The sequence below is a fragment of the Winogradskyella poriferorum genome, from assembly GCF_036553625.1.
Taxonomy (GTDB): Bacteria; Bacteroidota; Bacteroidia; order Flavobacteriales; family Flavobacteriaceae; genus Winogradskyella; species Winogradskyella poriferorum.
The window spans coordinates 1,326,445-1,370,018 of the sequence record NZ_JAZHOU010000001.1 but is presented as its reverse complement, the minus strand read 5'-3'; the positions used below and the strand labels follow the sequence as shown (position 1 = coordinate 1,370,018).

Below are 43,574 nucleotides of genomic sequence, written 5' to 3'. Positions count from 1 at the left end.
ATGATACGTCACAACTACTCCCGTCTGTGCTCCTATCACCTCGGCATCGCGATCACTCAACGTAAACTCTACAAAACCATCTAAATCATCATCACACTCCTCTAAAGCTATTGGCATATTGGCTACTGGATTGCCCAAGACTTCTAAAGCGAGAGGTGTTACTGCGTAACATTCAGCATTATTATTGTCCTCTAAACGCGCATAAACTGTTTGGTTATTTGGAGTTACATTATTGTAAGGAGATGCTAATGGATCTATATCGTCTTCAGCATCTGTCTCGGTTAAGTGATAAGTTACACTTACATTGTCAGGATTATTTGTTCCTATAACTTCTGCATCTCTATCTGTTAAGGTAAAAGTTCCTATTCCATCAACCACATCACCATCACACACCTGTATTGGAGTTATCATATTTCCTACTGTTAGATTTGTAAACAAAAGCTGAAAAGAAGTTGTAGCAAAACATTCTTGTGAGGCATCTGATATACGAACCCATATAGTTTGAGGGTTAGAAGTATTGGTATAATTTGTTGGTAGAGCTCCAACATTATCAATAGCATCTTGTTCTGTAAGATGATAGGAAATTATAAAATCATCTGGGTTTTGATCTCCTAATACATCATCATCATTTTCAGACAGATCAAATTCAGCTGTACCATCAGCATCACAAACAGATAAGTTTGGTGGTACATTAGCAATAGGGCTTGGTTTAAACTGTACAAAAATATCTGATGAACTTTCACATCCTGGCGCAAACACTACATCAACAAAATAATAGCCTTCATCTGTAATATCAATTGTAGAACCTGTCTCACCATTAATAAGTGTTGCGTCATCAAAGTCTTCAGAATCAGGAGAGTAATACCAAGTATGTGTTGCTGTTGGAGCTTGGGTATCTAGGGTTATTGTAGTACCGCCACATTCTGCAGTTCCAGCATCTATTGTTATATCTTCTCCTAAATCGCCTCCTAAATTAAAACTGCCTGCCTCTAAAAATATAGCTGAATCCCAAATAGAGTCACCTTCATCGGCAACAACGAGTTTAATTTCATATGTTGTATTTGGAATAACAGTAGCTGTCGCAGTTAGAGGAATTGTTCTTCCACCATAGTTAGTGTCACCCAACTCATATCCTTCGAAAAAAGCAGGATTATCTGTACAAGTACCAGAATTATTAATATTAGTTACACTTACAGGTGTACCATCAGGCAAAACGGCTAAATTTGTATACGCCGTTGTTCCTACTTCACGCAATAGAAAAGCGAAGGCATCAGCAAAACTACATTCGGTATTACCATCATATTCTTCAGAGAACATGATGTAACGGAAACTTATAGTATTTGATGTAGGAACAAAATTAAATTTAACATAGGTTGCATCATTAGAGTTAAAACTTGGATCTGCAGGCAAGAATAAAGCTTCTAATTCTGCATCACCGCCTAAACCTAGATTTGTTGATGCTGTTGTTCCTGGACCATCATCTTGATTACCACCTTCATATGCTCTACCTGTAGAGAGTACAATTCCTTCTTCGAAAGGAAAATTAGATGCTCCACCTCTTGTAAAATATCCATAACTTTTGGTTTGAAGAGCGTTTGCTGCACCACTAACTTGTACTTCAAAATTATCAACACCTGAACATCCTCCTGAAACCAATACATTTTCTATCAGCTGTTCTAAGTTAAACGAAGATTCTGGATATGCTGAATTATTTATGGTAACAATTGGTTCTAAAACGTTAACAAAAATTGTTATACTTTCCTCACAACCAATAGGGTTATCATCTTGTACGGTTAAGGTTACTAAATACGTACCTGGCGTGGTGTAAGTATTTGAGACATTTGTTCCTGTAGCAACACTACCATCGCCAAAATTCCATGAATATGTTGCATTTGTACCATCTACAGAAAATGAAGCTCCACCAACAAAATCAACTTGTTCGTTAGGTAAAACCTCTACAACGTTAGGTGAGATTTCTGCAGGTGTGGTACTTACAACTTCTGGAGTAATTGTTTGACAAGAAACTGCACAAGTTATATTTGCTTCCCAACCTGTTGTATTTAGCGAATCATTAGATGTAAACGTGATGGTTAAACATCCCGAAGTATTTGTATCTGAAGCTATTATAGTGCCTGGAGAAGCCACTCCAGAATATGTACCAATAATAGCAGCAGTAGTATCATCTCCATCATAAATGGTTAAAATATCCGTGTTTAGTTGCGTATTAAACTCAACAAAATCTAGTATAATAAATTCATCTGCATTTGGAGGACAAATTGTAGTTGTAAAACTTTCATCATTTGCATAATTACCAAACTCGCCGCCTGAATCAAAAAACTTATCTGGTTCGCAACGTGTAAATGTTCCATCTTGCATTGATAAGTCTTGAGAGTATCCAAGAGCTGAAATTATCAATGCTGTTAAAAATAATATCTTTTTCATAGTTAGCCAGGATTCATTTAAAAACACATTAAAATGTAATAGAATTAACATTTTACTCCTTGTTTTTATAAATGAGGACGAAATTTAATCAAATAAAATGAATTGACTTAAGAAATTAGTTACAAAACATTATATACGGGATTAACGTTTCCTGCTGATATTTCATATTTTTGCATAAAAAAAGATGCCTAAAACAAAAATAACAATAGTTCCTACCTCTAATGAGACCATTTTAAAATTTGAAGCTGATAGATTTTTAACCAACCATAATAGTTTTGAATTTAATAACATTGATGAGGCTAAAGACTCTCCCTTAGCACAACAATTATTTTATTTACCTTTTGTAAAAAAAGTATACATTGCCTCTAACTTTGTTGCCATTGAACGCTATAACATAGTCTCTTGGGCAGATGTACAAGATGAAGTTGCTGCACAATTAGAAGACTACTTATCTAGTGATGGCATCATTGTTACTGAAGATGCTGTAAAACCTAAAGCTGCAGTTACAGTTTATGCAGAGAGCACACCTAATCCTAGTGTTTTAAAATTTGTTTGCAATAAAGTTTTAGTACCTAATGTTTACGAATTTACCTCTATTGAAGAAGCAAAGCCTTCTCCGTTAGCAACTGCCCTATTTCAATTTCCATTTGTAAAAAATGTATTTATGGAAAAAAACTTTGTTTCTATAACTAAGTTTGATATCATTGAATGGGAGGAAATAACACTACAACTAAGAGAGTTCTTAAAATCTTATGTTGAAGAAGGTAAAACCATTCTTAACGATGATGCTCCAAAAAAACTCAATAAAACAGATGAAGCTATTGAGCAAAAATTTGAATCTTTAGATGACACTTCAAAAAACATTGTAAATATTCTAGAAGAATACGTTAAGCCTGCCGTAGCAAGTGATGGTGGTAATATAGAATTTAAATCTTACGATGAAGAAACAAAAAAAGTTGAAGTTTTATTACAAGGTGCATGTAGTGGCTGCCCTTCATCTACTTTTACTTTAAAAAACGGTATTGAAAGCATGCTTAGAGAAATGTTGAATGACGCTTCTATCTCTGTGAATGCAATTAATGGTTAAAAAATTCATAACTTTAAGTGACTTTTTAAATTAAATGGTTTCTAAAAAGTATAACCAAATAAAGACAATATATTATGGCAGTATTAAAAGTAATCGAAGTATTATCAAATTCAGACAAAAGTTGGGAAGATGCAACTAAAAAAGCAGTAAAAGAAGCTTCAAAAACTGTAAAAAACATCCGCTCTGTCTATGTGCAAGACCAAAGTGCTATTGTTAAAGATGGAGATGTCACAGAATTTAGAGTTAACTTAAAGTTGACATTCGAAGTTAAATAATTATATAACAATATTTTAAATTTACTCGGTTCACTACCGAGTTTTTTATTCAATAAATTTAATAAGCAACATGGAGACACAAAAATGGATAGATAAAGGTTATGACTTAATTGTTGAGTTTGCACCTAAAGTTTTGGCAGCAATTCTAATATGGATTATTGGAACCTGGATTATAAAAATGCTAATGAAAGGCATTAAAAAAGCTATGACCAAAGCTAATTATGATGATAGTTTAAAAAAGTTTTTGCTAAACCTTCTCAACTGGATTTTTAAAATTGTATTAATCCTTGTTGTACTTGGTACAATGGGTGTTGAAACCACGTCTTTTGCCGCAATTCTTGCTGCTGCTGGTTTGGCTATAGGTATGGCACTACAGGGATCTCTTGGGAATTTTGCAGGAGGTGTATTAATAATGACTTTTAAGCCGTTTAAGATTGGAGACCTCATTGAAGCCCAAGGTCAAATTGGAGTTGTAAAGGAAATTGAAATCTTCACAACCAAATTAACAGGTCTTTCTAATAGAGAAATTATTATCCCTAACGGAGCACTTTCTAATGGTAATATTATAAACTTTACAACAGAAGGAACAAGACGTGTAGATTTAGTTTTTGGTGTAAGCTATGATGCTGACATAAAGCAAACCAAAGAAGTTTTAATGAATGTATTGACATCTAACCCAAAAGTATTACAAGAACCTGCACCAGCAGTTACCGTATTAGAGTTGGCAGATAGTTCTGTTAATTTTGCTGTGAGACCATGGTGTAAAGCTGAGCATTATTGGGATGTTTATTTTGAAGTTACAGAAAACACAAAAGAAGCGTTAGATGCGGCAGGCATAGAAATACCATACCCACACTCTGTAGAAATACAAAAACAAGGCTAAGCTTTCTTTTTTATAACAACAAAATCCTTTAAATAATAGGGTTCAAAATAGGCGACATCTTCGATGTCGCTTTTTTTATACTTCAACTCAGACAGCAAACTCATTTCGTTTGCAGATGGTAATTTACCCTCAATAAAAAAAGCATTCGGATGATTGATTAGCTGCTTCGTTTTAGCAACACCGTTCCCTACAAAATAAACTTTGTTTTCTTTTAGCAAGTCTGCATAACTATCTTCAGTTAATATTTCTGCTTTAATATCTCTAACTTGTTCGTGTTTATGATTAAATACAGCTGAATACACTTCCATACGACGAGCATCTAACATCGAAATAATTATGCCTTCGTTAATTTTTACCTGATGAGCTAGACTCTCTAACGTAGAAACGGAAATCAGCGGTTTATCTAAAGCATAGCACAAACCCTTTGCCGATGACACTCCTATACGCAAACCTGTATATGAACCAGGACCTTTACTAACTGCAACAGCATCTATATCTTTAGCTAAAATCTTAGCTTCTTCAAAAACATTATTAATATACACATGTAAGGTTTCAGCATGGGAATAGCCATCGCTGTTATCTTCTTTTAAAACTAAAGTCTCTCCATCTTTAGACAGAGAGACTGAACAATTTGTTGTGGCTGTTTCTATATTAAGTACAATAGCCATTAAGTATTATTTAAGTTTATTCCGCTTTATTTTCTTTCTCTTTTGAGGAAGCTTCTTTTTTATTTTTATACTCTATAGAATCACCTGGATTAAGAGATTTAGAGACCATATTGTAAGGCCCTGTTATTATCTTATCGTCTTTTGATAATCCTGACGTAATTTCAATATTAGAATCATCTTGGATACCTGTTTTTACAACTTTCAGTTTGGCTTTACCATTATCATCAATAAATACACATTCAAACTTTTCTTCTTCTTTCTGTGTATCATCGTCTGTGAAATTCTCTTTTACTCCGTATGGTTTTTTGGTAGAAGATGTATCGGTCTTAATAACAATAGCACTAATTGGTACGGCAACAACATCTTTTCTCGTTTTGGTAATAATATCTACAGTAGCTGTCATACCTGGTCTAAATGGAGAATACGTTTCGGGCTTACCCTCTGTTAAATCCTTATAAGATTCTTCAAGTATTCTAACTTTTACTTTAAAATTAGTAACCTGATCTGCCGTTAAATTACCAGCCGCAGAATTAGCTATTTCCGTTACCACTCCTTTAAATTCTTTCTTCAAATAAGCATCTACCTCAACAATTGTAGAATCTCCTATGCTAACCTTAACAATGTCATTTTCGTTAACATCTACTTCAACTTCCATGTTATTAAGGTTGGCTACACGCAAAATCTCAGTACCTGCCATTTGTTGTGTTCCAACAACACGTTCGCCCTCTTCTACATTTAGCATAGAGATTGTACCACTCATTGGTGCGTAGATTGTAGTTCTGTTTAGGTTGTCTTTGGCCTCATTAACAGTTGCTGCTGCACTCTGCACACTGTAATATGCTGAGCTTTTTCCGGCAACTGCAGTTTCGTAGTTTGCGATAGCTCTATCCCAATCTGCTTTTGAAATTACACCTTTATCAAACAACAATTTATTTCTGTCATAATCTGCTTTGGCTTGCTTTAAAGTTGCTTCAGCCTGTTCTAAATTGGCCCTTACATTTTGATATGTAGCTTGACTTCTATTAACAGCAGATTGAATTAAATCTGGATTTACTCTTACTAATAAATCTCCTTTTTTAACCTCTTGACCTTCCTTAAATGGTAATTCTAATATTTCTCCAGACACTTCAGATGAAATTTTCACCTCTACTTCTGGCTGAATTTTTCCTGTCGCTGAAACGGTCTCAACAATATCTTTTAGAGTAACTTCTTTTACTATAACCTCTTTTGAGTCACCCTCTTCACCAAACCATCCCATTGATTTTCCTGTCACCAATATGATTAGTAATGCGACAACAACACCAATTATAATTTTTACAGTTTTACTCATAATTAAAATTTTAACTCTATTGCTGGAATACCAAAATATAATTCAAGAACTTTTAATTTGAAAATATAATCGTACTTAGCTCTATTTAAATCTATTCTTGAATTATCATATCGTAATTTAGATTGGCTAAAATCAAAAGCATTAGTTAAACCTACATCATATCTTTCTTTCGCATAATTGTAAGCTAATTCTTGAGATTCTAAAGCTAACTGAGCTGCTTCATAAGATTTTAAAGCTCCTTTTGCATCAACGTACGCTTGGTAAACAGTAGACTCTAAATCTAACTCAGCTTGTTCTAATTGAAATTTTGAGCGTTCCAAACTAACTCTACTTCTTTGAATATTTCCTTTTGTATTAAAACCATTTAAAATGGGAATATTTAATTGCAATCCATAACCAATCCCATCATTTTGATATAACTGATCAACTAATGGGTCTGCAGCTACTTCTACAGGAAATGTATTTGGAAATGTTCCCACAACTGTTTGCCCAGTGGCTTCAACCGTACCAATTTGCTGTGTTACCGTAGGATTATTTGGGTCTACTTGTTGAATAAAAGATGTTGTATTAGCATATCTTGTGTTATAGCCAAAAAAAGCTGACAACGTTGGCCAGTTAACCCCTTTTGCTATTTTCAAATCTATTTCTGCTAATTCAACGTTTTGTTCTGCAATTTTAATTTCAGACCTGTTTTCCTTGGCAGCTGCTATTATTTCTGAAACATCTTTACCTGCAACACCACCATCAACAATGTTATACCCTTCATCTTCAATATCAAAAGTCTCATAATCTTTGATTAAGAGCAATTGAGCAAGACTTATTAATGATATCTGTACATTATTTTCTGCATTGATAATTTGCTGTTGTTCACTTGCATCTGTTGCCTTAATCTCTAATAAATCACCTCTAGGAAGTGATCCTGCATCTACTAACTCTTGTGTTCTTTTAATTTGTTCTTTAGTAACTTCATTTTGAGATTTTAGAACTTCTAAGTTAGCTTTATTTAAGATAACCGTTAAATATCCGTTGGCCACAAAAAGAGAAATATCATCTTTCATCTTGTCTAATCTATACTGACTAGCAAGTCTAGATATATCTGCACGTTGAAGTTGTCTAAAATTTCTTAATCCATCAAATAGAGTATACCCTACATTAATATTTCCTGAGGCTGATAAAAATGTTGTAGTTTGAGCATTATTAGTAATTGGGTTAAAACTCAAACCTGTATTTTCCGAAACACCTACGCCTGCATTTAAACTTGGAATAAAATTACCTTTAGCTGTAAGCCTTTCGACTTCAGACAGCTCTACATCTAATTCACTTTGTTTAATAGAAATATTATTTTCTAAGGCATACTGAACACATTCTTTAAGCGTCCACTTTTTATCTTGCGCCTGACCAAAAGCTACAAAGAAGAGAAGTAATACTATGATTGATTTTTTCATCTGTATGTTTGTTGATTTTTTAATAGACAGATGGAATTTGTCATTACTAAATATATTGAAATTTATCTTGACGCATTTCACAATGCCTATATGTCTATGTAAATTATAAAGTGTTACACTAAATGTTAAAATTATTGTTGCGCGTACTTTGGAACTCCTTGCACTTGGTTCCAAACTTTTATTTTATCGTCTTTAGTTATTCCGCTTTTAACCTCAACGAAAATACCATCACTTATACCTAACTCAATATCCTTTCTCTCAAACTTTTGATCACCAACCTCTACTTCTACAAAAGGCTTTTTTGTTTTATCATCATATTGTACTAAAGCTTCCTTAATAGCTAATACATTTTCGGCTTTGTCTAAAATGATAGAAGCATTAGCACTTAAACCAGCTCTAATAAAAGTTGAATCCATTTTCTTAAGCGAGCCCTTAATTTCAAATTGAATAGCTCCGTTTTCGGCAACTCCTTTTGGTGCTATATAGTCTAATGTAGCATCAAATTTCTGGTCTTCTATAGCACCTACGGTAATTTCTAGAGGTAAACCTTCTTTAATTTTTCCTACTTCACTTTCATCAACTTTACCTTCAAAAATCATTTTAGTAACGTCTGCAAGTGATGCAATTGATGTACCTTCATTAAAGTTATTAGCTTCAATAACTTGGTTTCCTACCTCTACAGGAACATCTAAAACCATGCCTGACACAGTTGCTCTTACTTGCGTTTGTGCTATACTGCCCAAACCTGAAGTGGTTCCTGTTTTTATAATATCATAATTTTGACGTGACTGGGTTACATTTATCCTAGCTTGTTCTACTTGTTGCTTTGCTTGCAAGTATGTATTATTTACTTGATCGAAATCATTTGCAGAAATTACACCTTTATCAAACAGTGCTTTTTGGCGATCATAAATAGCTTTTTGAGTTTTAAAGTTAATTTCAGCAGTTTGCAATGCCGTTTGATTAGAAGCGATACTATTTTTTGCGCTAGTTAGGTTAGATACATTTGGTATCACTCTTATTTGCGCAATTAAATCGCCTTGTTTTACGTATTCACCCGCTTCAATAAAAATTTCTTCAATAACGCCTGAGATATTCGGCTTTATCAAAATTTCTTCTTTTGGGACAATACTACCTGTCGCCACTGTTTTCACCATAATGGTTTCTTCAGTTGGCGCCTCAGAAGTATAGGTTATAGGATCTTCCTGGTTTTTTTGCCACAAATAATATAAAGCCACTCCAAATACTACAACTATGGAAATGAGTATGATTATTGTTTTTGTTCTTTTCATGATTTATGATTGATATAAAATATTTATTCGATTCTTAAAGCGTCTACGGGTTTCATTTTTGTTGCGCTATTGGCTGGAATAAGACCTGCTAAAACTCCCGAGACCACTAATATTATTAAAGCTGTAAATACCACTTGCATACTTACACTTGGATTTGCAAAATTATCTACTTCCCCTGCATTATCTAAAATAGTGTTCATTACCCAAATGACCAATGCAGCAAAAGAAATTCCAACCATTCCTGATAAGATGGTAAGGATTAAACTTTCTTGTAAAATTTGAGATTTTATAGTCCAAGGACTTGCACCAAGTGCTCTTCTAACTCCTATTTCTTTTGTACGTTCTTTTACTACTATAAGCATAATGTTACTTATACCGATAATACCAGACATCAATACTAAAGCACCAACAAAATAGCCTACAATAGATAGAATTGTGAACAAGCCATTTATACGCTCAAATTGTTCTGATAAATCAAAATGACCTATAGCTCTTTCGTCTGTTGGATCTACTTTATGTCTGAACTTCATAAGGTCAAAGACCTGTTGCTTAATTGATGTTATTGTAACATCATCTTCAGCAGTTATAGCCATCCAACCGACATTATCTCCTCTATTAAAAGCCTGACCAAAAGTTGTAAACGGAATATAAATTGTACTGGCATCTTGTTCGTCATCACCTTGGCTATTGCTCATTTTAAAGGTACCAACTACCATGAAGTTAACACCATTTATTTTGATGTAAGTACCAAGAATATCTTCATCTTTATCATAAAGTCCTTTGACAACTCCTGTACCTATAACACAAATTTTTCGTTTTGTTTGAATATCGGAATAGCTTATAAAACGACCTTGAAGAATATCCATAGGTTGTTGTTTTATATACTCTGGATAGTCACCATAAATTTCAAAAGCACCTGTTTTTGTACCTCTGATAACATTATTAGCTCCTCTAAAACCACCTAATTGATTTCTAGGTGATACATATTTAATATTTGGAATTTGGGATTTTATAGCAGCTACATCATCTATTTTGTAATTAAAATAACGTCCTTTTGGCAACCCTTTATAAGGCTTGGAAGTTCCTTGTGTCCACATGAACATAGAATTGGTCGCAAAATTCCCAAAGTCTGCAGTTACTCCATTCTTTAAACCATTTGTTAAGGCCAATAGTAAAACAAGAATGGCAATTCCCCAAAACACACCGAACGCTGTCAGTAGTGTTCTAAACTTATTAGCATTTAAAGCTTCTAATATTTCGTTCCAACGATCTCTACTAAACATAATTATTCGTCTCTTAAAGCTACAATTGGTTTAATCTTAGCAGCTCTGTAAGCTGGGATAAATCCTGCCAATGCACCTGCAAATACAAGTAAAAAAACCGTTGTTAATGCTATATTGAAATTTACTTGAGGATATTTTATAAAGTCACTCTCTATCTGCGGACCGACGAGCTCTAATAGACCGAGACCAAATATTAATCCGAATAAACCTGCAAACATCGTTACAAAAACTGCCTCTTGAAGAATCATTCCGACTATAGAAATCGGCAGAGCACCCAAGGCTTTTCTTATACCTATTTCTTTAGTACGTTCTTTAACGATGATTAGCATTATGTTACCAACCCCTACAATTCCTGCAATAATGGTACCTATACCCACAAACCAAAATACAGCTTGAATTGTAGCTACTAGAGAATATATTTTTTCAGCTTGCTCTAAGGTATTATTTACTCTAACTGCACTCAAATCATCTGGTGCAACAGTGTGAATTTGCTTAATCTTTTGCTCCATTCCTTGTGCAATGGCATTAGACATAGCAACAGCTTCATCAAAGTTATCAGCCATTTTTACAGTGAAGGACATATTTCTAATATTCTCACCTGCATTAAACACCTTTTGAGCTGTACTTACCGGAATGTAAACTTGGCTTTCTTCGCGATCTCCACCTGGATCATAAAAAACACCAACAACCTTGAAGTTCATTCCAAAGATTTGAATGTTCTTGTTTATAGGGTCTTCGCCTTTGAAGAGATCTATCTTCATCTTATTTCCTATAACAGCAACCTTTTTGCTTTCGTCTAAATCAGATTCATTAATGAAGCGGCCAGAACCTATGTCTGCATTTTCAATAAACTGGTTATCTGGCAAAGTACCTCTAATACGGTAATTTCCTGTTTCATTATTATAAGATACTGTTCCTCCCCAAATCATAAAATCCTTAGAACGGTATTCTAAATATTCATCGTATTGCTGTTCTATGCTACTGAAGGTTGAATTTTTCATCTGCACATATCTCCCTGGATTTAAGCCCTTGTAACCTTTGGTTGTTACACCTGTCCAGACTGAAATTTTATTTGTGGCATCTTGTTCGAACTCTGACTTAACTCCATTTTCAATACCCTTACTAAAACCAAGAAGAATCACCAAAATAAAGATACCTGAAGCTACTGAAAGCCCAGTTAAGAAGGTACGTAATTTGTTTTTACGCAACGTTTCAAATATTTCTTGCCAACGTTCTAAATCAAACATGTGCAGATGCTCTTACTTGTTCTACTTTACTATCATCTATAATAACACCGTCTTTAAGGTTTACTATACGCTTAGTCATATGTGCAATATCGTCCTCATGAGTTACTACCAAAATAGTTTTACCTTCGTCATTTATTCCTTGAATAAGCTCCATTACTTCATACGAGGTTTTGGTATCTAAAGCTCCTGTTGGCTCATCTGCTAACAATACCTTTGGATCGCTGGCTAAAGCTCTGGCAATTGCCACACGTTGCTTCTGACCACCAGACAATTCACTTGGCAAGTGATGTGACCAGTTTGCGAGCCCTACTTTTTCAAGATAATGCATGGCTCTTTCAGTACGTTCTTTTCTTTTTATGCCTTTGTAGTATAATGGCATTGAAACGTTATCTAACGCACTTTTATAATTTATAAGGTTGAAGGATTGAAAAATAAAGCCCAAGAATTCATTTCTGTATTTGGCTGCTATCTTTTCATTAAGGTTTTTTATTGGAACGTTGTCTAATATATACTGTCCTTCGTCTGCTTCATCTAACATACCAAGAATATTAAGTAATGTAGATTTACCCGAGCCTGAAGAACCCATTATAGACACAAGCTCACCTTCTTCCACTTCGAAATTAATACCCTTAAGCACATGTAGTGAGTTACTACCCATGTGATAAGATTTATGCAAATCCTTAATCTTAATCATAGTAAGTTAGCGTTAGAGGTTACAATTTTAAAAAAATATTAACCTTTTTTATCCCAAGGAAGTGTTAATAGATTCCTTGATTAACTCTAAATAAGACTCTTAAAACGTGGATTTGTTACAATTAAAAATCAGTTAGTTTTAGATTTTTTTTGATTTACTGTAAGACTTGTAAACAATATAACCAATCACTGCTACTAAAATGTAAGGAACAATCATTAAGAACATAATACCATCATTAATCCCTTCTGCTGCAGATTGGTCATCACCACTTTCTAATACTGCCCTACACATTGCACATTGTGCATTTGTCTTAAAAAAAAGAAATAGTGCTATTATGAAAAAGGCTACTTTTTGTTTCATTTTTAGATGTAATATGGTGAAATCATAAAGTACACTATAACACCTGTAACAGCAACATATAGCCAAAGCGGAAATGTAATTTTTGCTATTTTCTTATGACGTTCTATATTATTAGTTATAGCTCTTACATAAGTAATTAGAACAAACGGAATAATAACAATTGAAAGCATGATATGAGTAATTAAAATAAAATAATAGATGTACTTTATTACTCCTTCTCCTCCATATTTTGTTGAATCGCTCGTCATATGATAAGCTACGTACATTACTAAAAACATTACAGATAGTACAATTGCAAACTTCATTAAATTTTCGTGCAGCATTCTGTTCTTATTTTTAATAGCAATTACCGCAACTACCAAAACAACTGCAGTTAACCCATTGATACCTGCGTAAATTGGAGGCAGTATAGTTAAAGGCTCAACGTCAAAACCAAGCTCGCGTAAGTTAACTCCAAAAAGTGCTGCCACTGCAACAGGAATTATTACAGATAACGCTACAATCCACTTGTTATATTTTTTTTCTTTTTCTAAATCAACAGTACTCATATTATTCTTTCAATAGTTTAGCAATATCTTCTTTTAAAATTGTTATTTCTTGCGGAATTCCTTCATCATCAACTCCTTCTTCTTCAGAAATTATTCCGTTATAATATATTAATGGATTATCTGGTGATTTTAAACGAGAACGTATATAACCTTCCTTATCGATTAAAGCAAAATTTCCTGAATGCTCAAATCCATCGATAATTTCATCATTTTTTGCTGTATATAGATAAAATCCATCGTTAGCTAGTTTATATATTGATTCTTCATCGCCTGTCAGTAAATTCCAATTAGGGTTGACAATCCCGTACTTATCTGCATAGGCTCTTAAAACTTCTGGTGTGTCGATATCTGGTGTGATTGTAAATGAAGCCACGCCAAAGTCTTTAAAATCCTTAAACTCGTTTTGAATTTCTACTAAATTTCTATTCATCCTAGGACATATCGTAGGACATGTTGTAAAGAAGAACTCTACTACGTAGACTTTCCCTAAATAATCTGTATTGGAAATCGTCTCACCATTTTGATTTGTAAAACTAAACGCAGGGACCTTCTTCTTACTTCCATCTGCATTATAAATATAAGCTAAATCACTCTTAACAGCTTTACTTTTTGAAGAAACCTCTTTACTTCTACTTTCATCTCTTGTAATATCGTTACTGCTTATTCTATTTATAATTTTTGGAACAACAATGATTCCAAAAACTAAAATGATAAATGCAATCCCTACATATGAATAGTTTGCTTTTTTACTCATTTTTTTGTTTTAAATCTTTACTTCTTCTTTGGTTAGAATCATCAAAATCGCCCTTACGCTTGTCTCTATATTCTTTAAAAAGTACACGCATATCTTCTGCTGCCATTTTATTTTTAAGCTCTGCTACTTCTACGCAGTCATAACTGTATAAACTATAAATTGGCTTGTTATCTTCAATCTCATTTTCAGTTCTGTCGTCTATTCTTCCTCTTTGGTTTAAATCTCTGTCAACAATAAAAACCATACTCGTTGAAAGATTACTATCTAAATCATTTTCTGTTTCTAAACTGTTAAATATTCTTTTTATATCTGACTCATTAACATAAACCAAGTGCCAAAAGCGTAAATCTTCATAAGATTTAATCTCCTTAAGTAGCGTTTCTGCTTCAGACTTAGCTTCGTGAGTTAGTAACATTACAACTTGAAACGTTTTAAAACCCTTACTTCTGTCGTACACCAATTCTTTAAGGTTAAAAGCCGCTGTAGAATTTTCCATTGGTTTCTTCCCCAAGAAGGAAAGTACAGTAATATGGTCTTTTAACTGAATATTCTCCTCATTTGCAGGTAGTTCTACTACACCTTCCTTAACAATGTCTAACGGATTGTAATTATCCTTAGAGAGTAGCATTACAAGTATAAATGCCACTGGTAAAAAGAATAAAATACCTAATACTAGGTTACGTTTACTGTTACTTAATTCCATATTGCAAAAATAAAAAAGGTGGTTTATAAAAACCACCTTTTAATATCATTTAACTCAATATTTTGAGTTTAAAAGTCTCTTGTAATTAAAGCGTCATCTGCATTATATACGCTAAACACATAACCACCCTCTTGCAACAATATAAACACAAGATAGCATATTAGAAAAACAGCAGTCCACACCACCATGCGTCTAAGTGCTTTTACCTCATCCCTCATATGCATAAAATCCCAAGTGATATAATATGCCTTTACAATCGTAAGTAAAATAAATATTAAGTTTAGAGGCTTCATAAATACAATTGGCGATAAGATAATATTACCAATTGTAGCGAAGAATCCTCCTTCTAAAGGATCTATCCAAGTGTGCATTAGAATCTCTGGCTTATATATACCCAGTATAACTTCTATAGCTGTCACAAAAGATAAGAATGCTAATACACCCCAAATTTTTTGTGTGTTAGACTTAAATTTCCAAAGTCCTCTAAATATCTCTAATTTATGCTCGTGTGCCATAATTAATTACCTATTTACTTTTTTAAACTAAGTAGAAGAATGTGAATACGAATACCCAAACCAAATCGACAAAGTGCCAGTAAAGACCAACTTTCTCAACCATTTCATAACTTCCTCTTCTCTCGTATGTGCCTAGTACTACATTGAAAAATATTATAATATTCAACACTACTCCTGAAAACACGTGAAATCCATGGAATCCTGTAATAAAGAAGAAAAAGTCCGCAAAAAGTGATGTACCATATTCATTAACCTTGAGGTTTGCCCCTTTTACAACAAGCTTTCCGTTTTCTTTTATTTGCTTTAATGATTCTTCTCTCGAAAGAACTGTTTTTTCACCTTCTTCATTTATCAACTGTGTTCTTACTAAAATATTACTATTAGCAGCAAGACCATTGTATATTTCGCTAACTGTGTATGGAGGCAATGATTCTTCTGCAACAAACCACAAACCATTTTTACGTTCGTGTTGCGCTCTTACTCCTTCGCTTGCAATAGCAAATTCATCAATCGAAATTCTCTTAAATTTTTCCTTACCATCTACAGTGACATATTCTCCAAATTGCAGAATATTACCACCATTTGTTTGTACAGCACCATAATCTCCTTGTATAAATGTTGCCCATTCCCAAGCCTGAGACCCAACGAATATTAAACCACCAATGATGGTTAAAAACATGTACAAAGTTACCTTTGCTTTATTCATGTGGTGACCTGCATCTACAGCTAACACCATTGTTACAGAAGACATAATAAGGATAAACGTCATAAAAGCAACGTAAATCATTGGTAGTTCTTGTCCATGTAAAAAAGGTACGTGTGTAAATACCTCATCGGCAATTGGCCATTCCTTTATAAACTTAAATCTAGAAAAGCCATAAGCTGCTAAGAAACCTGAAAATGTTAATGCATCAGAAACGATAAAAAACCACATCATCATCTTACCATAACTTGCTTTTAGAGGCTTATTTCCTCCTCCCCAAGTTTTTCCTTCTGTGCCAGTACTTGCTACTGTAGAATCCATAGAAATTATTTAAATTTTAAGATTGGACAAAAATAATCAAATTCTGTCTCTAAAAAAATATAAAAACAAAAACAGCACAAGCCAAAGCAGGTCAACGAAATGCCAAAAATTAGCAGCAAGTTCTAAACCCAACATATTGTTGGCATTGTACTTTTGTTTAAAATGATTATAAATAACAACAACTATACAAATTAACCCAGCAATAACGTGCAATATGTGCACAACTGCTATGATATATATATAAGATATAGTGATATTACTTGTTGGTCCTGTAAAATTATATCCTGCTTCAATAATTTGTTTAAAACCCTCTAATTGTGCAAGAACAAAACCTATTCCCAACACTAATGTTGCTATCAGCCACACCTTAGACATTTGCTGATTATTCTGCCTTAAAGCTTTTTTTGCTAAAATGAAGGTTATGCTGCTTAAAAGAATAATAACAACACTTATATAAAATGCACTTGGTAAATCGTAATTACTTAACCAATCTTTATCTCTTCGCTGTTTAGAACTTACAATAAAAGCACTTAATAGCGCCGCAAAAGTCATTATTAAAGACCCAATACCAAACCAAAGCATCATTTTCTTTGATCTGCCTTTTTTTTCTTGTAGTGTTCCTTCTGTTAAATCCATCTATCTTAAAAATTTATCTGCAACATAAATAATCTGCAACATTGTAATATAAAAAACGCTTGACAACATTAACTGTTTTGCAGCCTTTACTGTTCTTTGTTTAAACAACCTAAGTGCAAAAACCAACATAAGCATTCCTAATAAAAATACCAATACAGCACCAACGATTGACAACTTTAAATCTCCGGTAAAACCTAAAACAGGGATTACAGAGACCAAAACCGTCCATACACTATACATGATGATTTGCACAGCTGTACCTTTATCTCGCTTTCCTGTCGGCAGCATAAAAAAGCCACCTTTTTCGTAATCTTCATACAAAAACCAGCCTATAGACCAAAAATGAGGAAACTGCCAAAAAAATTGAATTGCAAATAAGGTTCCTGGCTCTATACCAAATTCACCTCTAGCAGCTACCCAACCTAACATAAATGGTATTGCTCCTGGTAATGCTCCAACAAATACAGATAAAGGTGTCTTAGTTTTTAGTGGTGTATATACACTTGTATATAAAAAAATGGATATTGCTCCCCACATTGCTGTTTTTGGATTAATATTATATAGTGTTACAATACCCAATATGGTAAACACTGTCGCAATTGTAAATGCTGTATTAACAGACATTCGACCTGCTGGTATTGGTCTGTTCTTTGTCCTATCCATTAAAGCATCTAAATCTCGCTCAATAATCTGATTATAAGCATTTGATGCACCTACCATAAAATATCCACCAAGAGCCAATAGAATAAGTGTAGTATAACTAATAGTCTCAGCACCCAACAGGTATCCAGCCAGTGCAGAAAACACCACACTAACGGATAATCCCATTTTGGTGATTTCTTTAAAGTCTGTTATGACAGAAGTTTTTGATAACGAGGTTTTTGTGGTGCTCAATGCTTTTTAATTGTCCTATTCTTAGCGAGTGCAAAGATACTTTGAAAAAAGGTTTTCACCAACGCAATAGAAAACTTTAATAAATACTATTATTTTAAAAATCGTTATACCAATTAAAAAGGTCTGTTCTAATCCCTAAACTAAACCAAAGCGTGTTTGAATCTGCGGTAGTAGACGTTATTGTTTCAGGATTAAAATCTCTGTAGATAATATTCGCAAACACTTTTAAATTGGTTTCAGGATTAAGCAAATAGCCCATTTGATGTTCCCACATAAAACTATTGGTTTTATTTCCTTGACCAATAGTTATACCAGTATCTGAAACACGATCATTGTAATCTCTATAAATATCTCCTCCATAAGAAAAGCTATCTTCATCTGTATTAAAATCAAAACCTCTTTGACCAATAATTAACTTAGTATCTGCAAACCAACGTTTGTAATTATAACGACCAATTAGCACCAACTCTCTAAAATTAGAACCCCAAAGATGTGCCATAGGTTGATTAAAATGTCCGTAATTCAGAATTTGAGTATTATGAGAATAAGTATAAGGACGCACCTGATTGTATTCGGCCTGAAGTAATAAATTATCTACATTAAATGCATTAAAATATTTAGCTCCTAACTGAAAACCAAACTTATTTTTCCAGCTTTTGTTTCCACCTGTTACATCGCTTAAAGAAAATTCATCTAAAATAAATTGTCCATAGAGATTTACTTTATTATTCCATTTGTATTTTCCACTAAGCCCAAGAATAGCATTACCTGCACCTTGCCCTGTTTGAAACTCAATTGCTCTAAAGAATATTATCGGATTAAGATAATTAACATCAAAACCTCTACCGTTGGTATCTGCCCACATTACAGACTCAAATAACCCTATATTAAGCCTTTTAGACACATTCCAACTTAGATAATGATTTGCCATGTACTTAGTTAAAAAAGCATCATCTACAACTACTTCTGGTCTCACATCCTTTAGCCACATCCATGTACTTGTATATTTAATCTTCCAAAAACTCGCGTTTAATTTTAAGAAAGGATAAGGACTTGCAACATCACTTTGAAACAACGAACGGTAACCATCACCAATAAAATTCTTACCATGTCCAAATTGAATATTTAAAAAATCTGCTGGTGTATAAGATAAATATGCTTCTGCAACAGGATAATCATAAGAGTTTTCTTTAAACCCTTTACCAATGCCACGACCAGGAATTATAGCCGGATCTGGACCAAAAGCCCTCAGACTTTCTGCATAAGTATTAAAATAGTCTGCAAACCTTCCTTGACTTTCGTAAACCGATGTTGAAATATTAAAACGCTTACCCAATCCTGCCTGTATGTATACTCCTCTCGTATTATTCCAAGTACCATCATCGCCTTCTGTTTCGCCTCCAAGTTGTAAATCTACAATTGGATCTACCGTAAACCAGTAATCTTTCCCCTGAATCTGTACTAAGTGTTCATTATACACCTTTCTACCCAACCAGCTATCCGTTTCCTTTGCTAAGCTTTCTTTTTCGGCTTTAATATCATAATATCTAGCTACATCTGATTGAATAAATGGTTTAGCGGCTGTATGACTATTAGTACCTATAGCATTCATCTCATCATCAAAACGCGCATAATAAGAATGTGTGAAAGGAATATTTAACTGACTGCTATATTCTAAGCCTTCATAAGGTTTTGTGCTTTTATTTACATTATCAAACTCATTAGATAATGTCCCGTTTAAGTCTTTTTTTGTTTTCTGGTCATTAGTATTAGCCACATCATTTTCATCTGTTTTCCCAACAGGTTTAACTAAAGGGATATTTACATTTAAGCTATACTGAACAAAAGTTGGTTTACCATTATATGTTGCAGGTTCTATTTTTGGCAAAGAATCAAAAACACGTTTAGTTTCTTCCTTTAATTCGTCATAGATGGCATCTACGTATACAACACTGAATTCTCCTTCTTTATTAACTTCAAACAACACCTGTACATTGCCTATATAATCTTCATCCGCAACTATCTGAGGTACTTTAAAATTATTATAGACAAAATTCTTAAGAGTAAAATTGAAACAAGATTTTAATTGATTTGCTGCAAGAGAATCACACTCACTAAATACAGGTGGTTTTTCGTAGGTTGAAAGTGTTTGAGCTTTACCCAAAAAAGAAATCAATAAAACAGCAACAAGCCAAATACGTTTCATAAAACAAACCTAATTATTAGTGCCGGAAAGATAATTATTTTTTTTAGTAACCCTAAAACAAAAAAACCGTTACGATTAGGTAACGGTTTTTATAACTATGCAATTATAATTAGTCTCTTACCATAAACTTAATTGGCAAAGTATAGATAACACCAACGGCTTTATCTTGCTGATAACCTGGTTTCATACTTGGTATTTTATCAATAACGCGTTTTGCTTCTTTCTCTAATACTGGATGAGGTGTTCTAATTCTTACATCGGTAACATTACCATTTTTATCTACTGTAAATTGTGTTTGAATTCTCTGCAAACCATATATACCATGATCACTAGCTATCTCTGTATTAAACTTTTTACCAACAAGCTTAGCGATCTTATCAGACATACATTTTTTTCTATCCTCATTGGTGCTCATTTTTTCGCATCCTGGATATATTGGCGCCTTTTCAATTTTATAGAAAGGAACCTCAGCAGGTACGTCAACCTTTTCCACAACGATGTCTTCAGGTTTAACGGTAGGCTCATCTGAAGGTTTTGGGTCATCTGGTGTAAAAATTTCTTCTTCTAAGTCTGGAGTGTTATCTTCCACCTCCTTATACACATCTCTCAAATCTCTACTGCGCTCTACTTTAGGCTCGCTTTTCTTCTCTACAACTTGTTCTACGCGATATTCAGGCACTACATCTATAGTCGCTAAATCGTTACTTTCTACAACATCGATTGTTATCTTTTTTTCTTGAAACTGCATTTCAAAAAGTCCATAAGTAGCCAGCAAACAAAGAATCAACCCTATTTGAAAATACAGGGTTGAGTTTTTTTGTAAATTTGCATCATGCTTTTGTGATTTCTTCACCTCAACAGTGCTCTGACCAGCGTTGTTGAGATCTTTTTTTAAGTTTTTCATAATACGTATTATTTAAAATGCTAATATTATGATAAAGTCACAATAAGCATACCAAAAAGAAAATCCCGTCCAATTAATTTTGAACGGGATTTTTATATTTATGTCTAAGTATCTTCTTACTTAATCATTTACTTGGAAAACAATTGGAATTGAGAACGGCATAACTACCGCCTTTCCTCTTTGCTTACCAGGCTTCATTTTAGGTAATTTAGATAAAACTTTTTGAGCTTCTTTCTCTAAAGCTGGGTGTGGACCACGTGTTTGAATAGCTGTTACGTTTCCATTTTTATCAACTTTAAATCTACAGAATATTCTTTTCTTACCTGGAGCTAACCCTAAATCTTGCGCTAAGTCTGTATTGAATTTTCTTGAGATAAACTTATTTACCTTCTCATTCATACATTCTTTCTTAGCTGCATTTCCTTTTTCGTTTTCACATCCAGGGAAAACCGCAACATTTTCAATAACGTGGAAAGGTACCTCTAGAACTTCTTCTACCTCTTCTACCTCTACTTCTTCCACTTCAACAATTTCTGTTTCCATTTCAGTCTCAGTAGACTCGATAACAGTTTCTTCTACTTCTACCTCATCTTCTACAACCTCAATTACCTCTGGCGCAGCTGGTGGTGGAGGTGGTGGAGGTGGTGGAGTAACAATTTGTTCAGTAATAGGTGCTTCTTCTTCAAACTCATCATCTACATTAAGCGTATCAGCAACAATATCACTCTTCTCATAACTCTTATACTCTAGAGCCATATATGTAAAGCCTAGCATTAAAGCTAATCCAACAGCAAAATACAATGAGCTGTTTCTACTTACATCTGATTTTGGATTCTTTTTAGGTTCCATATTGAAATTTCTTTAATAGAATTGCTAATTTAATTAAATAATAAGAAAAAAAGCAAAACTTCTTTTTATTTTAACTTTATTATATCTATTCTGGTTGCAATTAACGTGCCAATTACAACTCCAAAACAGTTTGCTAACAAATCGTATGTGTCGTAAGTTCTATTTTGATTAAGCTGATGCTGTATAACCTCTAACAAAACACCAAATAAAACAACAATAACAAAGACAAGTAGTAATGTTTGCTTTTTGTGACGTTGTTTAAAAAACGTTATCCATAAACCTGCTAAACCAGCGTATGCTAAAAAATGATATATTTTATCGTCAAATGAAGACCCCAAACTTGGCACTCCATCAAGGTTTATAAATGTTACTACAATCAGTGCCAATGTATAAATAACAGCTACTGACAATAGTAATTTTCTAAGCATTTATTATGGCTTTGTAATCTTCTGCAGATAATAAATCATCTATCTGAGAAGCGTCTGAAAATTTTATTTTAATCATCCAGCCGTCACCATATGGATCTGTATTAACCTTTTCTGGCTCATCTTCTAAGTTTTCATTAAACTCAATAATTTCACCAGATAACGGTAAAAACAAATCGGATACTGTTTTTACAGCTTCAACTGTTCCAAATACTTCTTCTGCATCTAGAGTTTCGTCTACAGTTTCTACTTCTACATACACGATATCTCCTAATTCTCCTTGTGCAAAATCTGTAATGCCTACAGTTGCGATATCACCTTCTATTTTAATCCACTCGTGGTCTTTGGTGTATTTTAATTCTGATGGTATATTCATCTTAAATAATATAATATAATTAGTGAAGCAAAAGTAATTTTTTAATTGCTTGTTTTCAAACCTAAATCCTAAAATTAATTTCCGAAATTATAACGTAGCGTAATACCAGATCTTAATGAGGTCTGTGGGAAGGAGGTAGATATTGCAAAATCTGAGAATGTATAATCAAAATAGAAAATAGCTGTAAGGTTTTTACTAAACGCATAGTCTGCTGTAAACTTTCCGCTCCATATTGTCTGACCAGCAGTTATCTGATTATTATCTAAGTCTAAATATCTAATAATTGTTTTGTTATCTCTTACTGAGATATCTGCTCGCATATTTAAATCACTCTTAACAATTTGTTTTGCTCCTGCTAAAGCCGATCTTATTCTTAAATCTTTTATACGATAACCCAAGCCTAAGGTATATTCTTGACCTTGAACTTCCGTGAGCAGATTGTTATCAAAACTCAATGACAATAATCTATCTTTTTGAATTTCTGCCAATACCTTCACAGAATTTTTCATTTCAAACTCCAAACGGATTAATGGACTAAACTGCTCTTCTAAATTGATATTACTGTAAAGCGTTCCGTTTTTAAAGTCACCTGATTGGTTTAAAGCATCAACTGATTGATCATCGTATTCCACACCTCGCTCACCTGCAACATAATCTAAGTTAGTTCTAAATTGATTGATTGTATACCTAGATCTGTAGCCATGCTGAATAGAAAAACGTCTAAAAGTTTTTTTAAACCATGGAATTTTCATTAAACCTGTGTACTTCAATGTCCAGTTCGGAATTGGAACATCTCTAAATGCTCTTGTTGTTATCTTTTCTGGGTCACTACCTTGATAAGCAGAAAGAAAAGCAGGTAACAATACGCGTTGACTATTTTTCCCAAATCCTAATGGATAACCTTCCGCATCTGTGGCAAAGTTGTTTGTACCATAAAACTCTCTCGCTAATCTATTGGCTACAATTAGTCTATTGGCTCTAAAATCGTCAAAGGCGTCAGATTGATTCTCATCGCTTTTACCAAACGCTGTTTTTATTAAGGCTGTGGATATGTTAAAATTCCCAAACGTATTTGGTGTTAAAGACCTATAATCTAATATTCCATCACCTGAACCTACAGGCACTTCGTTTCCGTTTGCATCTAAATAATCTTCTACTCTAAAGTTTTCTGTAAAGTTTTCTGCGTAGGTTCTGTTTCCAATTAAATCAATTTTTAAATCGCGCATTGGTTCTACATTAACCGAATAGTCTAAAGCAGTATTTTTTACAGATGTAAACTGTTCATTAAAATCTGGATATCTAGTTAGCCATTCATTATTTGCAACAAGACTTCTAATATCATTTTGGCTACCAAAAGTATAGCCCCAAGTTGGTCTTAACGTACCAATAAATCCTGGCGTCGGCAAATATCCAGGTAAGTATGTACCATTGTTTTCACTATATCCAAATTGAATACGCTTTACCATAGTAACAATATCAACCAATGTATTGTAAGCCTTCTTTCCTGTACTTAATTTATTAGGATCTTGCTGCTGATTACCATTCTCTAAAGACTTATTAGTATTTGGTGTTGCAGATCTAGATTTTACTCTTGAATTTCTATTTCTACCTCTTCTATTATTTTTTCTTACTAAACCTATAGACTTATAAAATGTCTCCATGTTTAGGGTAGAATTAATATTATGAGTGTTTGAGTTTTGTATTGAATGACCAAGGTTATATGACCTAGTTAAATCTGGAGTTGTAGGGTCATTATCATGATCCGTAGATATTTCTAAACCTTCATTTAAATCTGACCCTTTTTGCCATTGAAATGCTCCATTGTAGGTATAAGTAGTTCTTAAAAAACTTAATGCCGGAATTTTATACAAAGGCAACTCATAATTGACCTGTAATTGTTGTGTTTGGTAATTTGGATCTCCAAAATCAAAGAAACCATCCCAAACATCTAATGTTGGATCTTGCCTTCCGTTAAGTTGGTCATCTATAAAATAGTTTCTAACAATATTAGTATTGGCAGCACTAAAATTAAGACTTAATGCATCTGTTAGGTTGTAATTGATAGCATACTGAAAATCGAATGTATAGTTTCTTCTAAATAATTCTTCGATACCAATGTTATCGCCTCCAAGTTCTACCTCTCTAAACTTCTGTTTACTAAACTGTCTGTTTATATCTGTATTTACCGAAATATTAGATGGCAACAAATTGAGGTTAAAATCTTTTAGAATCTTCCAATACTTACCTGTAAACAGAGAGTCGTTCTTTTTAAAAGGTTCAATTCTTGCTGGATTAAAAGCATAATTATAATTAACACCTGCCCTTACATTTTGGTCTAAAGAATTTTCAATTTCAAAATCGCGATGTTCAACCTTGTTATAAGAATAGTTGAACGTAAAATTCTCTACATCATAGAATCTTTGTTTCTTCTCGCCTGTGCGCTGCTTTCTAACACCTATAAAATTGATACTTTTTCGCTTGGTGTAATCCTCAGACTGTGTTCTTATGCGTTCTTCATCTTCACTATTGTCGGCAGCATCTAATCTAGAGTCTAAAGTAAGATCATTATACAATTGATCAAACTTAGGTGTTACCAATTCTTCACTCTGAGAATAGTTAAAAGGAATTTGTAGTCCCCATTTTTTTGGCAACAATTGTCCTAACTGCACATTAGTCACTACGTCATATTGCTTAACATCTTCTAAGCTTCTTTCATTTGGTCCTTGATCTATTCCGCCAAAACCAATAGTACTTACTCTACCTGTGGCACTAACATCCATAAAATCGGCTATGTTAGAGTCCATACTTACTACTGTTGCCCAGCCACCTTCATTTTCGAGTTCAGACATACGCAACTCGTTAAACCAAACCTCTCCACAGGTTTCTATACCAGTAGACCCAGAATTTTTCACACCTACCATTAATACTCTAATATCACCAAAATTTGGATTTCCTTTTACAGCGATACGCTGTTGTTTAACACCATCCTCCATAACCGTATCGTATGGCACATTACCATTAAGTAATGGTGTTTCGTTGAGTTCTCCATCTATGACATTATAATATGTTGGGGTTACATCACCCAATGTTCCTGCATCGATTCCTAAAGCTTTTATTTTTTGTAAAAACTCTAAGGGCATATTAATTTCATTTACCGAAGGCCAAACTCGCTCTTCTATAGAACCATTATTGGCAAAATCGGTTGGCAGTAATGGTACTTCAATTTGATAAAAATTTTGTGTAAAGTCATTACCCATTCTTATAAAAGCCACTAATTCGCCTGGCTGAAGCGCTTGATTATCTTGAGATTCTGCATGTAAAAACATACGCAAGTTTTTATACTGACGCATATCTACATTAATATTCTTAAACACTCCTCTTGAATCTTCTGAATCTAACCCACATGTTTGCAACACCAATGACTGCTCATTTTGCCTGATAATGTTGTTATTATTATTAAGCTCTTCGCGTCTTACTCCCGGAGGAATTACATAATCTCCATCATTTTCTTGAACTCCTATAATACCAACACTAAACTCTGTGTCGTCTGTTTCAGGTATCTGAGTCCCATCATCCAAATTCAATGTATAACGTCTCCAATCACTTCTTACTAAATCTAGCGTTGCAAAACGTAAAACAACATCTTCTGTGAAATCTGTTAAATACATACGTGCAAAACGAACAGATCTAATATCAGATATTCCACCCACAGCGTTTGTTGGGTCATTTATTGGTATTCTAAATTGATACCAATTTACATTTCGTGTTTCTCCATTTGGAAGCGTTACTGGTATATTTTCCTTTGTGTCGTATATTAATGGGTTATTTAAATTTAAATTGTTAGGATTAATATCTAGTTCGTATTCGTAATAACTATTAATAGTATTCATAGTATTATCACGGTTAATATCCTCAACGTCTGGCTGCGTGGTAGACCCTCTATTCGTATCTGTAAACACATCTGGTGTATTTCCTTCTTGACCATTATATTGCTTGTAACGATCAAAAATATTACCATCGGTATTTAGGTAGTAGGTGTAATTATCTTTTGCAGGATCTTCACCAAATTGAGGTCCATAAACAGATATTTCTTCCGTATCATCATAACCGTCTAAACCTACATCTTGATTGGTGCGTTCTTGACCCGTTGTAGCGAATGTGTAAATTAAGGATTGATTTTGTGGTACAACCGTATTGTAATCCGTAGGCTCTAACAAAGACACATCTCCATCCTCTGGTAGTCCGTTTTCATATTGTTTTTTACCATCTTTTAAGACATCCTCTGAAATGTTTCCGAGGTTTATAAAAAGTTTTCCTCCTTGACTTGAAGTATTATCTAAAAATGGATCCTGTACCCAAAATTCAATATATTCTACATTGGCTTGCTCAAAATCTGTTGAGGTAATCTGCCTCGTAATACCTGCCCAACTATTATTTGGGTTTAGCGGAGCATTATTTGCAGCGGCCGGATCGAAGTTATATGGACCTCTTTCGTCTGGATAGTATGCTAAATCTAAGGTGTTAATTACTGCTGTTTGTCCCTGAACGACATCAACCTCTGGAAAAATCTCATCAATAAACACTCGTCTGGTGTATAAGTTAGAAACATCATCATCACTAATTCCTCCAGGACGTTGTGTGCTATAAAAAATAGGATCTACCGTATACCAGTTAAGCATTGCTCGTCCATAACCATTCTCTACACCATTATTATCACTACCAGGAATGTTATTTGGTAAATCTACTGGTCTACTTGCCAAGAACCAAGATAATGGACTTAGTAAATCTATAGAGCCTTGCGTACCTTCAAAATCATCAATATAAGCTGTGGCTTCTCCATCAAAATCTGTTCCTTTTGGCGCACCTGGAAGTAGATACGCAAACTCACCTCTTACCGAAAGGTTAGATGGTACATCTGTATCTACATTTGGAAGTTTGTTTGCTAATCTTGTTAAAAACGGAACTTCGGTTGAGTAGTTTCCATTAAACCCAAAAATGGTATTATTAATTGGTTCTGAATTATAGTTAGCCTTTTGAGTTATTGGTCTTTCGTTAAGATTTAAGAGCGTAGCACCAAGCACAAAATTTTCGTTAAACTGATGTTCTACATTTACACCAGTAAAACGTCTTGTTTGTTGACCAAAGACTGCATTATTTTCTACAGAAACATTAATTGGTGTATTAGAAGCTTTCAATGCTTCGTCCAAAATTTCTACACGACCCAATTGGTAATTTACGGTATAATCTATACCCTCTACCAATACTCTACCTCCTGCAGTTACAGTTACTGAACCTCTAGGTACATTAAATGCTCCTATAGGAATACCTCCATCTCCACCACTACTTTTAAAACGTCCTTTTATCTGAAACTTATTCTTCTCTGATTCATCTAAGGCTTCTGTTTTTGTAGACTTATAAAGCAAGTCATAAACGTACTTTTTTTGGTTTTCGTTAAAGTTGGCTTGGGTATCAGTAATATCTTCATAATCATCATCATTGTTGTTTGGATTATTATCATCATCTAAAACATCAAATAAATAACGACCAAAAGGCTCAACCTTAGTAAAGATGATTTTACCGTTTTGAGGAATTACTGTTATTTGTGGATTGGACACATAATCAAAGAAGCCATCACCGCCTTCTTGTGGGTCATTATTACTATTTAATCGATCTAAATGAAATAATCGTATTAACGGTGTTTCTTGAATCTCAGTATCGTCATTAGGATCTAGAGGTGTGTTGTTATTATACAACGGAAATGTTGTACCCTCTACAGGCTTTATATAATTTACTGGAGATGCTTCTGTATAAAAAATGTTTAATCTAAAATCTTCTTGACTTAATTGAAAAGCACCTGTATCGTAGATGTTTTTCATCATTAAATCCCAAATTGGCTGTTCTACAGATGTTACAGCACTCTTTAACATTTTTAAGACTAAACTCTGGTTATTAATTACCTGATTTCCTGTAGTACCTTCACTTACCTGAGTAGCATCTACACCGTCATTGGCAAATTCACCTACTTGAAACACTTCACCACCTCTTGTATATTGAAAAGCTACCGCTAAGACTTCGTCATTAAGCAAACGTTGATTTAATGAGATATATCCAAGTTCTGTATTTAAGACATAATCTTGTCCTTCTTGTAGCTTTCGCGCAGCTTCAAGCTTACCATAATCAAAACCTTCGTCAACACTCACAGAAACACCAGACTCTACATTGGTTATATCTCTTACCGCTTCCGTTAAAAGTGATCCTGCACCACCAATATTAGTTGGATCAAAATCATTGTTACCATTATCTGGTAATGCTCCAATATTGTTTATGAAACCTGCAGGCAATGGATCTAACCCAATATTATCTGGATCTGACTCACCTAAATCCTGAAAAGCAACAATATTTCTAACATTTTCTGTTTGATTATTTCTGTTAGTTACCCAAACCTCCACTCTTGTAATTTGAAGACCTTGATTGTCTATAAATGGATATTGTTGTAAAGCCTTATCGTAGTTATCCCTAAAATAATGTGATAAAAAATAGTGTCTGTTTTCGTCATAATCTCTAGCAAAGAATTCGAATTCTTCTAAAGTACCTCCTCCTTGCGCTACAACGGATTTAGACTGTGATTGCTGCTCTGAGAAAACAGCTGTAACCCTTGTTTTACCAAACTGTAATTCTGTTTTTACACCAAAAAGGCTTTGCGCTCCTCTAATTAAAGAACTATTAAGAGGCATATTTACATTTCCAACCTCTATCTTTCTAATGATATCGTCTTCTGTTGGTGTATATTCTAATTTTACAAGCTGTTGAAAATCGAACGTTGCTTCGGTATCATAATTGGCTGTTACCTGCAACCTTGTACCAACTTTACCCAACAAACTCAATCCAATTCTTTGATCAAAATCAAACGTAAAGTTTGTTCGGTTACGAGGAGAAAACGCTGGATTATCCTGTTTTGAGAATAAAACACCTAAATCTACTTCTGCATAACCACTAGGAATAACACTGATTGTATTACCTCCAAAAATGGTTTCAAAAAGTCCAGAATTGACATAAAACTCTGGTAACAAATTCTTTTGATCTTCTTCGCTACCTTCTTTCTGCCCAGAAGCAGCATCTGCCATACGCTTGTAATACTCTTTCAGTTTTTCTTCTAATACCAAACGTCTAAATTCTTCTGGTGTAAGAATTAAAGGATAGTTTATATTAAAATCACCTATTTTCTCGGTGTATACATATCTATCTAAAACAGGATCGTAAGTGTATTTTGAAATAATGCTATTAGGATTTGGCATTTTAAGTTTACCTAATGCAAATGTTGTTTTTGTAGAATCTTGCTCTTCTGTTTCTGGTTCTTGTGCAAAAACAGATGCACTCATTAGCATCATAAATACTAATGACACATAAAAACTGATTGATTTTAATTGATTGTAGTTAGTTCTATTCAATTGTATTATAAGTTTTTAAGAGCTTCTTTTATGATTTGCTCTACAAGGGCATCGGGTTGGGCTTGCAATATTTTATCAACTACTTTTTCGGATTGTTTTTTGTTAAATCCTAAAACATCTAAAGCAGATAACGCTTCATCTTTGTTAGTATTGTTTGGTATTAGAGAAAGTTCGTCTATACCGTACACTTTTAACACTTTATCCTTTAAATCTATGATAACACGCTGAGCAGTTTTGGCTCCAATACCCTTAACACTCTGTATTAAAGCTACATCGCCTCCTGCTATACCTTCTTTAACCTGTTCTGGCGTTAAAGACGACAACATTGTACGCGCTGTATTTGCTCCTATTCCGCTAACCGAAATTAGAAGTTTAAAAATTTCGCGTTCGGTTTTAGAAGAAAAACCATAAAGACTATGGGAATCTTCTCTTACTTGCAAATATGTATATAGCTTTAAATTTTCTTTATCAGGAATTTGAGAAAATGTATGTAGAGATATATTAATAAAATATCCTACTCCGTTGCAATCTATTACAACGTCTGTAGGATTTTTTTCTACTAGTTTTCCCTCTAAGTGTGTAATCATTTATTACTTAAGGTTAAAGTCCCAAATGTAATAAAATTATTTACAATATTAGGGTTGAAACCTATGTAAGACTACTTAGTCTTTTGCTGACGTTTTTCGCGCTCTTGCGCATCTATAACAGCTATGGCTGCCATATTAACGATTTCGTCTACACTTGCTCCTAATTGAAGAATATGAACAGGCTTAGCCATACCCATCATAATAGGACCTATTGACTCTGATTTATTAAGCTCTTTAAGCAGTTTATAAGTAATATTAGCTGCATCAAGGCTTGGAAAAATAAGTGTATTGACTTTTCGACCTGCTAATTTAGAAAATGGAAATATATCTTGAAGCATTTTTTCATTAAGCGCAAAATCCGTTTGTAACTCCCCATCTACAACCATGTCTGGGTAAGCTTTATGAAGCATAGATACAGCTTCTTGTACTTTTCTTGCTCTTGGATTTTCTGATGACCCAAAATTAGAATACGAAATCATGGCAGTAATTGGCTCTATACCAAACATCCTTGCAACTCTAGATGTCATTCTTGCTATTCTGGCCAAACATTTTGCATCTGGATCTATGTTTATAGCAGTGTCACTTAAAAACATAGGTCCTCGTTGTGTCATCATAACGTTAGTTGTTGCAATTCTATTAACACCTTCTGCCATACCAATCAACTCTAACATTGGTTTTACAACTGAAGGATAATTACGAGAATAACCTGTAACAAGGGCATCTGCATCACCAACATTTACCATCATTGCAGCGTAGAAATTACGTTCACGCATTTTCTTCTGAGCTGAATATAAGGTTACACCTTGTCTATGTCGTTTTTCCCAATAGACTTTTGCATACTGGTTTTTACGTTTGGTTTCATCGTCAGATTTTGGATCTATAATCTCGATATCTGCATCAAAATCTATTTCAGACATTAACTCTATAATCGTATCTTTTCTACCTAAAAGCACTGGCTCTGCCACGCCTTCTTCGTAAACTATCTGAGCAGCTTTTAAAACATCTAACTGATCCGCCTCAGCAAACACAACACGCTTAGGATTGGTACGCGCTCTACCCAATAACTGACGAACCAATTTGTTGTCTGAGCCTAAGCGCTCTAGTAAAGAATTTTTGTAACGATCCCAATCTTCTATTGGCTCTTTGGCGACACCACTTTCTATTGCAGCTTTTGCCACTGCAGGTGGTACTTCTGCAATTAGTCGAGGATCAAAAGGTTTTGGAATTATATAATCTCTACCAAAGGTTAATCTGGTTTCGTTGTAGGCTAGATTTACTTGTTCTGGTACTGGTTCTTTTGCCAATCTAGATAGTGCTTTTACAGCAGCCATCTTCATTTCTTCATTAATCTTGGTGGCTCTAACATCTAATGCTCCTCTAAAAATGAATGGAAATCCTAGTACATTATTTACCTGATTAGGATGATCACTACGACCTGTAGCCATGATAATATCTTCTCTGGTATCTATAGCTAAATCGTAATTTATTTCGGGATTTGGGTTTGCCATTGCAAACACAATTGGGTTTGCAGACATAGATTTTAACATTGCTGGAGACACAACATCTGCCATAGATAAACCAATGAAAACATCAGCATCTTTCATGGCTTCATCTAAAGTGTCTATTTTTCTGTCTGTAGCAAACTCCGCCTTTTGTGCTGTAAGATTGTCTCTGTCTTTTCTAATGACACCCTTACTGTCTAACATTACAATATTTTCACTCTTTGCTCCAAATGCTTGATATAATCTGGTACAAGATATTGCTGCAGCGCCTGCTCCGCTAACAACAATTTTTACGTCTTCAATATTTTTTTCGGCAAGTTCTAAAGCATTCAATAATGCTGCGGCTGAGATTATAGCTGTACCATGTTGATCATCGTGCATCACTGGAATATCTAATTCCTCCTTCAATCGACGTTCAATTTCAAAAGCCTCTGGTGCTTTTATATCTTCAAGATTAATCCCTCCAAAAGTTGGTGCAATGTTTTTAACCGTTTCTATAAACTCATCAACGTTTTCAGTATCTACTTCAATATCAAAAACATCTATGTCTGCAAAGATTTTAAACAGTAAACCTTTTCCTTCCATTACAGGCTTTGAAGCTTCAGGACCAATATTACCTAGGCCTAAAACCGCTGTTCCATTAGATATTACTGCTACTAAATTTCCTTTTGCTGTATATTTATAGACGTTGTTAACATCCTTTTCTATTTCTAAGCAAGGTTCTGCAACACCTGGAGAGTATGCTAAGGATAAATCGCGTTGAGAAGCGTATTTTTTGGTAGGCACAACTTTTATCTTTCCTGGAGTTGGCTTGGCATGATATACCAAAGCCTCAATTCGCTTGCTTTGTTTGCTCATAATCAAATAAAATTAAGCCACAAAGGTACGCAATGAAAATGGTAAGATTGCAAAAGTAATTAACTGCTTAACTTTTATTTTAAAATTGTAAATGAAAATATTGAACCATTACCTAATTCTGACTCAATGGAAATAGATCCTCCTAATTTAGCTACCATCTTACTTACGATTGCTAAACCTAAGCCTGTACCCTCTTTACCAAAACGATCTGTTTTACTTAGCTTTACAAAGACATCAAAGATTTTGTCTTGGTACTGCTTTTCAATTCCTGGGCCATTATCTTGAACACTAAAAATGTAGTACTCTTCATTCTCATCTATATTAACATCTACTTTTGCTTTCGGTTTGTCATTATATTTTATGGCATTGCCGATAAGATTGGTTAGTATTTGACCTACTACAATAACATTAATATTTAAGTTCTTAATTTCTGAGTTGAAGTTTAATTCGAGATTTTGATCGCTAGAATAGAAGTTACTTACTTTTTCACTAAAATTTTTTAACGAAATATAATTTTTCTCTTCTCCTACAGTATCAATATTTGCACTGTAATCCATTAACCTTTCAAGAAATTTATACAATTGATCCGAAGATTTAATAATTAACTCTATAAGGCCTAAACCATCGTCGTTTAGTTGAGATTTGTAACTTGCCAGGAACATTCCTGCCAGATTAGAAATATTAGATATTGGAGATTTTATATCATGAGCAGCAACATGAGCAAATTGCTCTAAATCTTGATTTTTATTTTCTAACTCATCTACAACCTTATTTAACTCATAATTCTTTTTACGAAGAACCAATAAATTCATAACCTGTTTAGACAATATTCTAAGCGATTCTTTCTGACCTTTATTTAAATCATTAGGCTTATTGTCAATTACACACAGCGTACCTAAAGGAAGTCCTGCTTCAGATTTTAATGGTACGCCTGCATAAAAAATAACGTTAGGATCTCCTGTAACTAGTGGGTTATCATAAAATCGTTCATCTTTTCTAGCGTCATTTACTAACAACGTGTTTTCAGCATCGTTAATTGCGTGGGCGCAAAAGGCAAGTTCTCTTGGAGTTTCTGGCGCGTCAAGTCCATATCTAGACTTAAACCATTGCCTATCTTTATCAACAAGACTTATTAAAGCAATCGGTGTTCCACATATTTCTGCTGCTAATTTTGTGAGATCATCGTAGTCTGACTCCGGAAGGGAATCTAAAACATTATAACTATCTAATTCTCTTAATCTTTCGGCTTCGTTAATATGGTTATTTGGGGCAATCATATTTACTTAGTTTTTAAATCGCAAAATACTATTTTTATTCCAAAAAGGACACAAACACATACTATTAACACTTGCTTTTCAAACATTTAAGTATAAAAATCAAACATAGACTGTAAATTACTAACTAATAGTTATGAATAATTTTTGTTAATTAGTAAAGTACAAATGACTCATTTATGAAAAACAACTTCTTACTTCTTTTTATTACCATAACATTTTCCTCCTTTTGCCAGACTAATAGAAAAATATATATCGCTGATAATGAAACTAAAAAACCTATTCCATTTGCTAATGTCGTGTACAGTAACTTATCGTTAAAAGGCACAAGTTCTGATATTGATGGTGCTTTTTTTGTTCCGTCAAACGTAACAGAATTAACTATTAGTTCTGTAGGTTACGAGACCAAAGTCATAGCATTTAATACAACAACTCCTAAAACTATTTTTTTAAACCCTAAAATCAGCGAATTAGACGAGGTAGTTTTAGATGGCGAAAACCCTGCCCATCGTATTATAAAATTGGCCACCAAAAACAAAGATTTAAACAACCCTAAAAACTTAAAATCGTATACCTACAAAGCTTATGATAAAATTTATTTAACCTCTCAAAACAGTACAAAATCAAAAGATTCTATTCTATCCAAATTAGATGAGTTATTCGAAGGTTCGCATTTATTTATTACCGAAACCATTACTAAACACAAATATTTAAAGCCAAGATTAACTCAAGATAGTATTATAGCAACAAAATCTTCAGGTTTTAAAAACCCAAACTTCTCATTATTGGCTAACAGTTTACAGCCTTTTTCGTTTTATGATGACCATTTGGTTTTAGTTGAAACGAATTACCTAAACCCAATTTCTAAAGGAAGTACACGAAAGTATAAGTTTAGGTTAAAAGAGGAAATTGTTAAAGATAACGACACCTTATTTGTTATTTCTTTTGAACCTAAAGCTAATCGTAATTTTGAAGGTCTAAAAGGAGTTCTCACCATTAACTCTAACAAATATGCCGTTCAAAGTGTTGATGCAAAAACGGTAAATTCAGGTAAAATAGGCTATACCATTCAGCAAAAATACGCTCTAGTTAATGAGCAATATTGGTTTCCTGAGCAACTAAACTTTATAATGACTTTGGGCTCTGAACTCAACAATATGGCATACTATGGTAAAAGTTATATTTCAGATATTTCACTTTTCGAACCCTTAACAACTAAAGACTTTTCCTTAACCACTAACTTTATTTCTGATGATGCCACTAAAAAGTCTTCTGATTTTTGGAGACTCAACAGAAGAGATAGCCTAGATTTAATGGAACTAAAGACTTATGCTATTTTAGATAGTATTGGTGAGAAAAAGAATTTTGACAAAATACTCACCTATATACCAAAGGTAGTTGAAGGAAGATTTCCTTTAAAATATGTAGATATTGATGTAAATCAACTTTTTAGATACAATAATTACGAAGGATTTAGAACTGGCTTGGGCCTCTACACTAACGATGATATTATAAAAAATGTGTCTGTTGGTGGTTATGGTGCGTATGGTTTTAAAGACCACACATGGAAGTATGGTTTTGGTATGTATTTCGATTTTTCAAAAGAACAAGACTTTACTATCGACTTAGAATATAAAAATGACTTACTCGAAACTGGCAATTTTTCGGGAGACAGAATAAAAAGCACTCTAAATCAACGAGGATGGATTGCCAGCCAAATGGATGCTATTGAGTCTTACAGCATTAAAACTAATATGAAGTTAATTAGAAATGTAGATTGGTCGTTTGGTTTTAACACCTCTGATATAAGTCCGCAATATGATTATGCTTTTAATCAAAATGGTTCACCTATTACAGATTACACCAATACCGAAATACAGTTTGGACTTACCTATCGTTCTAATGAAAAGGTAACTAACATGTTTGGTTTAAAAATAAACGAGCCTAGTGATAAACCTGTGGTAAATTTCTTATATGCTCGTGGATTAGAAAATACTTTTGATGGTGATTTTAGCTACAACAAATTTAGATTTACTCTAGACCATAGCTTTATAACCAAAGGATTAGGTAAAACAACATACAGACTAGATTTAGGTTACATAGACAAAACACTGCCTTACGGATTATTATTTACAGGCGAAGGCTCTTTTGACAGAAGTATTCCTTTTGTGGTTACTAATTATTTTCAAACCATGCGACCTTATGAGTTTTTATCAGACAGATATGCGAGTCTATTTACAACACATAACTTCGGAAGGCTTTTTAATAACAAAGGGAAAATAGCACCAGAAGTAGTACTTTACAATAACTTTAGTATTGGTGAATTATCTAATGAAAGTAATCATCAGTTTATTAGCTTTAAAACTAAAGACGAACTTTTTAGTGAGACAGGTTTAGAACTTCAAAATTTCTTAAAAGTTGATGTTAATGAGCTGTTTTATTTAAGCTTTGGTGTAGGTGCGTTTTATAGGTACGGATTTCACAACCTTGATAAATCAAAAGATAATTTTGCTTTTAAATACGGAATGCAGTTTAGTTTTAAATAACAAACTAAAATGTCATAGCCTTAACTTGCTCACCTTCTGAATAAGTAACACTAAATTTGAAGGTTTTTAAATCTGCTTCTAGCGTTGCAAAATCTTCTTCATTTTGCCAATGCATTATTAATTTATTACTCAATGACTCCTTTACAGTTATACTACCATTAAATGCTTTTGAGGTATTTCTTAGTTTAATCAACTCTAGTTGATTGATAACGATATCTTTTTGCAAGCCATCTTCAATTGTTCTGTTTGAAAGTGTTGTTCTGTTAATTTCCTTATGACCTCCTTCTCCTGCGCGTTCCACTGCTTCATAATCGTTAGTACCAGCAAAAATATCTAAGTACCATACTTGTGGAATACCTGGCACAAACAACTGTATTACCCTCGCCAACAAAAACTTATCTTCTTGCTCACCCAATGCACTAAAGTAGGTAGCGTTAACTTGGTAATACGAAATTTTATTCCCCTCAGAATCATAGAGATTTTTTACTCGTCCACCACGTTCTAGAACAATATTCATGATGTCATCTATTTCATCATCAGTTAGCAAACCCGCATTGTAAGTTCCGTTAACTTCTTTTCCTTTTAAATCTAAAACAGGAATACCGTCATGACAACCAAGCATGTTTACCGTTTTGTATTTGTTGGCAACAATTTCATTAATCCATTTTACTAGTGCATTATTATCTGCTTTTTCTAAAGTATGAATTATAAGTCCTGGTAAGAAAAAATCGTAAATCTGATAATCTTGTTCCGCAACTTCTTTATGAAGAAATGATCCGTATTCCGCATGAATTTCGGGTAATAACTTGAGTTCGTTTTTATCTGCAATCTCTCTTATTTTCCTTAAATAATCCCATGTGCCTGGTGTATTAAAAAAATTAGATTGACCAACTTCTTTATGTAAATAGGCAAAAGCATCTAATCGTAATACAGAACAACCAAAGGCTTTTAATTTTGCGAGTGTTTCGTTGTAAAAATTCCAGACTAATGGCGATTTTGCGTTAACATCCATTTGCCCCAAGTAAGTACACTTCCTGTAGACTATATTTACAATTTTATGCTTTACATCTTCATCAAGATTAAGTTGTAGTTGTTCTATGGGTTTATTATCCTCAATTGATTTATTTACAATTTCACAAATAGACTCTTTTTCGGGCAAAGACAAGTTAAATACATCTTTTAAATCCTCTACCTCAATTTTATTGAATGTTATTTTTTGATAAAAGGTATTCCAGTATGGCTGTTTACTACCATCAGGAAAAGGAACTTGCAAAATTGGTAAGCCAGATTTTCGCATAAAAAGTTTATCGAGATAAACATCATCTGGAATAATAATACCGTCGCTATTTAATTTCCCAAAGCCCTGCCAAAATTCATTCCAATTGATAAAAAAATCTTTGTAAATAGAGTTTTTACCATGTTTTAATAAATCTTTAAACTGAGGTGAAGCTACCGAAAGGTGGTTTAATACTATATCAAATTTCAGTTCTATCCCTAAAGATTTTAGATCCTCTAAATCCTTTTTAGATACTAAATCCTCATTAATATTGTAATCTATAATAGAGAAACCTCTATCTAAATCGCTATTAAAAAACGTTGGCAACACATAGAATAAAGAGAAGGCATCTTTAAACTCTGGCTTTTGCAACATGGTAATAGTATCGCTTAATTTATCGCCTATACTATCTGGATAGGCATTAAGCATAACTCCATTGGCAACCTCATTTTTTTGTATCATATTATATTTATAGTAGTTTGGAAAGTATATCTATATTATCTGGCAACCTACCTACATTCTGAAGTTTTAAAGCAGCAAGTTGCAATGCTACTTCTAAACATTCCTTAACTGGTTTTTCTTTTATATAGGCAAATAAAAAGCCTGACCAAAAAGCATCTCCAGCTCCTGTAGCATCCATTACCATATCTATTTTTATTGCTGGTAGTTGAATGAGTTCTTTATCCTTCTGAGACAGAATGACTCCGTTACTACCTAATGTAAGACATATTATATCTACTCCTTCATTATGAAAAAAATCGAAGATTTCTTGATGTGGTAGCTTTTTACCAAACAGCCTGAGCATATCGTCTTCACTTATTTTAATCAGTGGATTAAACTTACAATAAGCTTTGATAATCTCTAGAGCTTCATCTTTGCTTTCCCAGATTTCATCAGCATAATTAACATCTATACTAAGTTTACAACCAGAATCGTAAGCTTCTTTTGCTTTGTTTAAAATTGTTGTCTGTGCAGGTTTGCGACTAAGTGCAAAACAAGTTGTATGATATATTTTAGCCTGTTTTAATAAACTTTCAGGTATTTGTTCTTCGGAAATACAAGAATCTGCTTCTCTAAAAGGTATAAAATCTGGTGTTCCTTTTGTGCGTGATACGAAAATGACACTCGTTGGCTTTTTCTCTATGCGATTGATATTTGATACATCTACTCCTACTTCAGAGAATCTTTCAAAAATATAATCACCAAATCCATCATCTCCTACAGCAGCAATCATTTTAGATTTTAGACCTAAACGTGCCATATTCATAGCAACGTTAGTAGGCGACCCTCCTAAATACCTGTGATAATCTCTTGTATCATTTATTGTTACATTGGTTTGGTGACCAATAAAATCAATTAAGGCCTCACCAACACAAAGAATATCTATATTTTGATTATTATTTTTCAACGTTTGTTATAATTAAGACGTTACCTCTTCTACCTCTTTATTTTTTGTTTTCATTAATAGAGTTAAAACAGAGGCTACGATTAACAATATACCTGCAAAAGTTATTGCATGGCGAGGATCGTTATTTAAAAAATGTTTTAATATATACCCAAATGATACTGTTTGAAATATCATTGGTATTACAATCATCATATTTATTATTCCCATATAAACTCCATAGCGTTCCTTAGGAATATCGGAAACAACCATTAAATATGGAATACCCATCATACTCGCCCAACCGATACCAAAACCAGTGATAGCAAAAAATAGTAGATTTTTATTTTCAATATGTGGAAAAGCTAAAAATCCTACAGCTGCTAAGAGGAGGCAAAAAGCATGTACTCGTTTAGCACTAAATCGCTTAGCAAAGCCAACTAGAGCAAAAGCTACCAAAAAAGTTACGACATTGTACCAACCATTAACCAAGCCTGTCCAACCTACAGCTTCACTATATAATTCTTTATTATCTGGTGTTGCATTCCATACAGAAAGCGCAACACTTTTTGAAGAATTTTGCCAATAGCAAAAAAGCGCATACCACTGAAACAAGTATACTAAAGCCAATTGCCACATTACTTTTGGCATGTCTTTTATTGCTGAAACGATTTCTACTAAAGGCTCAAAGACACCTTTTTTTTCAGATTTTAGGGCTTCTAATTCTTCTTGAGTTGGTGGTATTTCTTTTGTTTTGCTATTACTCCATAATATTGAAGCGATAGAACAAAATGCTCCTAAGAAAAACGAAGCATACACCCAATTAGGCAAAGAGCCTGTTGTACCTACAATAATTAAAGGAAACACAAATAGTGATAGATTTGCCAAGACCTGACCTAAACCTGTAAAGAAACTTTGCATCTGAAAACCTAAAGGTCTCTGATCTTCGTTTAAGCTATCTGCTATGAGTGCTCTGTAAGGCTCCATTGCAGTGTTGTTCCCTGCATCTAATATCCAAAGTAAACCTGCAGCCATCCATAACGAACTACTAAAAGGAAAGGCGATTAATGCCAAACTACATAAAATAGCTCCGATAAGAAAGTACGGTTTTCTTCTCCCTAGTTTAGGATGCCATGTTTTATCACTTAAAGCACCTATTACTGGTTGTACTAACAAACCTGTTACAGGGCCTGCTAAATGTAAAATTGGTATTTGATCTGGACTTGCTCCTAAAAAATCGTAAATAGGTGTTACTGCACTTTGTTGTAACCCGAAGCTGTATTGAATTCCGAAAAACCCAACATTCATGTTTAGAATTTGCCAAAAGCTTAATTTGGGTTTAGATCTGAGCATAACGTTTACTTTTGATTAAAAATACAACTTGAATTACTAAGGATTAAAAAGAGTCAATGATAATAATTAACATTGACTCTTCTACCAATCAATCAATCAACTTAAAAGTCAATATTTTAAAACTCACTCAAATAAAATTTTATCTAAAAGTATAGTTAAGTCCTAAAGAAATAGATCTTCCTGGGACAGGTCTTGCTCTTACATAGTTGGTTTGTCCTTCTACGATAGAACCTTCTTCAGACTCAGTAATACCTAATGTATCAAATATGTTATTGAAACCTAAGTTAGCACTTAAGTCTTTTGTAATACCATAGTTAAAGAAACCATTTATGATAACAAATCCTGGCATTACTAAATCGTTATTATCTTGGGCATAAGCCTTTGATTGACCTATAAAACTAAGTCCGAAAGAATTTTGCTTTTCTGTACCAAAGTTATACGTTGGGATAAAGTTATAGATGAAATCTGGTTGTCTTCTTGGTGTATTACCATCGTTATCGCCAGAGTCTATTTTTGCGTTAGTATAAGTTACACCGCCACGTAAGCTAAGGTCATTAATTCTATAGAAACCTTCTAATTCAACACCAAGTGAGCTATAATCATTTTCTATAATAGAGTTTGAAGTTGCTTCAAAACCACCCTCTTCTGTAGTCTTAGCGTAGAATAATGTCGCGTATAAAGCACCATTATCAAATCCTCTCTTATACCCAACTTCTGCTTGATTTATAAAGTCTAATGCGTTAATCTTATCTCCATCTAAATAATCTAAACCTGCAAATAAAATACGATCAGCCTTAGCTGCTGCACCTCTACTGTAACGTGCAAAAACCGCTTGTCCGTCTTGTAATTTATAGTTAACCCCTAATGAGTAAGACACATAATCATAATCGTAATCTACCGGAGTTGGATTTGCTGTATCTACAGCAGAAACAGATTGCTCTGGTGCAGAAATCACTCCGTCGTTATTAATATCAAACGTAGTTTGTACCGTACCTGCAAATGTGCCATCTACCTGTCCTTTATCAAAACGAATACTTGCGTCGAAATTTAAATCTTCAGAAGCCTCGATAGCAATGTTTGCATAAGGTGCAGAAATATTATACTGTGTATCGTAATTACGTGTACAGCAATTTCCCCAAAAAGGTACTCCATAGGCATATAATCCATTTGTACTCAAAGCAGTTCCTGTTGCATCTGCAACATCTATTAACCTAGCATTATCATCATTTACTTCTTGTAGGTAAGAATTCCACAACCAAGACATAGATACATTTTGAATAGATTTAAAGTAACCTACAGTAACATCTACATTATCAAATGACTTTGTTAATCTTAAGTCATTCATAAAATTGTTAAAGTCATTCAACTCCACATCAAACATATGAATCCTAGCCAGCAATGCATCATCACTTACCGCTGACCCGTCATTAGCATAAGTTAAGGTAGAACCTGTACCAAACGACTCTGCTATTGCACTAGCTGTATTTACTTCTGCCGGGAATGGCGACACAAAATTTCCTTTATTAAATGAGAATCTGCCGTTGTTTCTTAATCTCCATCCATCACTTAATTCAAAAGACGCATCAAGACCTAATGATGTTGAAATAGGATTCATACCATCTGCAACATTAGATCTTCTTAACTGACCATCTGCTCCTAAATTTACATTTTGAGTTAAATAAGATGAATGTAAAGACCCTCTTGTTGCGTCAAAGTTAGGTGCATTACCCCAATCTGGATCATCATTTGTTCCTGTAACTTTTATTGGCATTGGTAAGTATGCTGCCGCTCTATCGTTTAAATATTTTGTGCTTAACCTCACATAGCCTTTTTCAAATTCTTTAGTAAGGTTTAATTTAATTTGCCCACCATTATTAGCGGTAAACCCTGTCTCTCTAAGACCTTCACCAGCTCTGTAAAAACCACCTGCATGAAAATATAACCCTTCACCTATTGGTGCACCATAATCAAAATCTGTTCTAAAAGATCCATAATCTAAACCAAATGATGTGCCAATAGAACCTCCTTGAGTTTTTCCTGTTTTACTGATTAAGTTAATTATAGCACCAGGAGAGTTTGAAGATAATGTAGATGCCGAACCACCTCTTATCGCCTCAATTCTTCCTATATTATTATCAAATCTTGTAAAAATATCTGCCGTTGCAAAAGACATATCACCAAATAATAAAACAGGTAAACCATCTTCTTGAAGTTGAACATATTTTGAACCACCTGAAGAAACCGGCACACCTCTTACTGCAATATTAGAGTTACCTTCACCACCCGAAGACTCTGAACGAATACCAGGTATAGTTCTAAAAATTTCTGCTGTTGTTCTAGGTGCTGATTGTTGAATAACCTTTGGTCTCATAGTAGTTACAGATACACTAGAATTAATTCTTGATTTTGGATTTGTAACACCAGTAACTATAACTTGATCTAAAGACTCTGTATCTTCAGTTAAAACAAAGTCTACAGTTAAATCTGTACCATCAACTGTAATTGA

At 33.8% G+C, this 43,574-nt stretch carries 33 protein-coding genes (1 of these 33 running past the window's edge); 4 read left to right on the top strand and 29 right to left on the bottom strand.

What is annotated here, in order from left to right; all coding sequences use genetic code 11:
- Positions 1 to 2,442 (bottom strand): choice-of-anchor L domain-containing protein (locus V1468_RS06065; RefSeq protein ID WP_331809327.1); only part of this gene is annotated, 2,442 nt, incomplete at its 3' end.
- Positions 2,443 to 2,626: 184 nt separating this feature from the next.
- On the opposite strand from V1468_RS06065, the gene V1468_RS06060 reads away from it, so the two are divergent.
- From V1468_RS06060 to V1468_RS06050, 3 genes are all read left to right on the top strand, one after another.
- A complete protein-coding gene (locus V1468_RS06060) occupies positions 2,627 to 3,529 on the top strand; it encodes a NifU family protein (RefSeq protein WP_331809326.1) in 903 nt (300 codons plus the stop codon).
- Between the two features lie 74 nt (positions 3,530 to 3,603).
- The gene (locus tag V1468_RS06055; protein ID WP_278004358.1) at positions 3,604 to 3,804 is read left to right on the top strand and encodes a dodecin family protein; all 201 of its coding nucleotides are present in this window, start codon (positions 3,604 to 3,606) and stop codon (positions 3,802 to 3,804) included.
- Positions 3,805 to 3,874: 70 nt separating this feature from the next.
- Entirely contained in the window at positions 3,875 to 4,687 is an 813-nt protein-coding gene (locus V1468_RS06050; RefSeq protein WP_331809325.1) for a mechanosensitive ion channel family protein, read from the top strand.
- Here V1468_RS06050 and tsaB read toward each other — a convergent pair.
- The 24 genes from tsaB to V1468_RS05930 all read right to left on the bottom strand — a co-directional run bounded on the left by tsaB (position 4,684) and on the right by V1468_RS05930 (position 34,512).
- Positions 4,684 to 5,355, bottom strand: coding sequence for a tRNA (adenosine(37)-N6)-threonylcarbamoyltransferase complex dimerization subunit type 1 TsaB (tsaB, locus tag V1468_RS06045; protein WP_331809324.1), 672 nt, complete (start codon positions 5,353 to 5,355; stop codon positions 4,684 to 4,686). The genes V1468_RS06050 and tsaB overlap by 4 nt on opposite strands.
- A gap of 16 nt (positions 5,356 to 5,371) precedes the next feature.
- A complete protein-coding gene (locus tag V1468_RS06040; protein WP_331809323.1) occupies positions 5,372 to 6,685 on the bottom strand; it encodes an efflux RND transporter periplasmic adaptor subunit in 1,314 nt (437 codons plus the stop codon).
- Positions 6,686 to 6,687: 2 nt separating this feature from the next.
- Positions 6,688 to 8,130, bottom strand: coding sequence for a TolC family protein (locus tag V1468_RS06035; RefSeq protein ID WP_331809322.1), 1,443 nt, complete (start codon positions 8,128 to 8,130; stop codon positions 6,688 to 6,690).
- A 131-nt stretch (positions 8,131 to 8,261) separates the two neighbouring features.
- Complete coding sequence (locus tag V1468_RS06030; protein ID WP_331809321.1) at positions 8,262 to 9,422, bottom strand: efflux RND transporter periplasmic adaptor subunit; 1,161 nt, start codon at positions 9,420 to 9,422, stop codon at positions 8,262 to 8,264.
- 23 nt (positions 9,423 to 9,445) lie between these two features.
- Positions 9,446 to 10,705, bottom strand: a complete 1,260-nt coding sequence (locus tag V1468_RS06025; protein WP_331809320.1) for an ABC transporter permease — start codon at positions 10,703 to 10,705, stop codon at positions 9,446 to 9,448.
- 2 nt (positions 10,706 to 10,707) lie between these two features.
- The gene (locus V1468_RS06020; protein WP_331809319.1) at positions 10,708 to 11,952 is read right to left on the bottom strand and encodes an ABC transporter permease; all 1,245 of its coding nucleotides are present in this window, start codon (positions 11,950 to 11,952) and stop codon (positions 10,708 to 10,710) included.
- Positions 11,945 to 12,646 (bottom strand): ABC transporter ATP-binding protein, encoded by a 702-nt coding sequence (locus tag V1468_RS06015; RefSeq protein WP_331809318.1) that lies wholly within the window; start codon positions 12,644 to 12,646, stop codon positions 11,945 to 11,947. The genes V1468_RS06020 and V1468_RS06015 overlap by 8 nt, the downstream gene beginning before the upstream one ends.
- A gap of 138 nt (positions 12,647 to 12,784) precedes the next feature.
- Positions 12,785 to 13,006, bottom strand: coding sequence for a hypothetical protein (locus tag V1468_RS06010; protein WP_331809317.1), 222 nt, complete (start codon positions 13,004 to 13,006; stop codon positions 12,785 to 12,787).
- 2 nt (positions 13,007 to 13,008) lie between these two features.
- Complete coding sequence (locus V1468_RS06005; protein WP_331809316.1) at positions 13,009 to 13,554, bottom strand: DUF420 domain-containing protein; 546 nt, start codon at positions 13,552 to 13,554, stop codon at positions 13,009 to 13,011.
- Between the two features lies 1 nt (position 13,555).
- Positions 13,556 to 14,308 carry an SCO family protein gene (locus V1468_RS06000; RefSeq protein WP_331809315.1) on the bottom strand — a complete coding sequence of 251 codons (753 nt, stop codon included), beginning with the start codon at positions 14,306 to 14,308 and terminating at the stop codon, positions 13,556 to 13,558.
- Positions 14,301 to 15,011, bottom strand: a complete 711-nt coding sequence (locus V1468_RS05995; protein WP_331809314.1) for a hypothetical protein — start codon at positions 15,009 to 15,011, stop codon at positions 14,301 to 14,303. Before V1468_RS05995 ends, V1468_RS06000 begins: the two co-directional genes overlap by 8 nt.
- Positions 15,012 to 15,079: 68 nt before the next feature.
- Positions 15,080 to 15,526 (bottom strand): cytochrome C oxidase subunit IV family protein, encoded by a 447-nt coding sequence (locus V1468_RS05990; RefSeq protein ID WP_331809313.1) that lies wholly within the window; start codon positions 15,524 to 15,526, stop codon positions 15,080 to 15,082.
- A gap of 22 nt (positions 15,527 to 15,548) precedes the next feature.
- A complete protein-coding gene (locus V1468_RS05985; protein ID WP_331809312.1) occupies positions 15,549 to 16,550 on the bottom strand; it encodes a cytochrome c oxidase subunit 3 in 1,002 nt (333 codons plus the stop codon).
- A gap of 36 nt (positions 16,551 to 16,586) precedes the next feature.
- Entirely contained in the window at positions 16,587 to 17,186 is a 600-nt protein-coding gene (locus V1468_RS05980) for a cytochrome c oxidase subunit 3 (RefSeq protein WP_331809311.1), read from the bottom strand.
- Positions 17,187 to 18,080: a heme o synthase gene (gene cyoE / locus V1468_RS05975; protein WP_331809310.1), complete on the bottom strand. Its 894-nt coding sequence runs from the start codon at positions 18,078 to 18,080 to the stop codon at positions 17,187 to 17,189.
- Positions 18,081 to 18,174: 94 nt separating this feature from the next.
- On the bottom strand, positions 18,175 to 20,286 hold the full coding sequence (locus V1468_RS05970) for an energy transducer TonB (RefSeq protein ID WP_331809309.1): 2,112 nt from the start codon (positions 20,284 to 20,286) through the stop codon (positions 18,175 to 18,177).
- A gap of 109 nt (positions 20,287 to 20,395) precedes the next feature.
- On the bottom strand, positions 20,396 to 21,190 hold the full coding sequence (locus tag V1468_RS05965) for an energy transducer TonB (RefSeq protein ID WP_331809308.1): 795 nt from the start codon (positions 21,188 to 21,190) through the stop codon (positions 20,396 to 20,398).
- A gap of 120 nt (positions 21,191 to 21,310) precedes the next feature.
- The gene (locus V1468_RS05960; RefSeq protein ID WP_331809307.1) at positions 21,311 to 22,039 is read right to left on the bottom strand and encodes an energy transducer TonB; all 729 of its coding nucleotides are present in this window, start codon (positions 22,037 to 22,039) and stop codon (positions 21,311 to 21,313) included.
- Between the two features lie 65 nt (positions 22,040 to 22,104).
- Positions 22,105 to 22,467: a VanZ family protein gene (locus V1468_RS05955; protein WP_331809306.1), complete on the bottom strand. Its 363-nt coding sequence runs from the start codon at positions 22,465 to 22,467 to the stop codon at positions 22,105 to 22,107.
- A complete protein-coding gene (gene gcvH / locus V1468_RS05950; RefSeq protein WP_331809305.1) occupies positions 22,460 to 22,840 on the bottom strand; it encodes a glycine cleavage system protein GcvH in 381 nt (126 codons plus the stop codon). The genes V1468_RS05955 and gcvH overlap by 8 nt, the downstream gene beginning before the upstream one ends.
- A 74-nt stretch (positions 22,841 to 22,914) precedes the next feature.
- Positions 22,915 to 30,288, bottom strand: coding sequence for a T9SS outer membrane translocon Sov/SprA (sov, locus tag V1468_RS05945; RefSeq protein ID WP_408647350.1), 7,374 nt, complete (start codon positions 30,286 to 30,288; stop codon positions 22,915 to 22,917).
- Positions 30,289 to 30,293: 5 nt separating this feature from the next.
- The gene (gene ruvA, locus V1468_RS05940) at positions 30,294 to 30,875 is read right to left on the bottom strand and encodes a Holliday junction branch migration protein RuvA (RefSeq protein ID WP_331809304.1); all 582 of its coding nucleotides are present in this window, start codon (positions 30,873 to 30,875) and stop codon (positions 30,294 to 30,296) included.
- A gap of 71 nt (positions 30,876 to 30,946) precedes the next feature.
- Entirely contained in the window at positions 30,947 to 33,235 is a 2,289-nt protein-coding gene (locus V1468_RS05935) for an NADP-dependent malic enzyme (RefSeq protein WP_331809303.1), read from the bottom strand.
- 74 nt (positions 33,236 to 33,309) lie between these two features.
- Complete coding sequence (locus V1468_RS05930; RefSeq protein WP_331809302.1) at positions 33,310 to 34,512, bottom strand: sensor histidine kinase; 1,203 nt, start codon at positions 34,510 to 34,512, stop codon at positions 33,310 to 33,312.
- A 176-nt stretch (positions 34,513 to 34,688) separates the two neighbouring features.
- Between V1468_RS05930 and V1468_RS05925 the strand changes: the two genes are divergently transcribed.
- A complete protein-coding gene (locus V1468_RS05925; RefSeq protein ID WP_331809301.1) occupies positions 34,689 to 37,055 on the top strand; it encodes a DUF5686 family protein in 2,367 nt (788 codons plus the stop codon).
- A 4-nt stretch (positions 37,056 to 37,059) separates the two neighbouring features.
- Here V1468_RS05925 and V1468_RS05920 read toward each other — a convergent pair whose 3' ends face one another.
- The 4 genes from V1468_RS05920 to V1468_RS05905 form a co-directional block, all read right to left on the bottom strand.
- Positions 37,060 to 38,793, bottom strand: a complete 1,734-nt coding sequence (locus V1468_RS05920; protein WP_331809300.1) for an alpha-amylase family glycosyl hydrolase — start codon at positions 38,791 to 38,793, stop codon at positions 37,060 to 37,062.
- A 7-nt stretch (positions 38,794 to 38,800) separates the two neighbouring features.
- Positions 38,801 to 39,739, bottom strand: coding sequence for a carbohydrate kinase family protein (locus tag V1468_RS05915; RefSeq protein WP_331809299.1), 939 nt, complete (start codon positions 39,737 to 39,739; stop codon positions 38,801 to 38,803).
- A gap of 12 nt (positions 39,740 to 39,751) precedes the next feature.
- Positions 39,752 to 41,068 carry an MFS transporter gene (locus V1468_RS05910; protein WP_331809298.1) on the bottom strand — a complete coding sequence of 439 codons (1,317 nt, stop codon included), beginning with the start codon at positions 41,066 to 41,068 and terminating at the stop codon, positions 39,752 to 39,754.
- A gap of 139 nt (positions 41,069 to 41,207) precedes the next feature.
- Positions 41,208 to 43,574: the 3' portion of a TonB-dependent receptor gene (locus V1468_RS05905; protein ID WP_331809297.1), read on the bottom strand. Its footprint extends 255 nt past the window's final position; 2,367 of the gene's 2,622 nt are visible here — the last part of the coding sequence; its start codon lies beyond the right edge, outside the window; its stop codon occupies positions 41,208 to 41,210.

Coding starts and splice junctions, on each gene's coding strand:
- gcvH (WP_331809305.1), bottom strand. CDS start 22,840: ATGAATATACCATCAGAATTAAAATACACCAAAGACCACGAGTGGATT.
- V1468_RS05930 (WP_331809302.1), bottom strand. CDS start 34,512: ATGATTGCCCCAAATAACCATATTAACGAAGCCGAAAGATTAAGAGAA.
- V1468_RS05995 (WP_331809314.1), bottom strand. CDS start 15,011: ATGGAATTAAGTAACAGTAAACGTAACCTAGTATTAGGTATTTTATTC.
- V1468_RS06010 (WP_331809317.1), bottom strand. CDS start 13,006: ATGAAACAAAAAGTAGCCTTTTTCATAATAGCACTATTTCTTTTTTTT.
- V1468_RS05965 (WP_331809308.1), bottom strand. CDS start 21,190: ATGAAAAACTTAAAAAAAGATCTCAACAACGCTGGTCAGAGCACTGTT.
- V1468_RS05985 (WP_331809312.1), bottom strand. CDS start 16,550: ATGGATTCTACAGTAGCAAGTACTGGCACAGAAGGAAAAACTTGGGGA.
- V1468_RS06055 (WP_278004358.1), top strand. CDS start 3,604: ATGGCAGTATTAAAAGTAATCGAAGTATTATCAAATTCAGACAAAAGT.
- V1468_RS06015 (WP_331809318.1), bottom strand. CDS start 12,646: ATGATTAAGATTAAGGATTTGCATAAATCTTATCACATGGGTAGTAAC.
- V1468_RS06040 (WP_331809323.1), bottom strand. CDS start 6,685: ATGAGTAAAACTGTAAAAATTATAATTGGTGTTGTTGTCGCATTACTA.
- V1468_RS05980 (WP_331809311.1), bottom strand. CDS start 17,186: ATGGATTTAACAGAAGGAACACTACAAGAAAAAAAAGGCAGATCAAAG.
- V1468_RS05955 (WP_331809306.1), bottom strand. CDS start 22,467: ATGCTTAGAAAATTACTATTGTCAGTAGCTGTTATTTATACATTGGCA.
- V1468_RS05960 (WP_331809307.1), bottom strand. CDS start 22,039: ATGGAACCTAAAAAGAATCCAAAATCAGATGTAAGTAGAAACAGCTCA.
- tsaB (WP_331809324.1), bottom strand. CDS start 5,355: ATGGCTATTGTACTTAATATAGAAACAGCCACAACAAATTGTTCAGTC.
- V1468_RS06020 (WP_331809319.1), bottom strand. CDS start 11,952: ATGTTTGATTTAGAACGTTGGCAAGAAATATTTGAAACGTTGCGTAAA.
- V1468_RS05935 (WP_331809303.1), bottom strand. CDS start 33,235: ATGAGCAAACAAAGCAAGCGAATTGAGGCTTTGGTATATCATGCCAAG.
- V1468_RS06035 (WP_331809322.1), bottom strand. CDS start 8,130: ATGAAAAAATCAATCATAGTATTACTTCTCTTCTTTGTAGCTTTTGGT.
- V1468_RS06005 (WP_331809316.1), bottom strand. CDS start 13,554: ATGAGTACTGTTGATTTAGAAAAAGAAAAAAAATATAACAAGTGGATT.
- ruvA (WP_331809304.1), bottom strand. CDS start 30,875: ATGATTACACACTTAGAGGGAAAACTAGTAGAAAAAAATCCTACAGAC.
- V1468_RS05970 (WP_331809309.1), bottom strand. CDS start 20,286: ATGAAACGTATTTGGCTTGTTGCTGTTTTATTGATTTCTTTTTTGGGT.
- V1468_RS05910 (WP_331809298.1), bottom strand. CDS start 41,068: ATGCTCAGATCTAAACCCAAATTAAGCTTTTGGCAAATTCTAAACATG.
- V1468_RS06025 (WP_331809320.1), bottom strand. CDS start 10,705: ATGTTTAGTAGAGATCGTTGGAACGAAATATTAGAAGCTTTAAATGCT.
- V1468_RS05925 (WP_331809301.1), top strand. CDS start 34,689: ATGAAAAACAACTTCTTACTTCTTTTTATTACCATAACATTTTCCTCC.
- V1468_RS06030 (WP_331809321.1), bottom strand. CDS start 9,422: ATGAAAAGAACAAAAACAATAATCATACTCATTTCCATAGTTGTAGTA.
- V1468_RS06050 (WP_331809325.1), top strand. CDS start 3,875: ATGGAGACACAAAAATGGATAGATAAAGGTTATGACTTAATTGTTGAG.
- V1468_RS05920 (WP_331809300.1), bottom strand. CDS start 38,793: ATGATACAAAAAAATGAGGTTGCCAATGGAGTTATGCTTAATGCCTAT.
- V1468_RS06000 (WP_331809315.1), bottom strand. CDS start 14,308: ATGAGTAAAAAAGCAAACTATTCATATGTAGGGATTGCATTTATCATT.
- V1468_RS05990 (WP_331809313.1), bottom strand. CDS start 15,526: ATGGCACACGAGCATAAATTAGAGATATTTAGAGGACTTTGGAAATTT.
- V1468_RS06060 (WP_331809326.1), top strand. CDS start 2,627: ATGCCTAAAACAAAAATAACAATAGTTCCTACCTCTAATGAGACCATT.